57 protein-coding genes (1 of these 57 running past the window's edge) are annotated in these 54,800 nt (G+C 62.5%); 31 read left to right on the top strand and 26 right to left on the bottom strand.

Annotated elements, in window-relative coordinates; genetic code table 11:
* The 4 genes from ftsY to rpoH all read left to right on the top strand — a co-directional run.
* Positions 1-1,150, top strand: partial view of a signal recognition particle-docking protein FtsY gene (ftsY, locus tag ACK6BI_RS01885; protein ID WP_409315786.1) — the 3' portion only. It extends 296 nt beyond the left edge of the window; only the last 1,150 of its 1,446 coding nucleotides appear in the window; its start codon lies beyond the left edge, outside the window; its stop codon occupies positions 1,148-1,150.
* The gene (gene ftsE / locus ACK6BI_RS01880; RefSeq protein WP_065258937.1) at positions 1,147-1,818 is read left to right on the top strand and encodes a cell division ATP-binding protein FtsE; all 672 of its coding nucleotides are present in this window, start codon (positions 1,147-1,149) and stop codon (positions 1,816-1,818) included. The genes ftsY and ftsE overlap by 4 nt, the downstream gene beginning before the upstream one ends.
* Positions 1,815-2,840: a permease-like cell division protein FtsX gene (gene ftsX, locus ACK6BI_RS01875; RefSeq protein ID WP_065258938.1), complete on the top strand. Its 1,026-nt coding sequence runs from the start codon at positions 1,815-1,817 to the stop codon at positions 2,838-2,840. Before ftsE ends, ftsX begins: the two co-directional genes overlap by 4 nt.
* Positions 2,841-2,954: 114 nt before the next feature.
* The gene (gene rpoH, locus ACK6BI_RS01870) at positions 2,955-3,809 is read left to right on the top strand and encodes an RNA polymerase sigma factor RpoH (protein WP_065258939.1); all 855 of its coding nucleotides are present in this window, start codon (positions 2,955-2,957) and stop codon (positions 3,807-3,809) included.
* Positions 3,810-3,881: 72 nt separating this feature from the next.
* Here rpoH and mtgA read toward each other — a convergent pair whose 3' ends face one another.
* Positions 3,882-4,604, bottom strand: coding sequence for a monofunctional biosynthetic peptidoglycan transglycosylase (gene mtgA / locus ACK6BI_RS01865; RefSeq protein WP_260521379.1), 723 nt, complete (start codon positions 4,602-4,604; stop codon positions 3,882-3,884).
* 74 nt (positions 4,605-4,678) lie between these two features.
* On the opposite strand from mtgA, the gene ACK6BI_RS01860 reads away from it, so the two are divergent.
* The 4 genes from ACK6BI_RS01860 to trmB all read left to right on the top strand — a co-directional run bounded on the left by ACK6BI_RS01860 (position 4,679) and on the right by trmB (position 6,922).
* The gene (locus ACK6BI_RS01860; protein ID WP_248739929.1) at positions 4,679-5,059 is read left to right on the top strand and encodes a DUF423 domain-containing protein; all 381 of its coding nucleotides are present in this window, start codon (positions 4,679-4,681) and stop codon (positions 5,057-5,059) included.
* Positions 5,060-5,131: 72 nt separating this feature from the next.
* Positions 5,132-5,332: a sulfur carrier protein ThiS gene (gene thiS / locus ACK6BI_RS01855; RefSeq protein WP_007953386.1), complete on the top strand. Its 201-nt coding sequence runs from the start codon at positions 5,132-5,134 to the stop codon at positions 5,330-5,332.
* A 60-nt stretch (positions 5,333-5,392) separates the two neighbouring features.
* Positions 5,393-6,187 carry a thiazole synthase gene (locus ACK6BI_RS01850; RefSeq protein WP_409315785.1) on the top strand — a complete coding sequence of 265 codons (795 nt, stop codon included), beginning with the start codon at positions 5,393-5,395 and terminating at the stop codon, positions 6,185-6,187.
* A 9-nt stretch (positions 6,188-6,196) separates the two neighbouring features.
* Positions 6,197-6,922, top strand: a complete 726-nt coding sequence (gene trmB / locus ACK6BI_RS01845; protein WP_085646976.1) for a tRNA (guanosine(46)-N7)-methyltransferase TrmB — start codon at positions 6,197-6,199, stop codon at positions 6,920-6,922.
* Between the two features lie 130 nt (positions 6,923-7,052).
* Here trmB and ACK6BI_RS01840 read toward each other — a convergent pair whose 3' ends face one another.
* The 10 genes from ACK6BI_RS01840 to ACK6BI_RS01795 form a co-directional block, all read right to left on the bottom strand.
* A complete protein-coding gene (locus tag ACK6BI_RS01840) occupies positions 7,053-7,376 on the bottom strand; it encodes a DUF3392 domain-containing protein (protein WP_011336381.1) in 324 nt (107 codons plus the stop codon).
* A gap of 20 nt (positions 7,377-7,396) precedes the next feature.
* The gene (gene hemW, locus ACK6BI_RS01835) at positions 7,397-8,602 is read right to left on the bottom strand and encodes a radical SAM family heme chaperone HemW (protein WP_409315784.1); all 1,206 of its coding nucleotides are present in this window, start codon (positions 8,600-8,602) and stop codon (positions 7,397-7,399) included.
* Positions 8,599-9,195, bottom strand: coding sequence for an RdgB/HAM1 family non-canonical purine NTP pyrophosphatase (rdgB, locus tag ACK6BI_RS01830; protein ID WP_409315783.1), 597 nt, complete (start codon positions 9,193-9,195; stop codon positions 8,599-8,601). Before rdgB ends, hemW begins: the two co-directional genes overlap by 4 nt.
* Positions 9,192-9,626, bottom strand: a complete 435-nt coding sequence (locus tag ACK6BI_RS01825) for a DUF4426 domain-containing protein (protein ID WP_065258945.1) — start codon at positions 9,624-9,626, stop codon at positions 9,192-9,194. The genes rdgB and ACK6BI_RS01825 overlap by 4 nt, the downstream gene beginning before the upstream one ends.
* Positions 9,627-9,652: 26 nt before the next feature.
* On the bottom strand, positions 9,653-10,273 hold the full coding sequence (gene metW, locus ACK6BI_RS01820) for a methionine biosynthesis protein MetW (protein ID WP_262170554.1): 621 nt from the start codon (positions 10,271-10,273) through the stop codon (positions 9,653-9,655).
* Positions 10,274-10,280: 7 nt separating this feature from the next.
* The gene (locus tag ACK6BI_RS01815) at positions 10,281-11,420 is read right to left on the bottom strand and encodes a homoserine O-acetyltransferase (protein ID WP_409315782.1); all 1,140 of its coding nucleotides are present in this window, start codon (positions 11,418-11,420) and stop codon (positions 10,281-10,283) included.
* 183 nt (positions 11,421-11,603) lie between these two features.
* Entirely contained in the window at positions 11,604-11,900 is a 297-nt protein-coding gene (locus ACK6BI_RS01810; protein WP_409315781.1) for a DUF167 domain-containing protein, read from the bottom strand.
* A complete protein-coding gene (locus ACK6BI_RS01805; protein ID WP_409315780.1) occupies positions 11,897-12,487 on the bottom strand; it encodes a YggT family protein in 591 nt (196 codons plus the stop codon). The genes ACK6BI_RS01810 and ACK6BI_RS01805 overlap by 4 nt, the downstream gene beginning before the upstream one ends.
* 10 nt (positions 12,488-12,497) lie before the next feature.
* The gene (gene proC, locus ACK6BI_RS01800) at positions 12,498-13,316 is read right to left on the bottom strand and encodes a pyrroline-5-carboxylate reductase (RefSeq protein ID WP_409315779.1); all 819 of its coding nucleotides are present in this window, start codon (positions 13,314-13,316) and stop codon (positions 12,498-12,500) included.
* Positions 13,317-13,339: 23 nt separating this feature from the next.
* Positions 13,340-14,026, bottom strand: a complete 687-nt coding sequence (locus ACK6BI_RS01795) for a YggS family pyridoxal phosphate-dependent enzyme (protein ID WP_409315778.1) — start codon at positions 14,024-14,026, stop codon at positions 13,340-13,342.
* A gap of 56 nt (positions 14,027-14,082) precedes the next feature.
* Between ACK6BI_RS01795 and ACK6BI_RS01790 the strand changes: the two genes are divergently transcribed.
* Complete coding sequence (locus ACK6BI_RS01790; protein WP_260521371.1) at positions 14,083-15,117, top strand: type IV pilus twitching motility protein PilT; 1,035 nt, start codon at positions 14,083-14,085, stop codon at positions 15,115-15,117.
* Positions 15,118-15,164: 47 nt separating this feature from the next.
* Here the strand turns inward: ACK6BI_RS01790 and ACK6BI_RS01785 are convergent, their stop codons facing one another.
* Positions 15,165-15,788, bottom strand: a complete 624-nt coding sequence (locus ACK6BI_RS01785) for a C40 family peptidase (protein ID WP_409315777.1) — start codon at positions 15,786-15,788, stop codon at positions 15,165-15,167.
* Positions 15,789-16,035: 247 nt separating this feature from the next.
* On the opposite strand from ACK6BI_RS01785, the gene ACK6BI_RS01780 reads away from it, so the two are divergent.
* On the top strand, positions 16,036-16,470 hold the full coding sequence (locus ACK6BI_RS01780; RefSeq protein ID WP_260521370.1) for a TM2 domain-containing protein: 435 nt from the start codon (positions 16,036-16,038) through the stop codon (positions 16,468-16,470).
* A 35-nt stretch (positions 16,471-16,505) separates the two neighbouring features.
* On the opposite strand, the gene ACK6BI_RS01775 is transcribed toward ACK6BI_RS01780, so the two are convergent.
* From ACK6BI_RS01775 to gshB, 7 genes are all read right to left on the bottom strand, one after another.
* The gene (locus tag ACK6BI_RS01775; protein WP_409315776.1) at positions 16,506-17,777 is read right to left on the bottom strand and encodes a dihydroorotase; all 1,272 of its coding nucleotides are present in this window, start codon (positions 17,775-17,777) and stop codon (positions 16,506-16,508) included.
* Positions 17,774-18,778, bottom strand: a complete 1,005-nt coding sequence (locus tag ACK6BI_RS01770; protein WP_108591854.1) for an aspartate carbamoyltransferase catalytic subunit — start codon at positions 18,776-18,778, stop codon at positions 17,774-17,776. The genes ACK6BI_RS01775 and ACK6BI_RS01770 overlap by 4 nt, the downstream gene beginning before the upstream one ends.
* 27 nt (positions 18,779-18,805) lie before the next feature.
* Positions 18,806-19,309, bottom strand: coding sequence for a bifunctional pyr operon transcriptional regulator/uracil phosphoribosyltransferase PyrR (gene pyrR / locus ACK6BI_RS01765; RefSeq protein WP_011336369.1), 504 nt, complete (start codon positions 19,307-19,309; stop codon positions 18,806-18,808).
* An 81-nt stretch (positions 19,310-19,390) separates the two neighbouring features.
* Positions 19,391-19,828, bottom strand: a complete 438-nt coding sequence (gene ruvX / locus ACK6BI_RS01760; RefSeq protein WP_085709079.1) for a Holliday junction resolvase RuvX — start codon at positions 19,826-19,828, stop codon at positions 19,391-19,393.
* Positions 19,828-20,400: a YqgE/AlgH family protein gene (locus tag ACK6BI_RS01755; protein WP_409315775.1), complete on the bottom strand. Its 573-nt coding sequence runs from the start codon at positions 20,398-20,400 to the stop codon at positions 19,828-19,830. The genes ruvX and ACK6BI_RS01755 overlap by 1 nt, the downstream gene beginning before the upstream one ends.
* A gap of 109 nt (positions 20,401-20,509) precedes the next feature.
* Positions 20,510-21,409, bottom strand: coding sequence for an energy transducer TonB (locus ACK6BI_RS01750; RefSeq protein WP_409315774.1), 900 nt, complete (start codon positions 21,407-21,409; stop codon positions 20,510-20,512).
* A 107-nt stretch (positions 21,410-21,516) separates the two neighbouring features.
* Positions 21,517-22,467, bottom strand: coding sequence for a glutathione synthase (gene gshB, locus ACK6BI_RS01745; RefSeq protein WP_065258975.1), 951 nt, complete (start codon positions 22,465-22,467; stop codon positions 21,517-21,519).
* Between the two features lie 224 nt (positions 22,468-22,691).
* Between gshB and pilG the strand changes: the two genes are divergently transcribed.
* The 15 genes from pilG to madM all read left to right on the top strand — a co-directional run bounded on the left by pilG (position 22,692) and on the right by madM (position 39,900).
* Positions 22,692-23,096 carry a twitching motility response regulator PilG gene (pilG, locus tag ACK6BI_RS01740; protein WP_065258976.1) on the top strand — a complete coding sequence of 135 codons (405 nt, stop codon included), beginning with the start codon at positions 22,692-22,694 and terminating at the stop codon, positions 23,094-23,096.
* 62 nt (positions 23,097-23,158) lie between these two features.
* Complete coding sequence (gene pilH / locus ACK6BI_RS01735) at positions 23,159-23,524, top strand: twitching motility response regulator PilH (protein ID WP_065258988.1); 366 nt, start codon at positions 23,159-23,161, stop codon at positions 23,522-23,524.
* A 10-nt stretch (positions 23,525-23,534) separates the two neighbouring features.
* A complete protein-coding gene (locus ACK6BI_RS01730) occupies positions 23,535-24,074 on the top strand; it encodes a chemotaxis protein CheW (protein WP_065258977.1) in 540 nt (179 codons plus the stop codon).
* 13 nt (positions 24,075-24,087) lie between these two features.
* Complete coding sequence (locus ACK6BI_RS01725) at positions 24,088-26,148, top strand: methyl-accepting chemotaxis protein (RefSeq protein ID WP_409315773.1); 2,061 nt, start codon at positions 24,088-24,090, stop codon at positions 26,146-26,148.
* Positions 26,149-26,183: 35 nt separating this feature from the next.
* The gene (locus ACK6BI_RS01720) at positions 26,184-32,096 is read left to right on the top strand and encodes an Hpt domain-containing protein (RefSeq protein WP_409315772.1); all 5,913 of its coding nucleotides are present in this window, start codon (positions 26,184-26,186) and stop codon (positions 32,094-32,096) included.
* The gene (locus ACK6BI_RS01715) at positions 32,089-32,559 is read left to right on the top strand and encodes a chemotaxis protein CheW (protein WP_409315771.1); all 471 of its coding nucleotides are present in this window, start codon (positions 32,089-32,091) and stop codon (positions 32,557-32,559) included. The genes ACK6BI_RS01720 and ACK6BI_RS01715 overlap by 8 nt, the downstream gene beginning before the upstream one ends.
* Positions 32,560-32,658: 99 nt before the next feature.
* On the top strand, positions 32,659-34,329 hold the full coding sequence (gene mdcA, locus ACK6BI_RS01710; protein WP_409315770.1) for a malonate decarboxylase subunit alpha: 1,671 nt from the start codon (positions 32,659-32,661) through the stop codon (positions 34,327-34,329).
* Positions 34,329-35,201: a triphosphoribosyl-dephospho-CoA synthase gene (locus ACK6BI_RS01705; protein WP_409315769.1), complete on the top strand. Its 873-nt coding sequence runs from the start codon at positions 34,329-34,331 to the stop codon at positions 35,199-35,201. The genes mdcA and ACK6BI_RS01705 overlap by 1 nt, the downstream gene beginning before the upstream one ends.
* Positions 35,201-35,500: a malonate decarboxylase subunit delta gene (locus ACK6BI_RS01700; protein ID WP_003229075.1), complete on the top strand. Its 300-nt coding sequence runs from the start codon at positions 35,201-35,203 to the stop codon at positions 35,498-35,500. Before ACK6BI_RS01705 ends, ACK6BI_RS01700 begins: the two co-directional genes overlap by 1 nt.
* Entirely contained in the window at positions 35,493-36,344 is an 852-nt protein-coding gene (locus ACK6BI_RS01695; RefSeq protein WP_409315768.1) for a biotin-independent malonate decarboxylase subunit beta, read from the top strand. Before ACK6BI_RS01700 ends, ACK6BI_RS01695 begins: the two co-directional genes overlap by 8 nt.
* Positions 36,341-37,126: a biotin-independent malonate decarboxylase subunit gamma gene (gene mdcE / locus ACK6BI_RS01690; RefSeq protein WP_409315767.1), complete on the top strand. Its 786-nt coding sequence runs from the start codon at positions 36,341-36,343 to the stop codon at positions 37,124-37,126. Before ACK6BI_RS01695 ends, mdcE begins: the two co-directional genes overlap by 4 nt.
* The gene (locus ACK6BI_RS01685) at positions 37,120-37,740 is read left to right on the top strand and encodes a malonate decarboxylase holo-ACP synthase (RefSeq protein ID WP_409315766.1); all 621 of its coding nucleotides are present in this window, start codon (positions 37,120-37,122) and stop codon (positions 37,738-37,740) included. The genes mdcE and ACK6BI_RS01685 overlap by 7 nt, the downstream gene beginning before the upstream one ends.
* Positions 37,737-38,657: a malonate decarboxylase subunit epsilon gene (gene mdcH / locus ACK6BI_RS01680; protein WP_409315765.1), complete on the top strand. Its 921-nt coding sequence runs from the start codon at positions 37,737-37,739 to the stop codon at positions 38,655-38,657. The genes ACK6BI_RS01685 and mdcH overlap by 4 nt, the downstream gene beginning before the upstream one ends.
* 60 nt (positions 38,658-38,717) lie before the next feature.
* A complete protein-coding gene (gene madL, locus ACK6BI_RS01675) occupies positions 38,718-39,134 on the top strand; it encodes a malonate transporter subunit MadL (protein ID WP_409315764.1) in 417 nt (138 codons plus the stop codon).
* A gap of 1 nt (position 39,135) precedes the next feature.
* Entirely contained in the window at positions 39,136-39,900 is a 765-nt protein-coding gene (madM, locus tag ACK6BI_RS01670; protein ID WP_409315763.1) for a malonate transporter subunit MadM, read from the top strand.
* 111 nt (positions 39,901-40,011) lie between these two features.
* On the opposite strand, the gene ACK6BI_RS01665 is transcribed toward madM, so the two are convergent.
* Entirely contained in the window at positions 40,012-40,926 is a 915-nt protein-coding gene (locus ACK6BI_RS01665; protein WP_409315762.1) for a LysR substrate-binding domain-containing protein, read from the bottom strand.
* Positions 40,927-41,067: 141 nt separating this feature from the next.
* Here ACK6BI_RS01665 and trhA point away from each other — a divergent pair, with 141 nt between their 5' ends.
* Complete coding sequence (gene trhA / locus ACK6BI_RS01660) at positions 41,068-41,685, top strand: PAQR family membrane homeostasis protein TrhA (RefSeq protein WP_065261866.1); 618 nt, start codon at positions 41,068-41,070, stop codon at positions 41,683-41,685.
* Here the strand turns inward: trhA and ACK6BI_RS01655 are convergent.
* Complete coding sequence (locus ACK6BI_RS01655; RefSeq protein WP_409315761.1) at positions 41,673-42,593, bottom strand: LysR family transcriptional regulator; 921 nt, start codon at positions 42,591-42,593, stop codon at positions 41,673-41,675. The two genes, trhA and ACK6BI_RS01655, sit on opposite strands and share 13 nt — an antisense overlap.
* Before the next feature lie 108 nt (positions 42,594-42,701).
* Between ACK6BI_RS01655 and ACK6BI_RS01650 the strand changes: the two genes are divergently transcribed.
* Positions 42,702-43,943 carry a D-amino acid dehydrogenase gene (locus tag ACK6BI_RS01650; protein ID WP_409315760.1) on the top strand — a complete coding sequence of 414 codons (1,242 nt, stop codon included), beginning with the start codon at positions 42,702-42,704 and terminating at the stop codon, positions 43,941-43,943.
* Between the two features lie 41 nt (positions 43,944-43,984).
* Entirely contained in the window at positions 43,985-44,887 is a 903-nt protein-coding gene (locus ACK6BI_RS01645) for a transporter substrate-binding domain-containing protein (protein ID WP_409315759.1), read from the top strand.
* 4 nt (positions 44,888-44,891) lie between these two features.
* On the opposite strand, the gene ACK6BI_RS01640 is transcribed toward ACK6BI_RS01645, so the two are convergent.
* Both ACK6BI_RS01640 and ACK6BI_RS01635 read right to left on the bottom strand, forming a co-directional pair.
* Positions 44,892-45,611, bottom strand: a complete 720-nt coding sequence (locus ACK6BI_RS01640; protein WP_409315758.1) for a 16S rRNA (uracil(1498)-N(3))-methyltransferase — start codon at positions 45,609-45,611, stop codon at positions 44,892-44,894.
* Between the two features lie 141 nt (positions 45,612-45,752).
* Positions 45,753-47,159, bottom strand: a complete 1,407-nt coding sequence (locus tag ACK6BI_RS01635) for an adenosylmethionine--8-amino-7-oxononanoate transaminase (RefSeq protein ID WP_409315757.1) — start codon at positions 47,157-47,159, stop codon at positions 45,753-45,755.
* 223 nt (positions 47,160-47,382) lie between these two features.
* Here ACK6BI_RS01635 and ACK6BI_RS01630 point away from each other — a divergent pair, with 223 nt between their 5' ends.
* From ACK6BI_RS01630 to ACK6BI_RS01620, 3 genes are all read left to right on the top strand, one after another.
* Positions 47,383-49,182 carry a flavin monoamine oxidase family protein gene (locus ACK6BI_RS01630; RefSeq protein ID WP_409315756.1) on the top strand — a complete coding sequence of 600 codons (1,800 nt, stop codon included), beginning with the start codon at positions 47,383-47,385 and terminating at the stop codon, positions 49,180-49,182.
* Positions 49,183-49,455: 273 nt separating this feature from the next.
* Positions 49,456-50,007, top strand: coding sequence for a cytochrome b (locus ACK6BI_RS01625; RefSeq protein WP_409315755.1), 552 nt, complete (start codon positions 49,456-49,458; stop codon positions 50,005-50,007).
* Positions 50,008-50,038: 31 nt separating this feature from the next.
* On the top strand, positions 50,039-50,632 hold the full coding sequence (locus ACK6BI_RS01620; RefSeq protein ID WP_409315754.1) for a YceI family protein: 594 nt from the start codon (positions 50,039-50,041) through the stop codon (positions 50,630-50,632).
* 68 nt (positions 50,633-50,700) lie between these two features.
* On the opposite strand, the gene ACK6BI_RS01615 is transcribed toward ACK6BI_RS01620, so the two are convergent.
* The 3 genes from ACK6BI_RS01615 to metF all read right to left on the bottom strand — a co-directional run bounded on the left by ACK6BI_RS01615 (position 50,701) and on the right by metF (position 54,615).
* Complete coding sequence (locus ACK6BI_RS01615) at positions 50,701-52,566, bottom strand: DEAD/DEAH box helicase (RefSeq protein WP_409315753.1); 1,866 nt, start codon at positions 52,564-52,566, stop codon at positions 50,701-50,703.
* 222 nt (positions 52,567-52,788) lie between these two features.
* Positions 52,789-53,601 carry a substrate-binding periplasmic protein gene (locus tag ACK6BI_RS01610; protein WP_409315752.1) on the bottom strand — a complete coding sequence of 271 codons (813 nt, stop codon included), beginning with the start codon at positions 53,599-53,601 and terminating at the stop codon, positions 52,789-52,791.
* Positions 53,602-53,769: 168 nt separating this feature from the next.
* Positions 53,770-54,615: a methylenetetrahydrofolate reductase [NAD(P)H] gene (metF, locus tag ACK6BI_RS01605; protein ID WP_065261847.1), complete on the bottom strand. Its 846-nt coding sequence runs from the start codon at positions 54,613-54,615 to the stop codon at positions 53,770-53,772.
* Positions 54,616-54,800 lie beyond the last annotated feature (185 nt).

The following is a 54,800-nucleotide window of genomic DNA, read 5'->3' as shown; positions in this document are numbered from 1 at the left end:
GCCGGTGGCGTTGGTCGAAGAGGCTGCACCGCACATCACACCGCCGATCCCGGCACCGGTCGACCCCGCTCCTGTCATGCCGGAGCCCGTGGTTGCCACCCCGATTGTCGCCGAGCCTGCACCTGCACCTGCACCTGCACCTGCACCTGCACCCGTCGCCGCTGCGCCTGTCGCGGTCGTTGAAACGCCGGTCGAGGCCCCGCGCACCGAAGAAACCAAGGCCGGCTTCTTCGCCCGCCTCAAGCAAGGCCTGTCCAAGACCAGCGCCAGCATCGGCGAGGGCATGGCCAGCCTGTTCCTCGGCAAGAAAGCCATCGATGACGATCTGCTCGACGACCTCGAAACCCGTCTGCTGACCGCCGACGTTGGCGTCGAGGCCACATCGGTGATCATCCAGCGCCTGACCCAGAAGGTCGCACGTAAAGAACTGGCCGATTCCGACGCACTGTACAAATCCCTGCAGGCCGAGCTGGCCGCGATGCTCAAACCGGTCGAGCAGCCGCTGAAGATCGTTTCGCAGAACAAGCCGTTCGTGATCCTGGTGGTCGGCGTCAACGGCGCCGGCAAGACCACCACCATCGGCAAACTGGCGAAGAAACTGCAGCTGGAAGGCAAGAAAGTCATGCTCGCCGCTGGTGACACCTTCCGCGCTGCGGCTGTCGAGCAATTGCAGGTCTGGGGCGAGCGCAACAAAATTCCGGTGATCGCCCAGCACACCGGTGCCGATTCGGCTTCGGTGATCTTCGACGCCGTGCAGGCCGCCAAGGCCCGTGGCATCGATGTGCTGATCGCCGACACCGCCGGTCGCCTGCACACCAAAGACAACCTGATGGAAGAACTGAAGAAGGTTCGCCGGGTAATCGGCAAGCTCGACGCCGATGCACCGCACGAAGTGCTGCTGGTGCTCGACGCCGGTACTGGCCAGAACGCCATCAACCAGGCCAAGCAATTCAACCAGACGGTCGAACTGACCGGGCTGGCGCTGACCAAGCTCGACGGCACCGCCAAAGGCGGGGTGATTTTCGCCCTGGCCAAGCAATTCGGCCTGCCGATCCGCTACATCGGCGTCGGTGAAGGCATCGACGATCTGCGTACCTTTGAAGCCGAACCCTTTGTCCAGGCACTGTTTGCCGAGCGGGAGCGTTCATGATTCGTTTCGAACAGGTCGGTAAGCGCTACCCGAACGGTCACGTCGGCTTGCATGAGCTGAGCTTTCGAGTCCGTCGCGGCGAATTCCTGTTTGTCACCGGCCATTCCGGTGCCGGTAAATCCACGTTGCTGCGTCTGCTGCTGGCGATGGAGCGTCCGACCAGCGGCAAACTGCTGCTGGCCGGGCAGGACCTGAGCACCATCAGCAATGCGCAGATTCCGTTCCTGCGCCGGCAGATCGGCGTGGTGTTCCAGAATCACCAATTGCTGTTCGATCGCACGGTGTTCAACAACGTTGCATTGCCGTTGCAGATCCTCGGATTGTCCAAGCCTGAAATCGCCAAGCGCGTGGACTCGGCGCTGGAGCGCGTGGCGCTGTCGGACAAGGCCGATCTATATCCCGGCGACCTGTCCACCGGTCAGCAACAGCGTGTCGGCATTGCCCGCGCCATCGTTCACCGCCCGGCCCTGCTGCTGGCGGACGAACCGACCGGTAACCTTGACCCGCGTCTGGCGGCCGAAATCATGGGCGTGTTCGAAGACATCAATCGCCTGGGCACCAGCGTGCTGATCGCCAGTCACGACCTGGCGCTGATCGCACGCATGCGTCATCGCATGCTGACCCTGCAACGCGGCCGATTGATCGGCGATGGGGAGGCCGGTGTATGAGTGCTACACGCAGTCCGAAGGTTTCCGAGCGCGTGGCCCCGAAGGCTGCCGATCCGCAGCCGCCCAAAAAGAAAAAACACGACGAGGACGATGGTCCGGATTTCGCCACGCTGCTCCACGCCTGGATCGAAAGCCATCGCGCCAGCTGGATCGACAGCCTGCGCCGCCTCGGCAAGCAGCCGATCGGCAGCTTTTTCACCTGTATGGTGATGGCGGTCGCGCTGAGCCTGCCGATGGGCCTGTCATTGTTGCTGAACAATGTCGAACGTCTGGGTGGTTCGTGGCAGCGGGCGGCGCAGATTTCGCTTTATCTGGAGCTGGAAGCCAGTCCGGCTCAGGGCGAAGCGTTGCGTGACCAGATCAAGGGCATGCCGGGCGTGGCTGATGCTGAATATGTCGGTCGTGAGCAGGCGCTGGAAGAGTTCCAGCAGCAGTCCGGGTTGGGCGAAGCCCTGCGCGAGCTGCCGGAAAACCCACTGCCGGGCGTGGTGCTGGTGACGCCGAACGAGGTCGACAAGCCGACCCTGGAAGCATTAAGACAAAAACTTTCCGAGCTGCCCAAGGTACAACAGGCGCAACTTGATCTAGTCTGGGTCGAGCGCCTGGCGGCCATCCTCAAGCTCGGCGACCGCTTTGTCTTCGGTCTGACGGTGTTGCTGGTTTCCGCATTACTTTTGGTGATAGGCAATACCATTCGTCTTCATATTGAAAACCGCCGCACAGAGATAGAAGTGATTAAACTCGTCGGCGGCACCGACAGCTATGTGCGCCGTCCCTTCCTTTATATGGGTGCGTTGTATGGCTTCGGTGCGGGGCTGTTGTCCTGGGGTGTGCTGGCGTTCGGCCTGAACTGGCTGAACGACGCGGTGGTCGGGCTGGCCGGCTTGTACGGCAGTGATTTCGCACTGGCCGGAGTGCCAGTTGCCGACGGTCTGTCGCTCTTGCTTGGCGCGGTGCTGTTGGGTTATATCGGTGCATGGATTGCAGTCGCACGTCATCTCAGGGAGCTGGCGCCGAAGTAGAATCTTTTTTGCGCGTGATTGACCTTGCGGTTTTTTGGGAACTTGTACCTGAGTTCCCGGTCAATTTTTCGCAGTGCCGAAAGGCGCGAGTATGTAAGTCGGAGGTTTTTTCGTATGACCAATTCTTTGCAACCTGCGTATGCATTGGTTCCGGGCGCAAACCTGGAAGCCTATGTGCACACCGTCAACAGCATTCCATTGCTGACGCCGGAGCAGGAGCGTGAACTGGCCGAGAGTCTCTACTATGAGCAGGATCTTGAGGCGGCTCGGCAGATGGTGCTCGCCCACCTGCGGTTTGTCGTACACATTGCCCGCAGTTATTCCGGCTACGGTCTGGCTCAGGCCGACCTGATCCAGGAAGGCAACGTCGGCCTGATGAAGGCCGTCAAGCGTTTCAATCCGGAAATGGGCGTGCGTCTGGTGTCGTTCGCGGTGCACTGGATCAAGGCCGAGATTCACGAGTTCATCCTGCGCAACTGGCGGATCGTGAAAGTCGCGACCACCAAGGCCCAGCGCAAGTTGTTCTTCAATCTGCGCAGCCAGAAGAAACGTCTGGCCTGGCTGAACAACGAGGAAGTCCACCGTGTGGCGGAGAGCCTCGGTGTCGAGCCGCGCGAAGTGCGTGAGATGGAAAGCCGCCTGACCGGTCATGACATGGCCTTCGACCCGGCTGCCGAAGCCGACGACGACAGTGCTTTCCAGTCGCCGGCCAACTACCTGGAAGACCACCGGTACGACCCGGCGCGTCAACTGGAAGATGCCGACTGGAGCGACAACTCCAATCACAACCTGCACGAAGCGCTGGAAGTGCTGGACGAACGCAGTCGCGACATCCTCTACCAGCGCTGGCTGGCAGAAGAGAAGGCCACGCTGCACGACCTGGCGCAGAAGTACAATGTGTCGGCCGAGCGGATCCGTCAGCTCGAAAAGAGCGCGATGAACAAGCTCAAGTTGTCGATTGCCGCTTAAGCGATGTATCAGAAACAAAAAAAACGCCCCGATCAGTGATGATCGGGGCGTTTTTGTGTGTGCTTCAGAAGCTCATTGGGCCCAGGGTGCCCGGCGCGAATCACCGAGGGTCAGCAGATAACTGTCGCCACCCAGCTGGCTCATCTGCTGGCGAATCCATCCGGCCCGGCGCGAAACATAGGAAGTCGGGTGGCTGGCGCTCCAGACCCGGGGGTTGGGAAGCACGGCGGCCAGGTAACTCGCCTGCTGCCGGGACAATGATTTGGCGGCTACACCAAAATGATGCCTTGCCGCCGCTTCGGCACCAAACACGCCGTCATCCCACTCGACGCTGTTCAGGTACACCTCGAGAATCCGCTGCTTGGGCCAGAACACTTCGATCAGCGCAGTAAACCAGGCCTCAAGACCCTTGCGCAGATAGCTGCGACCCGACCACAAGAAGAGGTTTTTCGACACTTGCTGGCTCAAGGTGCTGGCGCCGCGAATCGAGCCGCCGAGTTCGTTGTGGGCCAGTGCGGCCTTGATGGCGCTCAGGTCAAAACCCCAGTGCTCGGGGAATTTCTGGTCCTCGCCGGCAATGACCGCGACCTTCAGGTCATCGGAAATCTCGTCCCACGGTTTCCAGGTGCGCTGCAGATCGATCGGCTCACCGTCGACCCAGGATTCGATCTTGCGCTCGACCATCAACGCCGTTCCCGGCGGTGGCACGAAGCGAAATACCAGCACCAGCAATACGCTGCCGCCCGCAAACCAGAGCAGGGCCTTCGTGAAACGACGGAGAAATGAACGCAGCATAGAGATGGCTTGGCCGAACCGGTTGAGCGGGCCATTATACAGACCCTGCCGATCGAGTCTGACTGGAGTTCTACATGCTGCGTAGCTTTCTGATGCTGGCTGCCTTCTTTGGTTTCACCGGTGTCGGCCTCGGCGCATTCGCCGCCCATGGCCTGAAAAACCGCCTGACTCCCGAGTATCTCGCGATTTTCCATACCGGCGTCACCTATCAGCTGGTGCACGCGCTGGCGCTGTTCGGCGTGGCATTGCTGGCCACGCAGCTTCAGGGGCGTCTGGTGGCCTGGGCGGGCATCTCGTTCACCGTCGGTATCCTGCTGTTTTCCGGCAGTCTGTATCTCCTGACCACCGTCGGCATCGGCAAGCTTGGCATTATCACCCCGTTCGGCGGCTTGGCATTCCTGATCGGCTGGCTGTGCCTCGGACTCGCCGCCTGGCGCCTGCAACCAACCGCTTGACGCCTGGTGCTGACCTTTAGGTCATGATCGGGCTAGAATGCCACCCCCTAAAAAGTGATGGCGGCGTTGCGTATGCGCATTCAGTTGAACGGTGAATCCTTTGAACTGCCCGACGGTGAAACCGTTGCGGCCCTGCTGACCCGTCTGGACCTGACCGGACGCCGCGTCGCGGTCGAGCTCAATCTGGATATCGTCCCGCGCAGCCAGCATGCCGACACCACGCTCAATGACGGCGACAACGTCGAAGTGGTGCACGCCATCGGCGGCGGTTAACCGTCCGGCCTGCCTGGGCCGAGCATTCTGCAAGACCCTCACCCCAACAGAGGATTTCCCATGAGCATCGTTCGTAGCGACAAGCCTTTCGTCCTGGCCGGTCGTACTTACCAGTCGCGTTTGCTGGTCGGTACCGGCAAGTACCGTGACATGGAAGAAACCCGCCTGGCCATCGAAGCCTCGGGTGCCGAGATCGTCACCTTCGCGGTGCGCCGCACCAACCTGGGCCAGATCGAAGGCGAGCCGAACCTGCTCGACGTACTGTCGCCGGAACGCTACACCTTTCTGCCGAACACCGCCGGTTGCTACGACGCGGTGGAAGCCGTGCGCACCTGCCGCCTGGCCCGTGAGCTGCTCGATGGCCACAACCTGGTGAAGCTGGAAGTGCTGGCCGACCAGAAAACCCTGTTCCCCAACGTGATCGAAACCCTCAAGGCCGCCGAAGTGCTGGTCAAGGAAGGCTTCGACGTGATGGTTTACACCAGTGATGACCCGATCATCGCCCGGCAGCTGGCGGAAATCGGCTGCATCGCGGTGATGCCGCTGGCCGGTCTGATCGGTTCGGGCCTGGGGATCTGCAACCCGTACAACCTGCAGATCATCCTTGAAGAAGCAAAAATCCCTGTGCTGGTGGATGCCGGTGTCGGCACCGCTTCCGACGCCACCATCTCCATGGAACTGGGCTGTGACGCGGTGCTGATGAACTCGGCCATCGCCCACGCCCAGCAGCCGGTCATGATGGCCGAAGCCATGAAACACGCGATCGTCGCGGGCCGTCTGGCCTACCTCGCCGGCCGCATGCCGAAAAAACTCTATGCCAGCGCCTCTTCGCCGCTGGATGGTCTGATCAAGTAAGAGCTATTGATGACTGAATCGAACGACACGCCAATCCAGACGGAAGAAGGCGACGAGCGCCAACACCGCCGCATCAAGAGTTTCGTGATGCGCGCCGGGCGCATGACCGAAGGCCAGCAGCGCGGCCTGGATCAGGGCGCGCCGAAGTTCGTCCTGCCGCTGGCCGATGCGCCGGTGGATTATGACCAGGTGTTCGGTCGTTCCGCGCCGCGTTCGCTGGAGATCGGTTTCGGCATGGGCCACTCGCTGCTGGAAATGGCCGCCGCTGCACCGGAACAGGATTTCATCGGTGTCGAAGTTCACCGTCCGGGTGTCGGCGCGCTGCTAAATGGCGTGCTGACGCAGGGCCTGACCAACCTGCGGGTCTACGATTGCGACGCGATCGAGGTGCTCAACCGCTGCATCGCCGACAACAGCCTCGATCGGCTGATGCTGTTCTTCCCGGACCCGTGGCACAAGAGCCGTCACCATAAGCGCCGTATCGTTCAGGCGTCCTTTGCCGAGCTGGTGCGCAGCAAGCTGAAGGTTGGCGGCATTCTGCACATGGCTACCGACTGGGAACCCTACGCCGAATACATGCTGGAAGTGATGAATGTAGCCCCGGGCTACCGCAACCTCGCCGAAGACGGCAAGTGCGTACCCCGCCCGGCCGAACGCCCGATCACCAAGTTCGAACGCCGTGGCGAACGTCTTGGGCATGGCGTTTGGGATCTGAAGTTCGAAAAGCTCGCTTAAGCCATACGCAGAACCCAATGTGGGAGCGAGCCTGCTCGCGATGACGGTCTGACAATCAACGATGATGTTGAATGTTGAATCGCCTTCGCGAGCAGGCTCGCTCCCACAGTTGTTTTGTATGTGCTGAAAATCAGCGGCGATCCGCGACCACGCCGATCAACACCAGCACCACCAACAAAACCGGCGCCAGGCTGTAGTTGTTGAACTGGCTCAGCCCCTTCACCACCCACGGCGTGGCGTAGATCAGCGCCGCGCCGCTGCCGATCATGCACAGCAGGGCCATCAGCGGCACGCGCAGGGCGCCGGCGATGCTGCCCAGGCGTTGTTCGACCCAGCCTTTGAAGTCGGCGCCGAACAGCACCAGCAGGCAGCCCACCAGGGCCAGGGCGATTTCCGAGAGGTTGCTGCGGCTCCAGCGGGAGACAGTGGCGAGCAGGTCGAGTATCAAATCCATGCGGTTTCCCCGGGAGCCATTCAGCTCAGAAATTTCTGCAGCAAATCGTTGAGAAAGAGTTGTCCGCGCTCGGTGGCCGCCAGACGTGACGGTTCGACCTGCATCAGGCCGCTTTGTTCGGCTTCGTGCCTTTGTTCGTCGAGGCTTTCCAGTGGCAGACCGGTGCGCTCGGGATACAGGCGTGATTCGACGCCGGCGGTCAGGCGCAGGGCGTTCATCAGGAACTCGAACGGCATCTCGTCGTTGGTCAGGGCTTTCTCGCCGGCCTGGAAGCTTTTGGCCGGGTTGAGGTAGTCCTTCGGCAAGCGCGTCTTCCAGGTGCGCACGATGCGCCCGTCCGGATGGCTGAGCTTGCCGTGGGCGCCGGCACCGATGCCGATGAAGTCGCCGAAACTCCAGTAGTTGAGGTTATGCCGCGCCGGGCGACCCGGTTGCGCATAGGCCGAGACTTCGTACTGCGCGTAACCGTGTTCGGCCAACAGCGCCTGTCCGGCCTCCTGAATGTCCCACAGCGTGTCGTCTTCCGGCAGCACCGGCGGCTGGTTCCAGAACACGGTGTTCGGTTCCAGCGTCAGCTGATACCAGGAGATGTGCGTCGGCTTCAGCTCGATCGCCTGGCGCAGATCGCTCAGGGCGTCGTCCAGCGACTGGTCCGGCAGGCCGTGCATCAGGTCGAGGTTGAAGTTATCGAACCCGGCCTGGCGCGCCATGCCTGCCGCCCGCACGGCCTCATCGCCGTTGTGGATGCGACCGAGGGCCTTGAGCTTTTCCTGCTGGAAGCTCTGGATACCGATCGACAGGCGATTGATCCCCAGCTTGCGGTAGGCGACGAACTTCTCTTGCTCGAAGGTCCCGGGGTTGGCTTCCAGGGTGATTTCGATGTCATCGGCAAACGGGATGCGTTGTTTGACGCCTTCCAGCAAGCGACCGAGTGCTTCGGCACTGAATAGGCTCGGCGTACCGCCGCCAAAGAAGATCGAACTCAACTCGCGGCCGTACACCGCGTGCAGATCCTGATCGAGGTCGGCAAGCAACGCGTCGACGTATTCCTGTTCCGGCAGCACCGGGCTGGCAGTGTGGGAGTTGAAGTCGCAATACGGGCATTTGCGCACACACCACGGGATGTGGATGTACAGCGCCAGGGGCGGCAGTGTCGGCAACGGCGCCCGAGGCGAGGCGGCGGCGCCACCGACGATCAGTGGCGACGCAGAAGAGTTGCGGGTCATTTCAAGCCCAGACGCTGGCGCAGCAGATCCATTGCACGGGCGCGGTGGCTGATCCGGTTCTTGTCGCTCGGGCTCAGTTCGGCGCTGGACACGTTACGCTCCGGCACCCAGAACAGCGGGTCGTAGCCGAAACCATGCTCACCGCTGGCGGCGGTCAGGATGCGCCCGTGCCACAGGCCTTCGCACAGGATCGGCAGCGGATCGTCGGCATGACGCACCAGCGCCAGCACGCAGACGAACTGCGCGCCGCGCTCGGCTTCAGGCACATCCTTCAAGGCGTCGAGCAGCTTGGCGTTGTTCGCCGCATCGCCCTTGCCATCGGCGTAGCGCGCCGAGTAGATGCCCGGCGCACCGCCGAGGAAATCCACCGCCAGGCCCGAATCATCGGCCAGCGCCGGCAGCCCGGAGATGCGCGCGGCATTGCGGGCCTTGAGGATGGCGTTCTCGACGAACGACAGGCCGGTTTCTTCCGGCTCCACGCTGCTGAACTCGCCAATCGAGCGCAATTGCACCGATTCGCCGAGCATGGCCTGGAGTTCCTTGAGTTTGCCGGCGTTATGGCTGGCCAGTACGAGTTGCTTGAGGTTCATCATTCGCCGGGGAAGAGTTCCTGGTTGAAATTGATGGTGTTGATCTTGTCGCCGGTTTGCACCTTGATTTCAAAGGTGCGGGTTTCCTGCTGTTCCACCGGGTACTGGGCGATGTAATAGATCGCACCCTGTTCGGTCACCTGGCGGAAATTCAGGGTCACGGTCTGGCTGGTCAGGTCCTTGACCGTGCCGGTGACGTTGGCAATCAACGGCTTGCCATCCTTGATCACCGAAACGTTGATCACCCCCTGGTTCTTGCTGCGGATCAGCTCAGCAGCCTTGGCGATGTCCGGTTGCAGGTAGGTCGAGTTGAAAGTGTTGTAGTGCACCGTCACGTCGCCGAAGGTTTCCTGGCGCTCGCTCTTGATGGCATCGGCTGCCACGGCCGACAGGCTCAGGCAGGCGGCCAGCAGTGCGGTAATCAGGCGTCCCATGTTCGTTCTCCTCGCAATGTCGTGGTTCAGACCGCGATTTTGTGATCCTGCAGCCCCGGGCTGCTGACGCGGTAGATACCGATCTCACCTAACAGATTAGGCCATAGCTTACTGGCCCACCCGTGGCGGTGCTGTTGATCCACGGCAAGCCGATCAATGACCTTCGCCTCACGTTCGCGACAAAGTTCTTCAAAGTCTTCGAAGGTACAGAAGTGAATGTTCGGCGTGTTGTACCAGGTGTACGGCAGGAACTCGGACACCGGCATCCGGCCCTTGCTCGCCAGATACCAGCGGCAGCGCCAGTGGCCGAAGTTGGGAAACGTGATGATGCATTGACGGCCGACGCGCAGCATTTCGTCGAGGATCTTGTCCGGGTAGTGCACAGCCTGCAGGGCCTGGGTCATCACCACGATGTCGAAGCTGTTGCTGGCGAAGTTGCCCAGGCCCTTGTCCAGGTCCTGCTCGATGACGTTGATGCCCTTGGCCACGCACTCGGCAATGTTGTCCGGGTCGTTTTCCAGGCCATAGCCGGTGACTTGCTTGTTGTCGCGCAGCCAGGTCAGCAGTTCGCCGTCACCGCAACCGAGGTCGAGCACGCGACTGCCGGCGGGGATCCATTCCTGGATGATTTCCAGATCAGCTCTCATGGCTTGTTCACACCGTAATTCGGTTCATGTAATTGCCGAACGCCTGCAAATAGCGCGGGATCGGAATCAGGAAGGCGTCGTGGCCCTGAGGCGCGTCGATTTCCAGGTAGCTGACGTCCTTGCGCGCGGCCATCAGCGCATCCACCAGTTCCCGCGAGCGGGCCGGGGAGAAGCGCCAGTCGGTGGTGAACGACATCACGCAGAATTTCGCTTTGGCGCCTTCGAAGGTTTTCGCCAGGTTATCGTCGAAGTTGGCCGCCGGATCGAAGTAGTCCAGTGCCTTGGTCATCAACAGATAGGTGTTGGCGTCGAAGCGCCCGGAGAACTCTTCGCCCTGGTAGCGCAGGTAGCTTTCGACCTGGAACTCGACGCTGTGGAAGTCGTAGTTGAGCTTTTCGCTCTTGAGGCCACGGCCGAATTTCTCGCCCATGGAGTCGTCGGACAGGTAGGTGATGTGCCCGACCATCCGCGCCAGCATCAGGCCGCGCTTGGGGATCACGCCCTGTTCCTGGAACGAGCCGCCATGGAATTCCGGGTCGGTGAGGATCGCCTGACGCGCCACTTCGTTGAAGGCGATGTTCTGCGCCGACAACTTGGGGGCCGAGGCGATGGCCAGGCAGTGGCGAACGCGGTCCGGATACGTGATGGTCCATTGCAGCGCCTGCATGCCGCCGAGGCTGCCACCGATCACGGCCGCCCACTGGCCGATGCCAAGCCGATCGGCGAGGCGCGCCTGGCTGTGCACCCAGTCTTCTACCGTCAGCACCGGAAAGTCTGCGCCGAACGGCTTGCCGGTGTCCGGGTTGACGCTGCTCGGACCGGTGGAGCCGTTGCAGCCACCGAGGTTGTTCAGGCTGACCACGAAGAACTTGTTGGTGTCGACCGGTTTGCCGGGGCCGATGCAGCTGTCCCACCAACCGGGCTTGCGGTCGTCGACGCTGTGATAGCCGGCGGCATGGTGGTGGCCGGACAAGGCGTGGCAGATCAACACGGCGTTGCTCGCTTGCGCATTGAGCGTGCCATAGGTTTCGTAGATCAGGTCATAAGCGGCCAGCGAACGGCCGCAGGCCAGGGCCAGCGGTTCGCTGAAGTGCGCCGTTTGCGGCGTCACCAGACCAACAGAATCGGGGGGAAAGGCAGCTGGCATCGACCCTGCTCTCGTTGAAATGAGGCGTAAGTCTAAAGACCGGTGGGGTTAGCGGCAAGCAACGAACGGGCCTGACGGGATCGCACGTGATCGAAGTGCGGCCATTCGCGAGCAGGCTCGCTCCCACAGGGGATTGCATTCCAAATGTGGGAGCGAGCCTGCTCGCGATTGGAGCGACACGGTTCAGCAGGCTGGACGCAGCAATCCCGGCAAATCCGGCAGCTTCTTCGGCGAGCAAATGCGCACACGTTTCTGCCGGTTCAACTCGCCACTGAGCAAGCTGACCTGGCTCCTGGAAACCCCGAAAGCCTTGGCCAGAAACCCCATCAGGTACGCATTGGCCTTGCCCTCGACCGGCGGTGCGGTCAGACGGATTTTCAGGCGGTCGCCGTGCAGCCCGGCGAAGTCATCGCTGCGGGCTGCCGGTTGCAGGTGACATTCGAGAATCAGGTCGTCACCGTCCCAACGGAACCAGCTCACATCAACAGGCGCAGGATTTCCGGCATCATCGTCATCGCCGCGAGGTTATTGATCACCAGCATGTCGATCAGCTTCAGCGCGAGGAAGGCGAAGATCGGCGACAGGTCCAGGCCGCCCATGCTCGGCAGGAGGCGGCGGAACGGCGCGAGGGCCGGTTCGCAGATCTGATTGACCAGCTCGGCGCCCGGGTTGTGGCTGCCCGGGGCGACCCAGGACAGGATCACGCTGATGATCAGGGCGAAGAAGAAAATCTTCAGGAACAGCGCGGTCACGCCGATGATCGACCAGATGAACAGTTGCAGCAGATTGCCGGTGGTGCCGTAGGTCAGCAGCAGGGTCAGGGCCATCAGCGCCAGTTGCACGAGGATCGCCAGTACCAGTGACGACATGTCCAGGCCGAACAGGCTCGGGATGATCCGGCGCAGCGGCTTGAGCAGCGGCTGGGTGGCCTTGACCACGAACTGGCACAGCGGGTTGTAGAAGTTCGCCCGCACCAGTTGCAGGACGAAGCGCAGCAGCACGATCAGCAGGTACAGGCTGCCGAGGGTTTGCAGCACGTAGACCGCTGCGGTGTTCAATCCGATCATGTAAGGCTCCTTATTTGCCCAGTTGTTCGGCCATCTCGGCCGAGCGGTGCGCGGCGGCGCCGAGTGCTTTTTCCACCAGGGCTTCGAAGCCGCCGGCCTGGAACGATTTGATCGCCGCTTCCGTGGTGCCCGCCGGCGAGGTTACGCGGCGGCGCAGTTCGGCGGCGTCGACATCGCTGGAAACGGCCATGTGTGCCGCGCCCAGCGCGGTTTGCAAGGTCAGTTGCTCGGCGGTTTCCTTCGGCAGGCCGAGTTTGACGCCCGCAGCGGTCATGGCTTCGATCAGCAGGAAGAAGTACGCCGGGCCGGAACCGGAGACGGCGGTGACCGCGTCCAGTTGCTGCTCTTCGTTCAGCCACAGGGCGATACCCACGGCGGACAGCAGCTCTTCAGCCTGCCGGCGCTGTTCGGCGCTGACTTCGCCGGTGGCGTACAGGCCGCTCACGCCCTGACGCAGCAACGCCGGGGTGTTGGGCATGCAGCGCACGATCGGCTGTTCGCCGAGCCATGCGGTCATGCTGGCGCAAGTGATGCCGGCGGCGATGGACACCACCAGTTGATTCGGTTTCAGGCTTGGGCGGATCGCTTCGCACACGGCTTTCATGGCCTGCGGCTTGACCGCCAGTACCACCACGTCGGCGCCGTCGATGGCCTGGGCGTTGTCGGCAAAGGTTTCGATGCCGTGCTCGGTGCTGACCCGGTTGCGGGTTTCTTCGCCCGGATCGCTGGCGCGGATGTGTGCGGCTTCCAGACCCTTGGCCCGCAGGCCGCCGATCAGGCTGGCGGCCATGTTGCCGGCACCGATAAAGGCAATACGTGTGTTGCTCATGTCAGGTCCTTATCTGGAAATCATCAGGATTGGGCGTAGTCGCGAGCGCCAAACAGGGCCGTACCGATACGGACCCACGTGGCGCCCTGGGCAATGGCCGACTCGAGGTCGTGGCTCATGCCCATGGAAAGTGTGTCGAGCGGCAGGTCAAGGTCGGCCTGCAATTTCCGGACGGCGGCGAAGGCGGCGTCTTGCGCGGCACGATCGTCGGTCGGCTCGGGAATCGCCATCAGCCCGCGCAGCTTCAGACGCGGCAGGGCGCTGATGGCCTGGGCCAGGGCCGGCAGGTCGGCCGGGGTGCAGCCGGATTTGCTGGCTTCACCACTGACGTTGACCTGAATGCAGACATTCAGTGGCGGCAGGTCCGCCGGGCGTTGTTCGGACAGGCGTTGGGCGATTTTCAGGCGATCCACGGAGTGCACCCAGGCGAAATGCTCGGCAATCGAGCGGGTCTTGTTCGACTGAATGGGGCCGATGAAGTGCCAGATCAAGGGCAGGTCGGCCAGTTCGAGCTGTTTGCCCAGGGCTTCCTGCAGGTAATTCTCGCCAAAGTCGCGCAGGCCGGCGGCATACGCTTCGCGCAGGGCCTCGGCGGGTTTGGTCTTGCTCACGGCCAGCAGCCGGACGCTGTTTTCGCTGCGATTGGCAGCCTGGGTCGCCGCCTGGATGCGCGAACGAACGTGGAGAATGTTGTCTGCTATCGTGGACATCAAGAGGCGCCAGCGGTCTGAAGGTTCGCGGCATTCTACTGGAATTGAGGGACGCTATGGATATCACTGAACTGCTGGCCTTCAGCGCCAAACAGGGCGCTTCCGACCTGCACCTGTCGGCCGGTCTGCCGCCGATGATCCGTGTGGATGGCGATGTGCGGCGGATCAATTTGCCGGCGCTGGATCACAAACAGGTGCACGAGCTGATTTACGACATCATGAACGACACCCAGCGGGTCGAGTTCGAGAAACACCTGGAAACCGACTTTTCCTTCGAAGTGCCGGGCGTGGCGCGGTTTCGGGTCAACGCCTTCAACCAGAATCGTGGCGCCGGCGCGGTGTTCCGTACCATTCCGTCGAAAGTGCTGAGCATGGAAGACCTCGCCATGGGCGATGTCTTTCGAAAGATCACCGATTCGCCGCGTGGGCTGGTGCTGGTGACCGGACCGACGGGTTCCGGCAAGTCCACCACCCTGGCGGCGATGATCGATTACCTCAACACCCACCGTCACCACCACATCCTGACCATCGAAGACCCCATCGAATTCGTTCACGAATCGCGCAAATGTCTGATCAATCAGCGTGAAGTCCACCGCGATACCCGCAGTTTCGCCACGGCCCTGCGTTCGGCGCTGCGTGAAGACCCGGACGTGATCCTGGTGGGCGAGATGCGCGACCTGGAAACCATCCGGCTGGCGCTGACCGCTGCGGAAACCGGGCATCTGGTGTTCGGCACGCTGCACACCACCTCGGCGGCCAAGACCATCGACCGGGTGGTGGACGTGTTCCCGGGTGACGAGAAGTCCATGGTGCGCTCGATGCTGTCCGAGTCATTGCTGGCCGTGGTCTCGCAGACACTGATCAAGAAGATCGGCGGCGGCCGGGTGGCGGCGCACGAGATCATGCTGGGAACGTCGGCGATCCGTAACCTGATCCGTGAGGACAAAGTGGCGCAGATGTATTCGGCGATTCAGACCGGCGGGTCGCTGGGGATGCAGACACTCGACATGTGCCTGAAGGATCTGGTGACCAAGGGCTTGATCAGTCGTGAACATGCGCGGGAGAAGGCGCGGACGCCGGATAACTTCTAGTCAAAAAAACGCAGCCCGGGGGCTGCGTTTTTTGTGAACTGCAAATGTCAGCGCTGAACCACGCGCATCTGCTTGCCGCCCGGTTCTTTCGGCAGCATCCGCTTGGCAACCACGTAATGCTGTTCCCAGTACGGTTTGTTCAGCGTATCGATGCTCACCGCTTTGCCGCGGCGCGGCGCATGGATGAAACGGTCGTTGCCCAGGTAGATGGCAACGTGATTGACCCGACGGCTCTTGATGTTGAAGAAAATCAGGTCGCCCGGCTTCAGATCCTTGCGCTCGACTTTCTCGCCGTGACCGCTGGCCATGGCATTGGAGGTGCGCGGCAGGTCGAACGTGGCGTCGTTGAACGCGTATTTCACCAGGCCGCTGCAGTCGAAGCCTTTGCTCGGGCTGCTGCCGCCCCAACGGTAAGGTGTACCGAGGACGTTAACCGCGCGGCTGAGGACGTTGCTGCTTTCCTTGTTCGCCATCGCGGGAACCAGCTTGCCGTGACTCTTGCTGGCGAGCGTGGTGTGTTTCGTTTGCTTGCCTTTGTTCGAGGGAGCAGAGGCATGGGATTTGGGGGTGAAGCCGTTGACGTTGGGAAGACGTTGCTCACGATTGGTGGCGTGGGCGGCCAGTGGCATTAATAGGCAAATGGTTAGCCATGTCTTGAAAAATGGACGCATAGGCAGGGCTCGTATAGGTTAGCGCGCAACTTTATAACAGCTTTTTTGTCCCTTCCGAGGCCGTTGGTCGATTCAAAAGGCGGGCAACGGAACCAAACAAGCGGCAAATTTCCGCAATTGTCGGACAGAAGTCAGGTGCCACAAGGCTTTGACGGACCACAAGGTAGCATTTGCCGTACGTCGGCTTCCTGTAAAAAAGTCACAAAGAATTAAAGAAAATTTATCTATTGCGTGAATCGAGGTCTTCATGAACCGCTATCAACTGCCCCAGGTAAAGGAAAAGGACACCCATAGCAAGGTGATCGGTTACTTGTTGTGGATCTTCGGTTTTACCGGATCCCACCGCTTCTATTACGGCAAACCGGTGACCGGCACGATCTGGTTTTTCACCTTCGGACTGTTGGGGATCGGCTGGCTGATCGACGTGTTCCTGATCCCGGCGATGGATCGGGAAGCGGATCTGCGGTTTGCGGCGGGGCCGATCGAATACAACGTGGCGTGGATTCTCCTGACGTTCCTTGGCGCGTTCGGCGTGCACCGGATGTATCAGGGCAAGTGGATCAGCGGGGTGGTGTATCTGTTGACTGGCGGGTTGTTCTTTCTGGGAGTGCTGTATGACTTCTGGACACTGAATGATCAGGTGTCGGTGCGTAATGCCGAGGGGCGGGGCACCTTCCAGTAAGCAATGGCGAGGGAGCACGCTTCCTCGCCATTTTTTCAGGCCTGGTGAGTGATCCGGCCATCCACCAGGGTGTAGCGCACGACACCCGGCAGACTATGGCCGATGAACGGGCAGTTTTCGCCCTTCGACAGCCAGGTCTCGCCGGCCACGGTCGAGGCCTTCGGATCGAACAGCACGATATCCGCTGCACCGCCCACCGCCAGTTTGCCCGCCGGCAGGCGCAGGGCGTCGGCCGGGCCGGCGCTCAGGCGCGCGAGCAGGGTCGGCAGGTCCAGCAGGCCGTCTTCGACCAGCGTCATCGCCAGCGGCAGCAACAGTTCGACGCTGCTGATGCCCGGTTCGGTCGCGCCGAACGGTGCCAGTTTGGCGTCGCGCTCGTGGGGCTGGTGGTGGCTGGAGATCGCCGAGATCACTCCGGACTTCACCGCTTCACGCAGACCGTCGCGGTCGGCGCGGGTGCGCAGCGGCGGTTGTACGTGATACAGGCTGCTGAAGTCGATCAGCGCTTCATCCGTCAGGATCAACTGATACAGGGCGACATCCGCCGTGACTTTCAGGCCGCGGGCCTGGGCCTGTGCGATCAGGGCTGCACCACGGGCACTGGTGAGCTGGCTGAAGTGTGCGCGCACACCGGTCTGTTCCACCAGCAGCAGATCCCGGGCCAGGGCCACGGTTTCGGCGGTTTCCGGGATACCCGGCAGGCCGAGGAAACTGGCGGTGGCGCCTTCGTGGGCCAGGCCGCCGTCGGCCAGGTCATGATCCTGGGAGTTGAAAATCACCGTCAGGTCAAAGGTCGCCGCGTAGTCCAGCGCCCGGCACAGGGTACGGGTGTTGCGGAAGCTCTCAAGACCGTTGCCGAACGCCACGCAACCGGCGTCGCGCAGGGCTGCCAGCTCGGCCAGTTGTTCGCCGTCCAGGCCTTTGCTCAGGGCCCCGATCGGGAACACCTTGGTGTTGCCGGCCTCGCGGGCGCGGTCGAGGATCAGCTCGGCCACGGCGGAGGTGTCGAGCACCGGTTTTGTCTTCGGTGGGCAGCACAGGCTGGTCACGCCGCCGGCTGCCGCTGCACGGGTTTCGCTGGCGATGCTGCCCTTGCGGCTGTAACCCGGCTCGCGCAGGGCGACGTTCAGGTCGACGAGGCCTGGAGCGGCGACAAGGCCTTGGGCATCAATGGTTTCCACGGCGCTGAAACCGGCCGGGGCAGCGCCGAGGGCGACGATCTTGCAGGCTTCAACGTGAATATCGGTGATTTGATCCAGGCCGCTGGCTGGATCGATGACGCGGGCGCCGAGAATGCTGAGCTTCACTGGGCGTTCTCCTGCTCGAATTGGCGCTGCGCGGTTTGTCCGCTCATGGCCATGGACAGCACGGCCATACGAATCGCGATGCCGTAAGTGACTTGATTGAGGATCACCGAGTGCGGGCCGTCGGCGACTGCCGACTCGATCTCCACGCCACGGTTGATCGGTCCCGGGTGCATGACGATGCAATCGGGTTTGGCGCCGGCCAGGCGCGCGGTGGTCAGGCCGAACAGGCGGTAGAACTCGCCCTCGCTCGGCAGCAGGCCGCCGGTCATGCGCTCGCGCTGCAGGCGCAGCATGATCACCACGTCGACGTCTTTCAGGCCTTCGGTCATGTCGGTGTAGACCTTCACGCCGTACTGCTCGATGCCGATCGGCAGCAGGGTTTTCGGCGCGATTACGCGGATGTCCTGGCAGCCGAGGGTCTTCAGGGCGAGCATGTTCGAGCGCGCCACCCGCGAGTGCAGGATGTCGCCGACGATGGCCACCGAAAGGTTCTCGAAGCCGCCCTTGTGGCGGCGGATGGTCAGCATGTCGAGCATGCCCTGGGTCGGGTGGGCGTGGCGGCCGTCGCCGCCGTTGATGATCGCCACCTGCGGGCAGACGTGCTCGGCGATGAAGTGCGCAGCGCCCGAGTCACCGTGGCGCACGACGAACATGTCGGCAGCCATGGCTTCGAGGTTGCGCAGGGTGTCGAGCAGGGTTTCGCCCTTGCTGGCCGACGAGGTCGACACGTTGAGGGTGATCACGTCCGCCGACAGCCGTTGGGCCGCCAGTTCGAAGGTGGTGCGGGTGCGGGTGGAGTTTTCGAAGAACACGTTGCACACGGTCTTGCCGCGCAGCAGCGGGACCTTCTTCACGGCCCGGGCACCGACTTCGAGGAACGAGTCGGCGGTGTCGAGGATTTCCGTCAGCAACTCGCGGCGCAGGCCGTCGAGCGAGAGGAAGTGTCGCAGCTGGCCCTGATCATTGAGCTGCAGCGGGCGCTTGGTATCTAGAGGCGTCATCGCGAAGGGGACTCTCAATAGGGCGGATTAAAGGGCAAGGTCTTGCAGTTCGAGGGCCAGCTCCGGACCGGACAGCTTGACCCGCTCGTGGGCGGCGAGCGACAGCGTCGCGCCGACCACGTTCGGGCGGATCGGCAGTTCGCCGGCGTCCAGATCCAGCAGGCAGACCAGCGTCACGCTGGCCGGACGGCCATAGTCGAACAGTTCGTTCATGGCGGCGCGGATGGTCCGGCCGCTCATCAGTACGTCGTCGATCAGCACCAGATGCTGACCTTCGATTTCGAAGGGCAGGGCGGACGGGCGCACTTGCGGGTGCAGGCCGTTCTGGCTGAAATCGTCGCGGTAGAAGGAAACATCCAGCGTGCCCAGTGGCGCGTCGCTGCCCAGCTCGGCGAGCAGGGCCTGGGCGACCCAGACGCCGCCGGTGCGGATGCCGATGTAACGCGGTTCGCTGATATTGCGCTGGGCAAGGTGCGCCTTGAGGCGGGTCGCCATCTGGCTGATCAGATCGGCGGGATTGGGCAGGCTCATGGTTGCTCCTTCTCGGGGCCGAGCCGGTTCTCGCGAACCGGAGCTCGGGTTGTAGCCAAAAGAAAAGCGCCGTAGCGCTTGTCAGGATTCAAACAGTGCGGTGTTTTCGTCGAGCCAGCCCTGCAACAGCAGGGCGGCGGCGATGGCGTCCACCGGGTTGTCGCGGTAACTGCCTTTCTGCCCGCCGCGCACCAGTCGTTCGCCCTTGGCTTCGAAGGTCGTCAGGCGCTCGTCATGGGTGTAGAAGGGCAGGTTGTAGCGGCCGTTGAGGCGGCGGGCGAATTTCTCGGCGCGGGCGCACATCTCGCTGGGCGTGCCATCCATGTTCAGCGGCAGGCCGACCACCACGGCATCGGGCTTCCATTCCTTTATAAGGGCTTCGACCTGGTTCCAGTCCGGAACGCCGTTCTGTGCCTTCAAGGTGCACAGTTCGCGAGCCTGGCCGGTGATCACCTGGCCGACCGCCACGCCGATCTGTTTGGTGCCGTAGTCGAAGCCGAGGATCAGGCGCAGGGCCATCAGGCGTGCCCTGCCTGGCTGGTCAGCAGGCTGAGGTTTATTCCCAGGTGCCTGGCCGCTGCTTCCAGACGCAGTTCACTGCGGGTGTTGAACAGGATGTCGGCGTCGTACGGGCAGGTCAGCCAGGCGTTGTCGGCCAGTTCGGCTTCCAGTTGCCCGGCTTCCCAACCGGCGTAACCGAGGGTGATCAGGCTTTTTGCCGGGCCGACACCGTCCGCGATGGCGAACAGTACGTCCTGGGATGTCGACAGTGCCAGTTCGCCGTCCAGCTCGACGGTGGCCTGGAAGGTCTTGCCTGCTGGATGCAGGACGAAACCTCGATCGGTCTGCACCGGACCGCCGATGAAGATCGGTACATGCTGGCACAGCGCTGGCGGATCGATGTCCGGGCGCAATTGCTCAAGGATATCGGCCAGATTCAGTTCTTGCGGTCGGTTGACCACCAGCCCCATGGCCCCATTGGCCGTGTGCTCGACGATGTAGGTCAAGGTGTGGGCAAAGTTCGGGTCGGCCATGTGTGGCATGGCGATCAGGAAGTGATGCTTGAGGTAGCTGGGGCTGACGTTTTTCATGTGCGGTAGTGTGGCGTTCGGGGGGCGAACTGACAAGCTGGAGATGCAAGCAACACATCGATCCATCGTGGGAGCGAGCCTGCTCGCTCCCACAGGGGTTCTGCGGGGGTCAGTTACTGGAGAGCCGGTCGCCCCGGGCGAATTTCCAGGTGCGGATGATTTCCAGCCGGTCGATGTCCGACAGGTCCCCGGTAAACGGTGCAAACGGTGCGGCCAGACGCACGATGCGCTGCGCCGCCTGATCCAGCAGCGGCTGACCGGAAGATTCCAGCACCAGCACTTCATACAGCGAGCCGTCGCGGTTGATCGACACCATCAGGCGCAAGTTGCCGTAAATCTGCTGGCGCCGGGCTTCTTCGGGGTAATTGAGGTTGCCGATGCGCTCGACCTTCTTGCGCCATTCGTCCTTGTACCAGGCGCCCTTGTCGCGCATGGTCGAGGCCGCGCTCAGGCGGTGGATGCGCGGACGCTTGGCGTACAACTGTTGTTCGTTGGCCAGCTCGGCTTCGAGGCTGGCGATGTCGCTGGAAAGCTGCGAGCTGTCGAAAGTCGGGGCGTCGACCGTGGGTCTGGTCTCGGTCTTGGCTTCTTCTTTCTTGGTCGGCGCCTTTTTCGGCTTCGGCGCGACGGTGGTCACCGCCGCCTTGGGCGCGGCTTCCTGCACCTGCGGTTTGGCGGCCGGCGGCGGCGTGACTTTCTTGACCTGATTGTCCTGGAACGGCGCGACCTCAGTGGTCTTGGGGATCGCCTTCTTGTCGAGGGTGCCGCTGCCTTCCTGGTTTTCCTGGGCGAGGAAATCGGCCTTCGCCGGCTTCTTTTCGCTCTTGAAGGTGGCGAGGGTGATTTCCAGGGTTTTGCTGATCTGCCGGGGCTCGACCATGGTGAAACCCACGCCGAGCAGCAGCGCCAAGTGGATCAGCGCCGCGAGAAACAGGGTAAATCCGAGGCGATCGACCGGGCGCACGCCACGGTGGGCGAGTTCAGCGGGCAGATCGGACGGAAGTGTCATGACAAGAAAACCAACATCGCGTTTTTCACAGGCCGCGCATGATAACGCAATGTTGGTTTCACGCCTTGGGCTTCAAGCATCAAGCGACAGGCTGCATGTGATGTACATCAACCTTGCAGCTTTTTCTCGATGGCATCCATCAGCATCCCGCCGATGTCGGTGCCGAAGGCATTGTCGATCTCGCGAATGCAGGTCGGGCTGGTGACGTTGATTTCGGTCAGGTGCTCGCCGATCACGTCGAGACCGACGAACAGCAGGCCTTTCTCGCGCAAGGTCGGGCCGACCTGGGCGGCGATCCAGCGATCCTTGTCGGTCAACGGACGGGCTTCGCCACGACCGCCGGCGGCGAGGTTGCCACGGGTTTCGCCCAGGGCCGGAATCCGCGCCAGGCAGTAATCCACCGGCTCGCCGTCGATCATCAGGATGCGCTTGTCACCGTCGACGATGGCCGGCAGGTAAGCCTGGATCATGATCTGCTGTTTGCCGTGCAGGGTCAGGGTTTCGAGAATCACCGACAGGTTCGGATGACCGGCGGTATGACGGAAGATCGACGAACCGCCCATGCCGTCCAGCGGCTTGAGGATCACGTCACCGTGATGGTCGGCGAATTCGCGCAACACGTCCGGCCGACGGCTGACGATGGTCGGCGGCGTGCACTGCGGGAACAGGGTGGCGAACAGTTTTTCATTGCAGTCGCGCAGGCTCTGCGGCTTGTTGACCACCAGCACCCCGGCGGCTTCGGCCTGTTCGAGCAGGTAGGTGGAGTAGACGAACTCCATGTCGAACGGTGGGTCCTTGCGCATCAGGATCACGTTCAGGTCGCTGAGCAGGGCGTCCTGTTCGGCACCCAGTTCGAACCATTTTTCCGGGTTGGCGAAGACCTTCAACGGCTTCATCCGTGCCCGGGCCTGACCTTCAGCCTGATAAAGGTCCTTCTGCTCCATGTAGAACAGTTCCCAGCCGCGCTTCTGCGCCGCCAGCAGCATGGCCAGCGAGCTATCCTTTTTATAGGAAATGCTGGCGATAGGGTCCATGACAATCCCGACGCGAACGCTCATTGGGTTTTCCTCGAAAATTGGCTACCGGATCGGTATGAAAAAAGTGCCGCCAGAGTGGCTCCGGGCGGGTTTGCGGTCAAGGAAAAACCCGTCGATAGATTGCGTCAGGAGACTGTGCTAAAAAGGCTGCCAGCTGCACTGGCCCTTGAACAACAAGGGTTTGCAGCCATCACTCATCGCAAAACGGACAAATTGATTCGCAAAGGCGACGGTAGAGCCCCCTTATGGAACAGCAGTCCAGCGCCTTGAAGGTCATGGTGATCGACGACTCGAAAACGATTCGTCGCACTGCCGAGACCCTGCTGAAAAATGCAGGGTGCGAAGTCATCACCGCAATCGACGGTTTCGACGCCTTGGCGAAGATCGCCGACCACCACCCCGGGATCATTTTTGTCGACATCATGATGCCGCGTCTGGATGGTTATCAGACCTGCGCTTTAATCAAGAACAACAGTGCCTTCAAGGCCACGCCGGTGATCATGCTGTCGTCCCGCGACGGGCTGTTCGACAAGGCCAAGGGGCGGATTGTCGGCTCCGATCAATTTTTGACCAAGCCTTTCAGCAAGGAAGAACTGCTCGACGCGATTGCGGCCCATGTTCCGGGCTTTGCCGCTGATTTGCCGCAGTAAGACACGCACGGTGACGCTCGGCCAGCGGGCCCGGTGTCGACAAGAAAAAAATGGGGAAGACCATGGCACGTATTCTGATCGTCGATGATTCGCCGACCGAAATGTACAAACTGACCGGCATGCTGGAAAAGCACGGCCATGAAGTGTTGAAAGCCGAAAACGGCGCCGACGGCGTGGCCCTGGCCCGTCAGGAAAAACCCGATGCCGTGTTGATGGACATCGTCATGCCCGGCCTCAACGGTTTCCAGGCGACCCGTCAACTGACCAAGGACGCTGAAACCAGCCACATCCCGGTCATCATCATCACCACCAAGGATCAGGAAACCGACAAGGTCTGGGGGACTCGCCAGGGCGCCAGGGATTACCTGACCAAGCCGGTCGAGGAAGACATGCTGATCAAGACCCTGAACGGCGTGCTGGCCGGTTGATCGCGCCGTCATGAGCGAGTCGCTGACCGCGTTCGAACTGTTGTGGCAGATCGATCAGCGCTGTCGCCTGCTGGCGGCAGACCTGCCGTCGCAACCGGCGCGCCAGGATCGCTGGAGCGGCATCGGCTTTCGCCTCGGCGAGCACTGGTACGTCGCGCCGATGGGCGAAGTCAGCGAAGTCCTGCCCGAACCGCGTTTCACCCCGATGCCGGGGGTGAAGCCCTGGGTCAAGGGTGTGGCCAATCTGCGCGGGCGGTTGTTGCCGATTCTCGATCTGTGCGGGTTCTTCGGGCATGAGCTGTCGCCGATGCGCAAGCAGCGGCGGGTCCTGGTGGTGGAGCATCGGGACGTTTTCGCCGGCGTGCTGGTCGATGAGGTCTTCGGTCTGCAGCATTTCGAGCAGGACAGTTTCGAACCCCTCTCGATCAGGAAGCGACAGGGCTCCAAGGGCGAGTTCGTCAAAGGGTATTTTCGGCGTGAGCAGAACTGGCGGGTGTTCAGCCTGTTTGCGCTGGCGCAGTCACCGAGTTTCATGCACGTCGCGGTTTAACAGGCGAGGACCGATGATCAAAGCAAAAACCAGCAAGCCCGCAGAAGGCTCGCGCAGCCGCTCGCAGATCATCGTGCTGTTCATCGCGCTGATCGTGTTCATCATGCTGCTGTTCGCCAACTTCGCTTACCTCAACACCCAGGCCAATTACGACAAACAGTACATCGGCCACGCCGGCGAGCTGCGGGTGCTGTCGCAGCGGATCGCCAAGAACGCCACTGAAGCCGCCGCCGGCAAGGCTGCCGCGTTCAAGTTGCTCAGTGATGCGCGCAACGATTTCGCCCAGCGCTGGGGTTACCTGAAGAAGGGCGACCCGGTCACCGGGCTGCCGCCGGCACCGTCTACCGTACGTCCGGAAATGCGCGCTGTGCAGCTGGACTGGGAACGCCTGCTGAAAAACACCGACGCCATCCTCTCCAGCGAACAGACCGTACTGTCCCTGCATCAGGTGGCCGCGACCCTCGCCGAAACCGTTCCGCAGTTGCAGATCGAATACGAGAAAGTCGTCGAGATCCTTTTGCAGCGCGGCGCCCCGGCGGCGCAGGTAGCGATGGCCCAGCGTCAGTCGCTGCTGGCCGAGCGGATTCTCGGCGCAGTGAATACCGTGCTCTCCGGCGACGAAAACTCGCAGCAGGCCGCCGATGCCTTCGGCCGTGACGCCACGCGTTTCGGCCAGGTGCTCAACGGCATGCTGCAAGGCAACCCGACGCTGAAGATCAGCCAGGTCGAGGATCGCGACGCCCGTGCCCGCCTGAGCGAGATTTCCGAGCTGTTCCAGTTCGTTTCGGGCTCGGTGGATGAAATCCTCGAAACCTCGCCGGAGCTGTTCAAGGTCCGCGAGTCCGCCACCAATATCTTCAGCCTGTCGCAGACCCTGCTCGACGAAGCCTCGCACCTGGCCACCGGATTCGAGAACCTCGCCGGCGGGCGCAGCACCGATACCATCGGCGGCTACGTGCTGGGGTTGCTGGCGCTTGCGTCGATCATCCTGATCGGTATGGTCATGGTCCGGGAAACCAACCGTCAGTTGCGCGAGACCGCCGAGAAGAACGAGCGCAACCAGAACGCGATCATGCGCCTGCTCGATGAAATCGAAGACCTCGCCGACGGCGACCTGACCGTGACCGCTTCGGTGACCGAAGACTTCACCGGAACCATCGCCGACTCGATCAACTACTCCGTCGACCAATTGCGTGATCTGGTGGCGACCATCAACCTCACCGCCGGCCAGGTCGCCGCAGCGGTGCAGGAAACCCAGGCAACCGCCATGCACCTGGCCCAGGCCTCGGAACATCAGGCTCAGCAGATTTCCGAAGCCTCGACCGCGATCAACGACATGGCCCAGTCCATCGATCAGGTGTCGGCCAACGCCGCCGAATCCTCGGCGGTGGCCGAGCGTTCGGTGGAAATCGCCAACAAGGGCAACGAGGTGGTGCACAACACCATCCACGGCATGGACAACATCCGCGAACAGATCCAGGACACCGCCAAACGCATCAAGCGCCTGGGCGAGTCGTCCCAGGAAATCGGCGACATCGTCAGCCTGATCGACGACATTGCCGACCAGACCAACATCCTCGCGCTCAACGCGGCGATCCAGGCGTCGATGGCCGGTGATGCCGGGCGCGGTTTTGCGGTGGTTGCCGATGAAGTTCAGCGACTGGCGGAACGTTCGTCTGCCGCGACCCGGCAGATCGAGACGCTGGTGCGGGCGATCCAGACCGACACCAACGAAGCCGTGATTTCCATGGAACAGACCACCACCGAAGTGGTGCGCGGCGCGCGGCTGGCGCAGGATGCCGGTGTGGCCCTGGAAGAAATCGAAGGCGTGTCCAAGACCCTGGCGGCGCTGATCCAGAGCATTTCCAACGCGGCGCAGCAGCAGACGTCTTCGGCCGGGCAGATTTCCCTGACGATGAACGTGATCCAGCAGATCACCTCGCAGACGTCGTCCGGCTCCACGGCCACTGCCGAAAGCATCGGTAACCTGGCGAAAATGGCCAGTCAGTTGCGGCGTTCGGTATCCGGGTTCACCTTGCCGGCGGCGGCAGCACCCGCTACGGGCAAGGCGTGAGGCCGGCAGGCGCGATCATGTCGAGCGGAGTGGTTATGGGTGACCGGCACGACTACGTGGCCCTCGAATGGATCAAGGGCGAAATTGCCGAAACGCTGAAGCAGGCGCATCAGGCCATCGAAGCCGTGCTCGACGATCCGCAGTCGGTGCCCGGGCTGGACGAGTGCCTGGCGTGCATCCATCAGGTTCACGGCAGTCTGCAGATGGTCGAGTTCTACGGTGCGGCACTGCTCGCCGAGGAAATGGAGCATCTGGTCGAAGCCCTGCAGAACGACCGCGTCAGTCACCGCGATGAAGCCTTGCATCTGCTGTTGCAGGCCTTCGGCCAATTGCCGGCCTACCTCGAGCGCGTACAAGGCGCCCGCCGTGATTTGCCGCTGGTGGTGCTGCCGTTGATCAACGATCTGCGCAGCGCCCGGGGCGAAAGCCTGTTGTCCGAGACCAGCCTGTTCAGTCCGCAATTGCCGGAACTGGCACCGCTGAGCCGGCAGGCGCTGGCCCTGCTGGAACCTGCTGAACTGTCCAACGTGCTGCGCAAGTTGCGGCAGATGTTGCAGATGGCATTGGCGGGATTGCTGCGCGAGCAGGACGATCAGACTCACCTCGGTTACCTCGGCAAGGTTTTCGCTCGCCTGGAAGCCTTGAGCGGCGAGGCTCCATTGAGCCCGTTGTGGCAGGTCGCCTCGGCACTGGTCGAAGGCATGCGCGAAGGCCGGATCGCCAACAGCCCGGCCTTGCGCAGCCTGTTCAAGGACGCCGACAAGGAACTCAAGCGCCTGCTCGAACAAGGCATGGCCGGCCTCAACCAGCCACCGCCTCCCGAGCTGTTGAAAAGCCTGCTGTTCTACATTGCCAAAGCCGAACATCCCACCGGGCAGATGCTGACCATGAAAGATCGCTACTCCCTGGACGACGCGTTGCCTGACAGCGCGATGGTCGACGAAGAACGCGCCCGCCTGGCCGGGCCTGACCGCGATGCCATGCGCTCGGTGCTCGCGGCGTTGTGCGAAGAACTGGTGCGGGTCAAGGAACGTCTCGACCTGTTCGTACGCAGCGACCGCCAGCACGCCTCGGACCTGGACAGCCTGCTGGCGCCGCTGCGGCAGATCGCCGATACCCTGGCGGTGCTCGGTTTCGGTCAGCCGCGCAGGGTCATCATCGATCAACTGGCGGTGGTGCTCAGTCTTGCCCAGGGCCAGCGCGAGCCGAACGACGCCACACTGATGGACGTGGCCGGTGCCTTGCTTTACGTCGAGGCGACCCTGGCCGGTATGGTCGGCACGGTGGAACCGGAGAGCCCGGAAGACTCGCGCCTGCCGACCACCGACCTGACGCAGATCCATCAGATTGTGATCAAGGAGGCGCGCATCTGCCTGCAGCAGGCCAAGGACATGATCGTCGACTACATCGACGCCGATTGGGATCGCCAGCAACTGCAAGACTTGCCGGCGCTGTTGACCCAGGTGCGCGGTGCGCTGGCAATGATCCCGCTGGCCCGTGCGGCCGGCCTGCTGGAAGCCTGCAACGGTTTCATCCGCGAGCATCTGCTGCTCGACCCGCACGAGCCGGGCTGGCAACAACTGGACAACCTCGCCGATGTCATCACCGGTATCGAGTATTACCTCGAACGCCTGAGCGACGATCCGCTGGCCTCCGGCGAGCCATTGCTGGACGTCGCGCAGAAAAGCCTGGCGCGTCTCGGCTACTTTCCTGACGAGCCGAGTGAGCAGCATGTGCCCGTGCTCGACGACGTGCTCAGCCCCGGCGAAGCGCTGGTGATGCAGGACCTGCAGGAACTCGATGACCCCGCCATCGTGAAGTCGCTGGCCGACGTGCTGGCCAGTCCGGTCTCGGCGGTCAACCCGCCGGCACTGACCACGCCTGGCAGCCTGTTGCCGCCGCCGCCCGATGAAGAGCCGGTGGACGACGAATTGCGTGAAGTGTTCCTCGAAGAGACCGAGGAAGTGCTCGATGTCCTGCGCGACTACCTGCCGCGCTGGACCGCCGATCCGCAGGACCGCGCAGCGTTGAGTGAACTGCGCCGGGCATTCCATACCCTCAAGGGCAGCGGGCGCATGGTCCGGGCACTGGTGCTCGGCGAGCTGGCCTGGGCCGTGGAGAACCTGCTCAACCGGGTGCTGGAACACAGCGTCGAGCCTGGCCCGGCCGTGCAACAGTTACTGACTGATACGTTGCTGGTGCTGCCGGACCTGATCGCCGAGTTCGCCATCAACGGTCAACGTCAGCGCCAGGATGTCGATCACCTGGCGGCGCGGGCTCACGCCCTGGCCAGGGGCGATGTGCCGTTGCCCGCCGAGGACGTGGAAGACGTAGCGGCACTCGATCCGCTGTTGCTGGAGATTTTCCGCAACGAGGCCGAAACCCACCTCGCCAGCCTCAACCGCTTCCTCGATCAGGCCGCCGAGCATGTACCGCTGCAGGCCAGCGATGAACTGCAGCGAGCGCTGCACACGCTCAAGGGCAGCGCCTCGATGGCCGGTGTCGTGCCGATTGCCGAACTGGCGGCGCCGCTGGACAAACTGGCCCGGGAGTTCAAGGCCCATCAACTGGCGCTGGACCTGGACGAAGTTGAATTGCTGCTGGAGGCCGAAGGTCTGTTCCGTGTCGGCCTGCGCCAGCTCAAGCACGATCCGCTGGCGCCGATTGTCGGTGCGCAGTCGCTGATCAAGCGGACTGAAACCCTGCTGGGCGAACGTCTCGAATCCATCCTCAACGCGCCGAACGACAGCCTGCGGGTCAAGCGCGATCCGCAACTGATCAACAACTTTCTGGCTCAGGGCATGGACATCCTGCTCGACGCCGAAAACCTCTTGCAGCGCTGGCAGCAACATCCCGGCGAGCGCCAGGAGCTCAGTGCGTTGCTGGATGAGCTGACGACCCTCGGCGAGGCTGCGCACCTGGCGGATCTGTTGCCGGTGGATGTGCTGTGCGAAGCCTTGCTCGACCTGTATGGCGCCGTGGAAGAAAGCAGCCTGGCGGTCAGCGAACGGTTCTTTCTTGAGGCCCAGCACGCCCACGAAGCGCTGATCAACATGCTCGACGAACTGGCCGCCGGCCAGGAAATCACCCCGCAACCCCAGCGTATCCGTGCACTGCACGAACTGCTGGACGAAAGCCTCGACCCGTCGGCCATGGGCCTGATCCGCAGTGACGGCAGTCGTACCCTGAGCATTCATGAGCTGGGCAGTGCTACCGCCGAGCTGCAAAAGAACAACGGCGGAACCGGCGCGGATGACGAGATCGTCGAGATCTTCCTCGAAGAGGCGGTGGATATTCTCGATAGCGCCGGACAAGCCTTGCAGCGCTGGTTGCATGACCCGGAAAACGGCGCGCCGCTGTCATCGCTGCAACGTGACCTGCACACCCTCAAGGGCGGTGCACGAATGGCCGAGGTCGAGGCCGTCGGCGATCTGGCCCGGGAGCTGGAAAACCTTTACGAAGGTCTGGTAGATCGCCGCTACAGCCACAGCGACGCCTTGGGCCGACTGTTGTTGCAGAGCCATGAACGCCTGGCGTTGTACCTCGATCAACTGCATGACCAGCAGCCGCTGAAGCCGGCGCAAGCGCTGATCGATGCGATCCGTCAGTTCCGTCAGGGCCACTCAGGCGCTTGCGAGACGCCGCCGGAGGCCGCCAGCCGTGACGGCGCCGGACACGACCCGGAACTGCTGGACATCTTCCTCGAAGAAGGTTTCGACATCATCGAAAACTCCGGCGCCGCGCTGTTGCGCTGGCAGGCCGAACCCGGCAACCGCCAGGAAGTGGAAACCCTGCTGCGCGATTTGCACACGCTCAAGGGCGGTGCACGGATGGTGGAAGTCGGCCCCATCGGCGACCTCGCCCATGAATTGGAATACCTGTACGAAAGCCTGTCCTCCGGCACCCTGCAAAGCAGCGCCGAACTGTTTGCCCTGTTGCAGCGCGGCCATGACCGCCTGGCGCAGATGCTCGATGCTGTGCGTGCGGGGCAGCCATGCCCGCCGGCGGATCGGCTGATCGGCGCGATCCAGAACTTCAGCCATCCGGTGCCGGTGGAAACGCCCGCGCCGATTTTACCGGCGCCGGTGAAGAGCGAGCCTGCCGCGCCCGCGGCCGAGGCCGGCGCGGACATGGTCAAGGTCTCCGCCGAGTTGCTCGACGAGCTGGTCAACCTTGCCGGGGAAACCTCGATTTTCCGTGGGCGCATCGAGCAGCAGGTCAGCGATGCGCACATCGCCCTGAACGAGATGGAAACCACCCTCGAGCGCATGCGTGATCAGTTGCGCCGCCTCGACACAGAAACCCAGGGGCGGATTCTCAGCCGTCAGCAAGTGGACGCCGAGCGCCTGGGCTACGAAGAGTTCGACCCGCTGGAAATGGATCGACACTCGCAGTTGCAGCAGTTGTCCCGGGCGCTGTCCGAATCTGCCTCCGACCTGCTCGATCTCAAGGAAACCCTCGACCGCCGTACTCACGACGCCGAGAACCTGTTGCAGCAGCAGGGCCGGATCAATACCGAGTTGCAGGAAGGCCTGATGCGCACGCGCATGGTACCGTTCGAGCGCATGTTGCCGCGGCTCAAGCGCATCGTCCGTCAGGTCGCCGAAGAACTGGACAAGGACGTGGCGTTTACCGTGGGCAACGCCGAAGGCGAGATGGATCGCAACGTGCTTGAGCGCATGGCCGCGCCGCTGGAGCACATGCTGCGCAATGCCGTCGACCACGGTCTGGAACCTGCCGATGTGCGCCTTGCGGCGGGCAAACCGGCGCAAGGTCAAATCTCCCTCGATCTGACCCGCGAGGGCAGCGACATCGTTTTCGACATCCGTGACGACGGCGCCGGGGTGCCGCTGGACGCGGTGCGGCGCAAGGCGATCAAGCGCGGATTGCTGGCGCCTGACGCGCAGATCAGTGATCGCGATGTGTTGCAGTTCATTCTTCAGCCGGGTTTTTCCACCGCCGAGAAAATCACCCAGATTTCCGGACGTGGCGTGGGCATGGACGTGGTCCATGAAGAAGTGCGGCAACTGGGCGGCACCATGAGCATCGACTCGGTGCCGGGGCGCGGTGTGCATTTCCGTATCCGCCTGCCGTTCACCGTCTCGGTCAACCGCGCACTGATGGTGCAATGTGGCGAGGATCAGTACGCCATTCCGCTGAACACCATCGACGGCATCGTCCGTGTCTTGCCGAATGAACTGGACGGGTATTTCCGCCTTGATCCACCGACTTACGAATACGGTGGTCAGCGTTATGAACTGGTTTATCTGGGCGAATTGCTGAAAACCGCGCCACGGCCGAAACTGCTCGGCCAGAGCCTGCCGCTGCCGGTATTGCTGGTGCAGTGCAACGACCGGCACATCGCGGTCCAGGTCGACGCCATGGCCGGCACCCGGGAAATCGTGGTCAAGAGCCTCGGCCCGCAGTTCGCGGCGGTGCAGGGCGTGTCCGGGGCGACGATCCTCGGCGATGGCCGGGTGGTGCTGATTCTCGATCTGCTGGCGCCGATCCGCGCAATGCAGGCACGGTTGCCGCAGCGTCCGGCCGGTCATGAGATCGACAGCGAACCGCAGAAACCGCTGCTGGTGCTGGTGGTCGACGACTCGGTGACCGTACGCAAGGTCACCAGCCGTCTGCTCGAACGCCATGGCATGAACGTACTCACCGCCAAGGACGGAGTCGATGCAATGTTGCTGCTGGAAGACCACATGCCGGATCTGATGCTGCTCGACATCGAAATGCCGCGCATGGACGGCTTCGAAGTGGCGACCCGGGTACGCCAGGATGAGCGCCTGCAGCACCTGCCGATCATCATGATTACCTCGCGCACCGGCCAGAAACACCGCGATCGCGCCATGGCCATTGGCGTCAACGACTATCTTGGCAAGCCGTACCAGGAATCGGTGCTGCTCGAAAGCATTGCCCGTTGGAGCAAAAAACATGCATGAGCGGCCTCGCAACCCACATGGCAGCCAGCTCACGGGACTGCTGCTGCCGCTGGCTGATCGCAACCTGATCCTGCCCAATGTGGCCGTCGCCGAGCTGATCGACTACCAGGCCAGCGCCTTCGACCTCGATACGCCGCCGTGGTATCTGGGCCGGGTGACCTGGCGTGAACGGCAGATTCCACTGCTGAGTTTCGAGTCGGCGTGCGGCAACAAGATCGTCATCGGCGAACGGGCGCGGATCGTCATCCTCAACGCCCTCGGCGGATTGCCGAACCTGCGCTTCATCGCCTTGCTGGTGCAGGGGATTCCGCGCTCGTACAAGCTCGACAGCCAGTTGAGTTACGTCGACGTGCCGTTGTGCGCGCTGGAGCAGGCGGCAGTGCAGGTCGGGGAGCAGGTGGCGAAGGTGCCGGATTTGCTGGGGTTGGAGAAGTTGTTGGTGGATGCGGGGCTTGTCCACTGATCGTTACGCTGACCGTAACGGTTCGCCACCGCGCTTGATTGATGCCCCTCGATCACACTCCTAAGGTAGCTCCACGACAGCGAACCCCGTGGAGTGAGCATGACAACAACAATATCCCCCGACTCGCGCTGGACGCGGCGGCGCGACGAGAAGCAGCGGCGCCTCGACAAGGTGCGCGGGCTGGCCGACGGTGCGGTGTTGCCCACCGACCGGATCGTCGCGGCGCTTGAAGCGTTGATCCTGCCCGGTGATCGTGTGGTGCTGGAGGGCAACAACCAGAAGCAGGCGGATTTCCTCTCCCGTGCGCTGGCCAAGGCCGATCCCGAGACGCTGCACGACCTGCACATGATCATGCCCAGCGTCGGGCGCTCCGAGCATCTCGATCTGTTCGAACGCGGCATTGCCCGCAAGCTCGATTTCTCCTTTGCCGGCACCCAGAGCCTGCGCATCAGCCAGTTGCTCGAAGACGGCCTGCTGGAAGTCGGCGCGATCCACACCTACATCGAACTCTACGCTCGGCTGGTGGTGGACCTGATCCCCAACGTCGTGCTCTCGGCCGGATTCATGGCCGACCGGGCCGGCAACATCTATACCGGCCCGAGCACCGAAGACACCCCGGCACTGATCGAACCGGCCGCGTTCAGCGACGGCATTGTCATCGTTCAGGTCAATCAACTGGTGGACGACGTCAGCGAACTGCCCCGGGTGGACATTCCGGCATCGTGGGTGGATTTCGTGGTGGTGGCGGACAAGCCGTTCTACATCGAGCCGCTGTTCACTCGCGACCCGCGTCACATCAAACCTGTGCATGTGCTGATGGCGATGATGGCGATTCGCGGGATCTACGAAAAACACAACGTGCAGTCGCTGAACCACGGCATCGGTTTCAACACCGCCGCCATCGAATTGATCCTGCCGACCTACGGCGAATCCCTCGGTCTGAAGGGCAAGATCTGCCGCAACTGGACGTTGAACCCGCACCCGACTTTGATCCCGGCCATCGAAAGCGGCTGGGTGGAAAGCGTGCATTGCTTCGGCACTGAGCTGGGGATGGAAAACTACATCGCCGCCCGGCCGGACGTTTTCTTTACCGGACATGACGGCTCGCTGCGCTCCAACCGGATGTTCTGCCAACTGGCCGGGCAATACGCGGTGGACCTGTTCATCGGCGCGACCCTGCAAGTCGATGGCGATGGTCATTCCTCCACCGTCACTCGTGGCCGACTCGCCGGTTTCGGCGGCGCGCCGAACATGGGTCACGACCCGCGCGGCCGTCGTCACGGCACCCCGGCGTGGCTCGACATGCGCCATGACGATTCGCAACAGCCGATGCTCGAACGCGGCAAGAAACTCGTGGTGCAGATGGTCGAGACCTTCCAGGAGGGCGGCAAACCGACCTTCGTCGAAACCCTCGATGCAGTTGAGGTGGCAAAGAAAAGCGGCATGCCGCTGGCGCCGATCATGATCTACGGCGACGACGTCACTCACCTGCTGACCGAAGAAGGCATCGCCTACCTGTACAAGGCGCGCTCGCTGGAAGAGCGTCAGGCAATGATCGCGGCGGTGGCCGGCGTCACTGCCATCGGCCTGCGCCACCACCCGAAGGACACCGAACGCATGCGCCGCGAAGGGCTGATTGCCTTGCCCGAAGACCTCGGCATTCGCCGTACCGACGCCACCCGCGAGTGGCTGGCGGCGAAGAGCGTGGCCGATCTGGTCGAGTGGTCCGGCGGCCTCTACAACCCGCCCGCCAGGTTCAGGAGTTGGTAATGCACGCACTCAATCTGCAACCGAAAAACATTACCCTCGCAGATCGCCTGGCGGATCTGGCCGTGGATGCGCTGATCGACGAAGCCGACCTGTCACCGAAACCGGCGCTGGTCGACCGACGCGGCAATGGTGCGCACACCGATCTGCACCTGGGATTGATGCATGCCTCGGCACTGGCGCTGTGGCCGGCGTTCAAGGAAATGGCCGAGGCTGTACTCGAGTTCGGCGAGATCGGCTTGCCGTTGCGCGAAGCCATCGGCCGCATCGGACGGGAAGGCGAGCAAGCGATGCTCGCCACCACCCACGGCGTAAACACCCATCGCGGAGCGATCTGGGCGTTGGGCCTTCTGGTCACGGCCGCCGCGCTGGAAACGAAATCCACCGGCGCCAGCGCCGTCACCTTGCGCGCCGCACGTCTGGCGTTGCTCGATGATGGTCATGCACCGCGCCCGCTGAGCCACGGCGCGCAAGTCGCGCAACGTTATGGCGCTCGCGGTGCCCGGGAAGAAGCGCAACTCGGCTTCCCGTCGGTAGTGCAACGTGGCCTGCCGCAGCTCAAGCGCAGCCGCGCCGCCGGCCATGGCGAACAGAACGCCCGACTGGATGCCTTGCTGGCGATCATGACCAACCTCGCCGACACCTGCGTGCTGTACCGCGCCGGCGAGCGGGGTCTGCAGGCGATGCAGCACGGTGCCCGTGCCGTACTCAATGCCGGTGGCAGCGCCAGCCTCACCGGTCGCCGCCGCCTGCACGAACTGGATCAACAACTCATCGCATTGAATGCCTCGCCCGGTGGCGCCGCCGACTTGCTCGCCGCCACGCTGTTGCTCGACCGGATCGAGCGCGACGGCATCCTTCAGGGAGCGTTTTGATGGAAACCTTATCCTTTGAATTCCCCGCCGGGCAGCCGCCACGGGGGCGGGCGCTGGTGGGCTGTGTCGGCTCGGGCGATCTGGAAGTGCTGATCGAACCGGGTCTGGCCGGCAAGCTGACGATCAACGTGCAGACCTCGGTCAACGGTGCGCAGCAGCGCTGGCAGCATCTGTTTGCGCGAATGTTCGACGGCACCACACCGCCGGCGATGGCTATCGATATCCACGATTTCGGCGCGACACCGGGTGTGGTGCGCCTGCGTCTGGAACAAGGCTTCGAGGAGATCGGCCATGACTGACACCTCGGCGCTTCTGCACAAACATTCGTTCGTCGAACTCGGCGCCCGACAACGGGCGAAAGCCTTGCTCGATACCGGCACGTTCCGCGAACTGCTCGACCCGTTTCAACGCGTCATGTCGCCATGGCTGGTACGTCAGGGAGTGGTGCCGCAGGCCGATGACGGCGTGGTGATCGCCAAGGGCAGCGTCGGCGGTTTGCCGGTGGTGATCGCCGCAATCGAGGGGGCGTTTCAGGGTGGCAGTCTCGGTGAGGTCGGTGGCGCGAAGATTGCCGGCGCGCTGGAACTGGCTGCCGAGGACAACCGCAAAGGCATCCCGACCCGCGGCATCCTGCTGTTGGAAACCGGCGGCGTGCGCTTGCAGGAAGCCAACCTCGGTCTGGCGGCGATTGCCGACATCCATGCGGCGATTGTCGATCTGCAGCAGTACCAACCGGTGGTTGGTGTGGTGGCCGGCAGCGTCGGCTGCTTTGGTGGCATGTCGATTGCCGCCGCACTGTGCAGCTATTTGCTGGTGACCCAGGAAGCACGCCTCGGCCTCAACGGCCCGCAGGTGATCGAGCAGGAAGCCGGGATCGAGGAATACGACTCCCGCGACCGGCCCTTCATCTGGAGCCTGACCGGTGGCGAGCAACGGTTTGCCAGCGGTCTGGTGGATCGTTATGTCGCCGATGACGTGGCGCAGATTCGTCGACAGGTCGGCGAGTTGTTGCAACAAGGCTTGCCGAATCAACCGCGCAGCCAACGGGCCGAATGGTTCCTGCAACGGTTGACGGACCTGGACACTGACAAGCAGATCGAGCCGTCGGTGGTTCGTGATCTGTATCGAGGAGAGCGCTCATGAGTGGTTATTCCGTGCGCGGTTTGAACTGGTTCAACGCCTTGAGCGCCGGGGCGAATGCCGTGGAAGGTTTGCCGCCCTCGCTGAAGGTCGCCGACGGGCCACTCGGGCGTTTTATCGCCGTGGTTGCCGACCCGCAAAACCGTTTCCCTCGCGCTCGCAACGGCGAAGTCGGATTGCTGGAGGGTTGGGGATTGGCCAAAGCAGTGGATGATGCAATCACCGCCGATCAGGGCAACACGCAAAAGCGCCCCTTGATCGCCATCGTCGATGTGCCAAGCCAGGCCTACGGTCGTCGCGAAGAAGCCCTCGGCATTCATCAGGCCCTGGCCGGCGCGGCGGGAGCCTACGCCCGAGCGCGTCTGGCCGGGCATCCGGTGATTGCACTGCTGGTGGGCAAGGCCATGTCCGGGGCGTTTCTCGCTCACGGGTACCAGGCCAACCGTTTGATCGCCCTGCGTGATCCGGGGGTGATGGTGCATGCGATGGGCAAGGCGTCGGCGGCGCGGGTCACCTTGCGCAGCGTCGAAGAACTGGAGGCCCTGGCGGCCAGCGTGCCGCCGATGGCCTACGACATCGACAGCTACGCCAGCCTTGGATTGCTCTGGGAAACCCTGTCGGTGCAGCAGATCGATCAGCCGACGGTGGAGGACCTGGCGCGGGTGACCGAATGCCTGAAACAGGCCATCGGCGATATTGGCGCGACGGATTTGAGCAGTCGTCTCGGCGCAAAAAATCGCGAAGCCTCCAGCCGCGTGCGTGAACTGCTGAGGGCGCAGTGGTGAACATGCCACTGGCCCACGATCTGCTGTGGGGCATGACGCCGGCGCACCTGCCGGCGGATGCGCCGCTGTGGGCGATTGACTCGCTTGCAGCCGGGCAACCGGTGGTGGTGCGGCGTGCCGTGAGCGCTGAAGGTCGGGTGGCGGTGGGTGTGCGTGGAGTTTTGCGCGAGCAGCGGCTGGCGGCGTTCATGGCGAGCGATTCGATTGCTTGCCAGGTCAGCCCGGAAGCCCTTTGTCATGTCGAGAGCGAGCGTGATCTGCCGGTCATGCAGGCGCTGCGGCAACTGCGACCGGTGCTCGATGATTGCGGTTGGATCTGGGGTGTCAGTGGCAGTGCAGGGTTTGAATTGGCCAGCGGGTTTGCGGCGATGCACGTGAACAGTGATCTCGATCTCATCCTGCGGACACCGCAGCTCATCACCCGTAATCAGGCCCGCCAACTGGTGGCGGTTTTCGACCAGGCGATTTGTCGAGTGGATATGCAATTGCAGACACCGTTCGGCGCGGTAGCCCTGCGCGAATGGGCCGGAAACGCTTCGCGGGTGCTGCTGAAAAACGATTGTGAAGCTCGTCTGGTCAGCGACCCGTGGAACCCCCAGGAGCAGGCCGCGTGAGCAGTCTGCTGGTGTTTCCCGGTCAGGGCGCGCAGCAGCCCGGCATGCTCCGGCGTTTGCCTGGGGAAACGTTGATCGAGGCCAGCGATTGGCTCGGTGAGGATGTCTTGCGGCTGGACTCCAGCGAAGCGTTGCGCAGCACCCGGGCGGTTCAGCTCTGCCTGCTGATCGCCGGCGTCGCGGCTTCGCGGCAGTTGTTGCAGGACGGACTCACCGCCGATTACGTCGCCGGCCTGTCCATCGGTGCGTATCCGGCAGCGGTGGTCGCTGGCGCGTTGAGCTTCAGCGATGCGCTGCATCTGGTCAGCCTGCGCGGGGAGTTGATGCAACAGGCTTATCCACAGGGCTTCGGCATGACCGCGATCATCGGTCTGCAATTATCCACAGTCGAAACGCTGCTGGCGCAGGTGCACAGCGCAGATTCACCGGTGTACCTGGCCAATATCAACGCCGATAACCAGGTGGTGATTGCCGGCAGCGACAAGGCGATGCAGGCCGTTGCCGAGCTAGCGCGCAGTCATGGCGCCGGGGTGGCGAAACGTCTGGCGGTCAGCGTGCCGTCGCACTGCCCGTTGCTGGATGAGCCTGCGCAAACCCTCGCCGAAGCGTTCGCCAGCGTGGAATTGAAAACACCGAAAATCGCTTACCTGAGCGGCAGTCGCGCAAGGCCTGTGACCAAGGTAGAAGCGCTGCGCGACGACCTCGCCTTCAATATGTGCCGCGTGGTGGACTGGCGCGGCACCGTGCAAAGCGCCTATGAGCGCGGCGTGCGACTACAGATCGAACTGCCGCCCGGTGCGGTACTGACCGGGCTGGCGCGCCGGGTGTTCGAGCAGGGGACTGTCATGGCCTTCGACAGTGCCCGGCTCGATACCCTGCAGGCGCTGTTGCGTGAAGAGGAGGGCCGCCGACCCTAGACCACTCAGGCTTCGAACAACAAAAACAACATTCGACGATGCACTTTGAGGACGACAACAATGATTATTTACGGTGTGGCGCTGCTGGCGATCTGTACGCTGGCAGGAGTGATCATGGGTGACCTGCTTGGCGTGTTGCTGGGGGTCAAATCCAACGTCGGCGGGGTCGGCATAGCCATGATCCTGTTGATCTGCGCGCGGCTGTGGATGCACAAACGCGGCGGCATGACCAAGGACTGCGAGATGGGCGTCGGCTTCTGGGGCGCCATGTACATTCCGGTGGTGGTGGCGATGGCCGCGCAACAGAACGTCGTCACCGCCCTGCACGGCGGCCCGGTGGCGGTGCTGGCGGCAATCGGTTCGGTGGTGGTCTGCGGCTGCACCATTGCCCTGATCAGCCGTACCTACAAGGGCGAGCCATTGCCCGACGAGCCGGCGGACATCTCCCCGGTCGGCACACCGGCAGGAGGTCGCTGATATGTGGGATCTCATTGAAAAAGGTCTGGAGCATAACGGTCTGATCACCGCCTTCGCCTTTGTCGGCGTGATCATGTGGGTGTCGGTAATCCTCTCCAGACGACTGACGTTCGGGCGGATTCACGGTTCGGCGATTGCCATCGTCATCGGCCTGGTGCTGGCGTGGGTGGGTGGCACCATGACCGGCGGGCAGAAAGGCCTGGCGGATCTGTCGCTGTTCTCCGGCATCGGTCTGATGGGCGGCGCGATGCTGCGGGACTTCGCCATCGTCGCTACCGCGTTCGAGGTGCAGGCCACCGAGGCGAAGAAGGCCGGGATGATCGGAGCGCTCGCGCTGCTGCTGGGCACTATCCTGCCGTTCATTGTCGGCGCATGCATGGCCTGGGCCTTCGGTTATCGCGATGCGGTGAGCATGACCACGATCGGCGCGGGCGCCGTGACCTATATCGTCGGCCCCGTGACCGGTGCGGCGATTGGCGCGACCTCGGATGTGATGGCGCTGTCGATTGCCACCGGGCTGATCAAGGCGATTCTGGTGATGGTCGGCACGCCCGTGGCAGCGCGCTGGATGGGCCTGGATAACCCGCGTTCGGCGATGGTGTTTGGCGGGCTGGCGGGGACGGTGAGTGGTGTGACGGCGGGGCTGGCGGCGACGGATCGGCGGTTGGTGCCTTATGGGGCGTTGACGGCTACTTTCCACACCGGGCTCGGGTGCCTGCTTGGGCCTTCGTTGCTGTTCTTCATCGTGCGCGGGATTGTGGGCTAGGTCCGGATTTTGAGTTGTCTGGGCTGACGCTTTCGCGAGCAGGCTCGCTCCCACATTCGGAATGCATTTCCCTGTGGGAGCGAGCCTGCTCGCGAAGGGCGCCACTGGGTGTCAGGTCTGGCGATTGGCATACATCCGACATTCCGCCAGCAACGCCAGCAGATTCGGATCCCGCTCCTTGGCCTTCAAAAACACCACGCCGATGTGCTGCTGCAACCGGTACTTTTCCTGCAACGGGATCAGTTTCACCCGGTTCTCGTACACCGCCGCAATCCTGCCCGGCAGCAACGCATAACCGACCCCGGAGCTGACCATGCTCAGCAGGGTGAAGATATCGTTGACCTGCATCGCCACCTTCGGCTCGAAACCCGCTTGCCTGAACACCCGGATGCCGTCCTGATGGGTGGCGAAGCCTTGGGTGAGGGTGATGAAGGTTTCGTCGCGCACTTCGGCCAGGTCCACTTCGCTGTGTTGGGCGAAGCGGGAATCGGCGGGAGTGGCGAGGAAGATGTCGTCGGAAAACAGTGGAATCTGCTCGCAGTCCGGATCGTTGACGGTGTCGTCCAGCGACACCAGGATCGCGTCGACTTCCATGTTTTTCAGTTTATAGAGCAGGTCGATGTTCGAACCGAGGATCAGGTCGATGTTGAGTTCGCTGCGGCGGATCTTCAGGCCCATGATCAACTGCGGCACGGTCTTCACCGTCAGCGAATACAGCGAGCCGAGCTTGAAGCGTTCGGCCGAAAAACCGGCGGCTTCGCGGGTCAGGCGTACGCTTTCGACCACATCCTGAATCAGCTTCTGCGCCCGCTCTTCGAGCACGTAGGCACTCTCCAGCGGCGTCAGGTTGCGGCCTTCGTGCTTGAACAGCGGGCAGCGCAGGGCGCTTTCCAGCGAATGGATCGCGCGGTGCACGCTGACGTTGCTGGTCTGCAGCTCGGCGGCGGCGCGGGCGAGGTTGCCGGTGCGCATGAAGGCGAGGAACACCTCGAGTTTCTTAAGGGTCAATTCTTCGTCGATCAGCATGGCGCGGACTCTTCCTTGGTATCGCTCGATTGTGCCCAAATATCAGGACAGGTGCAGGCCCGCGTTGAACGGAAACATTGCGCTTTTACGCTCAAGCCCCGAGCCTTGCGCGCTGCGGTAATGAATCGAGGTGTGTGACACATGTATCACGGAGAAAAACTGAACGCCTGGACGCATCTGGTCGGGGCGATAGCGGCGTTTGTCGGGGGCGTCTGGATGCTGGTGATCGCCAGCCTCGACGGCAGCCCGTGGAAGATCGTCAGCGTGGCGATTTACGCCTTTACGTTGCTGGTGCTCTACAGCGCATCCACCGTGTACCACAGCGTGCGCGGGCGCAAGAAAGCGATCATGAAGAAGGTCGATCACTTTTCGATCTACCTGCTGATCGCCGGCAGCTACACGCCGTTCTGTCTGGTGACCCTGCGCGGGCCATGGGGCTGGACGCTGTTCGGGATCGTCTGGGGGCTGGCGCTGATCGGCATCCTGCAAGAGATCAAGCCGCGCTCCGAGGCGCGGATCCTGTCGATCGTGATCTACGCGGTGATGGGCTGGATCGTGCTGGTGGCGGTCAAGCCCCTGATCGACGCGCTGGGGATGGCGGGGTTTGTCTGGCTCGCATCCGGCGGTGTGCTGTACACCGTGGGGATCATTTTCTTTGCACTGGATGATCGCCTGCGCCATGCCCACGGGATCTGGCATCTGTTTGTCATCGCCGGGAGCCTGCTGCATTTTGTGGCGATTCTTTTTTATGTCCTCTGAGCCCCGGTCAGATGGTCGAGTTGTTCACCCGCGCGCTGACTGAAGATTTGCAGCAAATCATTCAAGGTATGCGGCGGCGGTTCGGTGGCGCGGGTCACGGCGTACAGCGTGATCGGCAGCGGCGGGGCGAGAGGGCGGATTACGGTGCTGGTCGGCGAAGCACCGAGCGCCGTGAACGGATCGATTACCGCTACGCCAGCCCCGGATTCCACCATCGCCCGGGCCAGTGAGTAAGTCTGCACGGCAATCCGCACGCGAGGCGGTGGCTCGACCGCTTCCAGATAGCTGTCGAGCCGGGCGGCCAGCGGGTCGGCGCTGGACAGCCCGATCAGCGGCGCCCCGGCCAGTGCCATCAGCGGCAACGGCTGACCGGCGTCTTCCTGCGGCCAGTGACCTTTCGGTGCCAGCGCCACCAGAACTCCCGAAGCCAGGGCCTGCGCCTTCAGCCCCGGATGATCCGGCCATTGCAACGTCAGGGCCACGTCCACTTCTCGCATCAGCAGGTTTTGCATCAGCTCGCGGCTGTGAGCGCTCGACAGTTCACAGGCGATGTCCGGGAACTGCGCTGTCCATTGCCGGATCGCCGGTGGCAGCAATGACAGCGCCAGCGCCGGGGTCGCGCCGATCCGCAGGCTGTGGCCGGGCTCGCGGCGCAGGCTCTGGGCCAGACGCCGTACGCCTTGCAGGCTTTCCGTGACCTTGTCGACTTCGCGCTCCAGTTCCAGCGCTTCCGGGGTTGCCTGCAATTTGCCGCGCACTCGCAGAAACAGGGGAAAGCCCAGTTGCTGCTCGGCGTGCTGCAGCACTTTGGTCACTGCCGGTTGCGAGACGTGCAGCAATTGCGCAGCGGCGCTGACTGAGCCGGTCTGGCGGATGGCCTGGAAAATCTCGATGTGGCGAAGGCGCATGGCGAGTCCATAACCTTTGTTTATAGGTCTGGCATCTTTATTCATTGTTCGGCGCCTGTCACCTCACCCTAATCTCGGCCCCGTCTTCAAAAAGAATCAAGGACGGACATGGCTCAGCGCGTATGCATCATCGGCGGCGGTGTGATCGGGTTGGCAACGGCCTATGCGCTGGTGCGCGACGGTTTCGAGGTGACGGTGGTCGAGGCGCGACAGTCGCTGGGCAGCGAAACCAGTTTCGCCAACGGTGGCCAGTTGTCCTATCGCTATGTGGCGCCGCTGGCCGATGCCGGCGTGCCGTTGCAGGCGGTCGGCTGGATGCTGCGCGGCGATTCACCGCTCAAGCTGCGCCCGCGCCTGGACCGGGCGCAGTGGCGCTGGATGGCGTCGTTTCTCGCCGCGTGCCGCACCTCGGTCAACCGCGAAAACGCCGCGCATTTGTTGCGTCTGGCATTGTTCAGCCAAAGCACACTGAAACGCTGGCGCGAGGACGACGGGCTCGACGGCTTCAACTGGCGGCGCAACGGCAAGCTGGTGACCTTTCGCAATGCCGCCCGCTTCGATCATGCGCGAAAGAACCTGGCCGATCCGCAGCAACAGCAGGTGTTGTCCGCCATCGAATGTGCGCAACTGGAACCTGCACTGAGTGACACGCCGTTTGTGGGCGCGATCTACACGCCGGATGAAGAAGTCGGCGACTGTCACGGTTTCTGCCAACAGTTGGCGGCGCGATTGAAGGCGTCGGGCCGCTGTGAGTTTCATCTCGGCCAGGCAGTCACCGGCATTCGTCATAGTCACGGCGCTGTCACCGCCATTGAGCTTGGCGAAGAGATTCTGCCGGTCGAACAACTGGTGATCGCCGCCGGCCATCGCAGCCCGTTGCTGGCGCTGCCTGGCCTGCGCCTGCCGCTGTATCCGCTGAAGGGCTACAGCCTGACCGTACCGATCGGCAACGAGCACCGGGCACCGGACGTGAGTATCACCGACTACGACCGCAAGATTGTCTACGCACGCATTGGCGAACAACTGCGGGTGGCGGCGATGGTCGACATCGTCGGTTTCGACCCGGCGGTGGATCCGCAACGGCTGGCGCTGATCAGGCGTCAGGCCCGCGACACCTTCCCCGACGCCGGCCAGTACGACGCCGCCATCGAGTGGGCCGGCATGCGCCCGGCCACCCCGACCGGCGTTCCGCTGCTGGGCGCCACGGCGTATCACAATCTGTGGCTCAATCTTGGCCACGGCGCGCTGGGTTTCACCCTGGCCTGCGGTAGCGGGCAGTTGCTCAGCGAACTGATCGGCCGGCAGCGCACATCCATTGACCTGCACGGGTTCAATCCCCGTGCGGCGTGACGATTTCTGCTGAAACACCCCACCCACAACGGAGAATAACAATGCAAAAAATCACGTTGCTCGGCTGCACACTGGCGTTGGTTTTCGGCGCCCACGCTCAGGCCAATGAAGTGCCGCTGACGGGCACGCTTGGCAAGATCGCCAGCGCCAACAGCATCACCCTGGGGTATCGCGATGCGTCGGTGCCGTTTTCGTATGTGGGTGATCACACCGGGCAGCCGATGGGGTATTCGGTGGAACTGGCAGGCAAGATTGTCGAGCGCGTCAAGCAGCAGCTGGCGCTGCCGGAGCTGAAGGTGAAGTACAACCTGGTAACCTCGCAGACGCGGATTCCGTTGGTGCAGAACGGCACGGTCGACCTTGAATGCGGCTCCACCGGAGTGACGGCCGAACGGCAGAAGCAGGTCGCATTCTCCTACGGTTTCATCTACGTCAAAGGCCAGTTGTTGACCGCAAAGGACAGCGGCATCAAACGCTTCGACGATCTGCGCGGCAAGAACGTGGTGACCACCGCCGGCACCACCAACGAGCGCTATCTGAAGAGCTACAACCTCGACCATAAATTGAACATGTTCGTGATCAGCGCCAAGGATCACGGCGAGGCGTTCCAGATGCTGCAATCGGGGCGCGCGGCAGCGTTCTACATGGACGATGCGTTGCTTTACGGCGAGCGGGCCAAGGCGCGCGATCCGCATAACTGGGTCGTGGTGGGGGAGGAGCAATCGAGGGAAATCTACAGCTGCATGGTGCGCAAGGATGATCCGCAGCTCCTCGCGCTGGTCAATGGCGCGCTGGCCGATCTGTACAGCTCGGGGGAGATCAACGGGATCTACCGCAAGTGGTTCGAACAACCGATCCCGCCGAAAGGCTTGAACCTTGAGTTCCCGATGACCAGCGAACTCAAGGCAATCATCGCCAGACCGATCAGTGATCCGGTGCAGTGACGGGTCAGAAATCGCCCCACAATTGCTGCGCCACCGCCAACGCCACAACCGGCGCCGTCTCGGTACGCAGCACGCGCGGGCCGAGGCGGGCGGCGTGGAAGCCGTTGGCTTTGGCTTGCTCGACTTCGGCGTCTGACAGGCCTCCTTCGGGGCCGATCAGGAACGCCAGGGTCGATGGCCTGGCGTGGCTCACCAGCGGCTCGGCCACCGGGTGCAGGACCAGTTTCAGTTCGGCTTCGGTCTGTTTCAGCCAGTCGGCCAACAGCACTGGCGGATGAATCACCGGCACCCGCGAACGACCGCATTGTTCGCAGGCGCTGATCGCCACCTGACGCCAGTGCAGCAGACGTTTGTCGGCGCGTTCATCCTTGAGGCGGACTTCGCAGCGCTCACTGAAGATCGGGGTGATTTCAGTCACGCCCAGTTCAGTGGCTTTCTGGATCGCCCAGTCCATCCGCTCCCCCCGGGACAGCCCCTGACCGAGATGGATGCGCAGCGGCGATTCGACTTGACCTGCGAACTGCTCGTCGATCTGCACCACCACGCGTTTCTTGCCGACTTCCACCAGCGATCCGCGAAACTCGTGGCCGGAGCCGTCGAACAGCTGCACCGCATCGCCCACGGCCATGCGCAGCACGCGGCTGATGTAATGCGCCTGGGCTTCCGGCAGTTCGTGTTCGCCGGTGCTCAGCGGGGCGTCGATAAAGAAGCGGGACAGTCTCATGGTGGTTCTCTGAAAAGATGTGAATCAGTTGGATCGGAGTCGACTTCATTCGCGAGCAGGCTCGCTCCCACAGAGAAATGCATTTCAGGTGGGAGCGAGCCTGCTCGCGAAAGCGGCAGTCCAGGCGCTACAACTATTGAATCAGCCCGGATCACGGAACCCGGGATGGAAATCCTTCGGCACCGCCACGCTGACGCTGTCACGGGTGGCAATGTCGATGCCTTCGCTGGCGACTTCGGCGAGGAAATCGATCTGCTCCGGGCTGATGACATAAGGCGGCAGGAAATACACCACGCTGCCCAGCGGACGCAGCAGCGCGCCACGCTCAAGGGCATGCTGGAACACCTTCAGACCGCGGCGTTCCTGCCACGGGTAGGCCTCTTTCGTGGCTTTGTCCTTGACCATTTCGATGGCCAGCACCATGCCGGTCTGGCGCACTTCCGAGACATTCGGATGATCCGCCAGGTGCGCGGTCGAAGAAGCCATGCGTTGCGCCAGCGCCCGATTGTTCTCGACCACGTTATCCTGCTCGAAGATATCCAGGGTCGCCAACGCCGCCGCACAGGCCAACGGGTTGCCGGTGTAGCTGTGCGAATGCAGGAAGGCGCGCAGGGTCGGGTAATCGTCGTAGAACGCGCTGTAAACCTCGTCGGTGGTCAGGCACGCCGCGAGCGGCAGATAACCACCGGTCAGGGCTTTTGACAGGCACAGGAAGTCCGGACGGATGCCGGCCTGTTCGCAGGCGAACATCGTTCCGGTGCGGCCGAAGCCGACAGCGATTTCATCGTGGATCAGGTGTACACCATAGCGGTCGCAGGCTTCGCGCAGCAGCTTGAGGTACACCGGGTGATACATGCGCATGCCGCCGGCGCCCTGGATCAGCGGCTCGACGATCACGGCCGCGACGCTGTCATGGTTATCCGCCAGCGTCTGTTCCATGGCGGCGAACATGTTGCGCGAGTGTTCCTCCCAGCTCATGCCCTGCGGACGCAGGTAGCAATCCGGGCTCGGCACCTTGAGGGTGTCCATCAAAAGCGCCTTGTAGGTCTCGGTGAACAACGGCACGTCGCCGACCGACATCGCCGCCATGGTTTCGCCGTGGTAGCTGTTGGTCAGGGTGACGAAGCGCTTCTTGTTCGGCTGGCCGCGATTGAGCCAGTAGTGAAAGCTCATTTTCAGCGCGACTTCGATGCAGGACGAACCGTTATCGGCGTAGAACACCCGATTCAGGCCTTCCGGCGTCATTTTTACCAGGCGTTCGGACAATTCGATCACTGGCTGATGGCTGAAACCGGCCAGAATCACGTGTTCCAGCTGATCGACCTGATCCTTGATGCGCTGGTTGATCCGCGGGTTGGCGTGGCCGAACACGTTGACCCACCAGGAACTGACGGCATCCAGGTAGCGTTTGCCTTCGAAGTCTTCCAGCCAGACGCCTTCACCGTGTTTGATCGGGATCAGCGGCAGCTGTTCGTGGTCTTTCATCTGGGTGCAGGGATGCCACAGCACCGCGAGATCGCGTTGCATCCACTGGTCGTTCAGGCCCATGTTCAGTCTCCTCGAGGCGGCTCGCGTCAGGCGCGGGCAAACAATCGCGCAAGCCTATGCAATGCGTCGCGCCGGGACAACCCATTGCGGCGATTGAGCTACTTTGTATGGGCCGATAGACGTCGCTGGCGGCGTTTTGATGGCTGACGTATTCTTCGCGGTTCTTTGGGTCGACTGACCCGCAAAACTGCTTTTTCCTACGTGTATTTCCGGAGTTCGCTGAATGTCTGTCGGTTGGCTGCGCGCCTGTGCGCTTGTGGTGTTGGGGCTTTTCAGCGTTACGGCGCTGGCCAAGGAGAAAACCGCGATCGTGATCGGCGGCGGCCTGTCGGGCCTGACCGCGGCTTACGAGCTGCAGAACAAGGGCTGGCAGGTGACGCTGCTGGAAGCCAAGTCGAGCCTGGGTGGTCGCTCCGGTATGGCTACCAGCGAGTGGATCGGTAACGACAAGGCCCAGCCGGTGCTGAACAAGTACGTCTCGACCTTCAAGCTGAGCACCACGCCGGCGCCTGAGTTCGTGCGTACCCCGGGTTACCTGATCGACGGCGAGTATTTCTCCGCTGCCGACCTGACCACCAAACAACCGGCCACCGCCCAGGCCTTGAAAGCCTTCGAGAAAATCCGTGACGATCTGGCGCGTTCGATCGACGATCCGCAGAACCCGGCGGCGACCAATACCCTGCATGCGCTGGACCAGATCAACGTGTCGAGCTGGCTAGACAAGCAGAACCTGCCGGCCACCGCCCGCCAGCTGATCAACCAGGATATCCGTACCCACTACGACGAACCTTCGCGTCTGTCGCTGCTGTACTACGCGCAGCAGAGCCGGGTCTATCGCGGTGTGTCCGACCGTGACATGCGTGCTTCGCGTCTGGTTGGCGGCAGCCCGGTGCTGGCCCAGGCCTTCGTCAAGCAACTGAAAACCATCAAGACCAATTCCCCGGTTTCCGCGATCGTCCAGGACAAGGACGGCGTGACCGTCAAGGTCGGCAGTGTCGGCTACCAGGCGGACTACGTCGTGCTGGCGGTGCCACTGCGCGCCCTCGACAAGATCCAGCTGACCCCGGCGCTGGACGCCCAGCATCTGGCCGCGATCAAGGGCACCAACTACGGCTGGCGCGACCAGATCATGCTGAAGTTCAAGACGCCGGTGTGGGAAAGCAAGGCGCGCATGTCCGGCGAAATCTACAGCAACACCGGTCTGGGCATGTTGTGGATCGAACCGGCCCTGAAGGGCGGCGCCAATGTGGTGATCAACCTGTCCGGCGACAACGCCCGTGTCATGCAGGCCTTCGGCGACAAGCAGATGGTCGATCAGGTGCTGATCCGTCTGCATGCGTTTTATCCACAGGCCCGTGGTGCGTTCACCGGTTATGAAATCCGCCGCTACAGCACCGACCCGGGGACTGGCGGTTCGTACCTGGCCTTCGGTCCGGGCCAGATCAGCAAATACTGGCGCCTGTGGGAGCGTCCGCTGCAGCGCGTAGCGTTTGCCGGTGAACACACCGACACGCTGTACCCGGGCACTCTTGAAGGTGCACTGCGCACCGGTCAGCGAGCGGCCAGCCAGGTTGAAGATCTGGCGGCGGGCAAGTCCTTCGAGCCGATCAAGGTCGGCCCGGCAGCGGCCACTGCAGCAGCGGCGGCAGGTGCAGCCGGTGCGGCGACAGCGGCGAAGAAGAAGGGCAACTTCTTCACCAACCTGTTCGGTGGTTCGGATGACGAGAAGAAACCGGAGCCAGTGAAAGCGCCAGAGCCGGCACCTGCTCCAGCCGCCCCGGCGCCTGCACCGACTCCGGCACCCGCGCCAGCCGCGGTGGAAGCGCCGAAGCCAGCGACTCCGGTGAAAGCCGAGCCAGCCAAAAAAGCACCAGCCAAGCCGGTAGCGAAGAAACCTGCGGCCAAGACCGAGGCGAAAAAAGCCCCGGCCAAACCGGCAGCGAAAAAGGCTGAACCGGCCAAGAAGCCAGCCGCCAAACCGGCAGCGACTCCGGCGGCCAGTACGGACACCAAAGCGCAGTAAGGCTTTGCGGTGAATGAAAAAGCGCGGCTTTCAGGCCGCGCTTTTTTATTGCCTGTCAGATAGCTATCGCAAGCAGGCCCGCGATGGGGTCAGGCCGGGCACTGAAATTCCTGTCAGCTAATCTCCCGTCACACTTTTCACCTTTAACTTTTCCTTAACTCCCTTGTTCAAGACTCTTGATCGTATTTCTCGATATTTCAAAGCGAAATTTTCCGCTTTAAATCGATAGATAACTCGCTAGTCTTGGTTCGCAGTTCTCACAGGATTTGGGCAATGCAGCTACGTAACTCTTCTTCGCGCTACGGTTGGGTCAGCATTTTCATGCACTGGGGTGTGGCACTGGCGGTCTTCGGATTGTTCGGCCTCGGCCTGTGGATGGTTGACCTCGGGTACTACGATCCCTGGCGCAAGGCCGGTCCTGACCTGCACAAGAGCATCGGTCTGCTGCTGCTGGGCGTGATGGTGCTGCGGGTACTGTGGCGTTTTGTCAGCCCGCCGCCACCCACGCTGCAGAGCTACAGCCGCATGACCCGCATCGGCGCAAAGTTCGGCCACGGGTTTTTGTACCTGGCGCTGTTCGCCGTGATGATTGCCGGTTACCTGATTTCCACCGCAGACGGTGTCGGGATTCCGGTGTTTGGCCTGTTCGAAATTCCTGCACTGGTTTCCGGACTACCGGATCAGGCAGATACCGCCGGTGCGATTCATCTCTACCTGGCATGGGCGCTGGTAATTTTTTCCGGCCTCCATGCGTTGGCAGCATTGAAGCACCACTTTATCGATCGTGATGCGACCCTCACTCGAATGCTCGGTCGCAAAGCCTGAAGCTCAACCTCGACTCAAAGGAAAAGAAAGCATGTTGAAAAAGACTCTGGCCGCTCTGGCAATCGGTTCCGCCGTGCTGTCCGCCAACGTAATGGCCGCTGACTACGTCGTCGACAAGGAAGGCCAGCACGCCTTCGTCGACTTCAAGATCAGCCACCTGGGCTACAGCTACATCACCGGTACCTTCAAGGACATCAGCGGCAAGTTCAGCTTCGATGCGGCCAAGCCTGAAGAGAGCAAGATCGAGTTCGACGTGAAGACCGCCAGTGTGTTCACCAACCACGCCGAGCGTGACAAGCACATCGCCAGCAAAGACTTCCTGGACGTAGGCAAATTCGCTGATGCCAGGTTCGTCTCCACCAGCGTCAAATCCACCGGCAAGAACGCCGATGGCAAAGACACCGCCGACGTGACCGGCGACCTGACCCTGCACGGCGTGACCAAGCCGATCGTGGTCAAGGCCACTTTCCTGGGTGAAGGCAAGGATCCATGGGGCGGCTACCGTGCCGGCTTCGAAGGTACCACCAGCATCAAGCGCTCTGATTTCGGCAAGATGATGGATCTGGGTCCGCAGTCCGACAAAGTCGACCTGTACATCTCGTTCGAAGGTGTCAAAGCGAAGTAATTTTCGCCGGATACAAAAAAACGCCCCCGGTCTTGCGACCGGGGGCGTTTTTTATTGCCCGGTGAAACTCAGCGATTGCGGGTCAGCAAGGCCGGTTTTTCGCCGCGGGGGCGGCTTGGCAATTGATCAAGCTGCTCAGGCGTCGGAAAACGGTCGATTTTCGATTCCTTGTGCATGATCTTCGGGCCGCTGCTGCGCGGGTTCTGCACGGCCGGTTCGCCACGTTGCTGATCGTCACGGGCCGGACGGCGGTTGCGCGAGTTGTCGTCGCGACGACCCTGGCCATCACGCGGAGCACCGTTGCGAGGACCGTTGCGTTTGCCCTGGGAGGCTCCGTTGCCCGAGCCGCTCCCGTTGCGGCCACCATTGCGGCCCTGCGACTGGCCATTGCGTGGTGCGCCCTGACCTTGACCCTGTCCACCCGGGCGACGGCCACGACCTGCGGCCGGCGTCTGTTTGGGTACGTAGTCGACGCGGTTGCCGAAGTTATCGATATCGTCGTCGAGGAATTCATCCGGTGCGCGATCGGCAGGAGGACGTGGCGGCTGGCTCGACTGGCGCGACTCACGGGCCGGAGTGCCTTCGCGCTGCTTCTGCTGGCGGGCCGGACGCTCGCCACGTTCACTGCGCTCACCACGTTCGCCGGCCGGTTTTTCCTTGCCTTTGTCCTTGCCCTTGTCCTTGCGGCCACCACCGTTCGAGCCGTCACCACGTGGGCCACGGGCATTGCGGGAGTTTCGCATGTCCGGACGCTCGCGCACTTCCGGCTTCTCGGCCTCGATGGTGCTGGCATCGAAGCCCATCAGGTCGCCGTCGGCGATTTTCTGTTTGGTCATGCGTTCGATGCTTTTCAGCAGTTTTTCTTCGTCCGGCGCTACCAGCGAGATCGCTTCGCCCGAACGACCGGCGCGGCCGGTACGACCGATGCGGTGCACGTAATCTTCATCGACGTTCGGCAGCTCGTAGTTGACCACATGTGGCAACTGGTCGATGTCCAGACCGCGGGCCGCGATGTCGGTGGCGACCAGGACGCGCACCTGGTTGGCCTTGAAGTCGGCCAGGGCCTTGGTGCGGGCGTTCTGGCTCTTGTTGCCATGGATTGCCACAGCCGGCAGGCCATGTTTGTCCAGGTACTCGGCCAGACGGTTGGCGCCGTGCTTGGTGCGGGTGAACACCAGCACCTGTTCCCACGCGCCGGCGGTGATCAGGTGGGCCAGCAGGGCTCGTTTGTGGCTGGCCGGCAGACGGAAGACACGCTGTTCGATGCGCTCGACCGTGGTGTTCGGCGGCGTCACTTCGATGCGTTCCGGGTTGTGCAGCAGCTTGCCGGCGAGGTCGGTGATGTCTTTGGAGAAGGTCGCCGAGAACAGCAGGTTCTGACGTTTGGCCGGCAGACGGGCGAGGACTTTCTTCACGTCATGGACGAAGCCCATGTCGAGCATGCGGTCGGCTTCGTCCAGCACGAGGATTTCAACGTGGGACAAGTCGATGCTGCCCTGGCCGCACAGGTCGAGCAGACGCCCAGGGCAGGCGACCAGCACGTCCACGCCACGGGACATGGCCTGGACCTGCGGGTTCATGCCGACGCCGCCGAAGATGCAGGCGCTGACGAATTTCAGGTCACGGGCGTAGATCTTGAAGCTGTCGTGAACCTGGGCCGCCAGTTCGCGGGTCGGGGTCAGGACCAGGACGCGCGGTTGGCGCGGGCCGTGGCGCTGGGATTTGTCCGGATGACCGTTGGGGAACAGCCGTTCCAGGATCGGAAGGGCGAAACCGCCGGTTTTACCGGTACCTGTCTGTGCCGCAACCATCAGGTCGCGACCTTGCAACACGGCGGGAATGGCCCGCTGTTGCACCGGAGTAGGCTCGGTATAGCCCGCGTCTTCGATAGCGCGGACCAAAGCCTCGGAGAGACCGAGGGAAGCAAAGGACATGAGTAATCCTGTTTCAGTTAGGGCTTGGCCCAATGGGAGTCTTGCCTGGCGCGAATGGCGTTCAAGAGGACGCAATCCCGTCCGGTCCTGCTGCGGTACCGAAGGCACGTCCGGAGCGCTCGCGCGGGCTGAAAAGCTGCGCTGTAGCGGGGCGGGAGGCCTGTTACGGTTCCGGGCGTCCGGGCGTGAGCCTGGCGGGAACGCCGGAGTATAACAGAGCAATCACTGTGCGCCGCGTTCCTGCTGCTCAACGGTTTTGCCGCTGGCGGTGGCGCTGCTCAGCGGTTTGCCCGGAACCGGCGCCGCGCCGTAGCGCGCGCTCAGTTCGGCGTAGGCCGGCTCGCGCTTGAAACGCTTGAGTTCGGCGCCGAAACGCTGCACCAGCAAATCCATCCCGACATTGCGCCTTACGGCCAGAAACTGGCTCTGGCGGCTGATGACGACGGGGTTCTCGGTGATCTGGTCGCGAATATCCAACTCATCGAGCAAGTGCTGACCCACACGGCGATCGGTGATCAGCAGGTCGATGCGCCCGCGCACCAGTTTGCCGAAATTGGCTTCATGGGTCGGGGCCGGTTCCCGGTTGAACAGGGTCGATTCGCTGAAATCCGGGCTGTACAGGTAACCCGGCGAGGTGCCGATGGTCAGACCCTTGAGGTCCTGCAGGGTACGAAACGGGTGCGGTCGCTCGTTGGCGTAAAACATCACGAATTCAACGTCCGACAACGGTTCGCCAGGGTAGAGCAGGGTGGCGTCGCGTTCGTCGCTGTGGAAGATGTCCAGCGCGCCGTCCGCCTGGCCGGTTTCGAGCATCGACAGGCAGCGTTTCCAGGGCAGGAATTGCCATTCGACGTCGATACCCAGGCGCTTGAACACGATGGCAGTGGTTTCGAAGTCCAGACCGAGCTTCTTGCCGTCGACTTCGTACACGTACGGCGCCCAGGGTTCGGTGACGATACGCAGCTTTTCGCCTCGAGCCGCAAAGCTCAGGCAAGCAAAAACCAGCACGGCGAATAACTGCGTGATCAAAGGCATGACTTGAGATTACGACGAGAAACGCCAAAGAGCCAGAAACTGGCTGCAGAAGCTCTGTTTCGGGCCTTGAAAGCAAAAGATCGCAGTTGCAACAACTGCGCAGGAGCTGTCGAAACTTGCGATCTTCCGATGTTGCATGAAACGTTCAACGTGAGGCGTGATGCGGTCTCAGCGTGGCAGCTTCAGATTGTTCCAGATCGCCAGGCTGGGTTCGGCCTGGTTCATGGAATAGAAGTGCAGGCCAGGCGCGCCGCCTTGCAACAGGCGTTCGCACATTTCGCTGACGACCTGTTCGCCAAAGCGCTGAATGCTTTGGCTGTCATCGCCATAGGCTTCCAGCTGCTTGCGGATCCAGCGCGGAATTTCCGCACCGCAGGCATCGGAGAAGCGTGCGAGCTTGCTGTAGTTGGTGATCGGCATGATCCCCGGAACGACAGGAATGTCCACGCCCAGCGCCTGCAAACGGTCGACGAAGTAGAAATAGCTGTCGGCGTTGAAGAAGTACTGGGTGATTGCACTGTCGGCGCCGGCACGGGCCTTGCGCACGAAGTTGGCGAGATCGTCCTCGTAGTTGCGCGCCTGCGGATGCATCTCCGGGTAGGCGGCGACTTCGATGTGGAAATGATTGCCGGTTTCTTCACGAATGAATTCGACCAGTTCATTGGCGTGACGCAACTCGCCGCTGGTCATGCCCATGCCGGACGGCAGGTCGCCACGCAGGGCGACGATGCGCTTGATGCCGGCGGCCTTGTACTCGTTCAGCAGGCCGCGCAGGTCGTCCTTGCTGTCGCCGACGCACGACAGGTGCGGGGCGGCGGGGATTTTGACTTCGCTTTCCAGCTGCAGCACGGTGTTCAGCGTGCGGTCACGGGTCGAACCGCCCGCGCCGTAGGTGCAGGAAAAGAAATCGGGATTGTAGGTGGCCAGCTGGCGGGCAGTGGCGAGCAGTTTTTCATGCCCAGCATCGGTCTTGGTCGGAAAGAACTCGAAGCTGTAGCGACGTTCTTGGGACATGGTCATACCCTTGGAAACTCGTAAGCCTACAGTTTGTTTCATCTGTAGGAACGTGCTTATGTGGCGAGAGAGGATTGGCCCGCTGGGGGGGGGAGCGCCTCCGAAAAAATTGGGCCGCCTTGCAGCGCAGCGGGGGCGAGAGCCCCCTCCACCACAAACCACACTGCAAGAAAAAAAAGACCGCA

The sequence above is a fragment of the Pseudomonas sp. KCJK9016 genome (assembly GCF_046231795.1).
In the GTDB taxonomy this organism is placed as follows: domain Bacteria; phylum Pseudomonadota; class Gammaproteobacteria; order Pseudomonadales; family Pseudomonadaceae; genus Aquipseudomonas; species Aquipseudomonas bananamidigenes.
This window is presented reverse-complemented; position numbering and strand designations above follow the sequence as displayed.

Coding starts and splice junctions, on each gene's coding strand:
- ftsE (WP_065258937.1), top strand. CDS start 1,147: ATGATTCGTTTCGAACAGGTCGGTAAGCGCTACCCGAACGGTCACGTC.
- ftsX (WP_065258938.1), top strand. CDS start 1,815: ATGAGTGCTACACGCAGTCCGAAGGTTTCCGAGCGCGTGGCCCCGAAG.
- rpoH (WP_065258939.1), top strand. CDS start 2,955: ATGACCAATTCTTTGCAACCTGCGTATGCATTGGTTCCGGGCGCAAAC.
- mtgA (WP_260521379.1), bottom strand. CDS start 4,604: ATGCTGCGTTCATTTCTCCGTCGTTTCACGAAGGCCCTGCTCTGGTTT.
- ACK6BI_RS01860 (WP_248739929.1), top strand. CDS start 4,679: ATGCTGCGTAGCTTTCTGATGCTGGCTGCCTTCTTTGGTTTCACCGGT.
- thiS (WP_007953386.1), top strand. CDS start 5,132: ATGCGCATTCAGTTGAACGGTGAATCCTTTGAACTGCCCGACGGTGAA.
- ACK6BI_RS01850 (WP_409315785.1), top strand. CDS start 5,393: ATGAGCATCGTTCGTAGCGACAAGCCTTTCGTCCTGGCCGGTCGTACT.
- trmB (WP_085646976.1), top strand. CDS start 6,197: ATGACTGAATCGAACGACACGCCAATCCAGACGGAAGAAGGCGACGAG.
- ACK6BI_RS01840 (WP_011336381.1), bottom strand. CDS start 7,376: ATGGATTTGATACTCGACCTGCTCGCCACTGTCTCCCGCTGGAGCCGC.
- hemW (WP_409315784.1), bottom strand. CDS start 8,602: ATGACCCGCAACTCTTCTGCGTCGCCACTGATCGTCGGTGGCGCCGCC.
- rdgB (WP_409315783.1), bottom strand. CDS start 9,195: ATGATGAACCTCAAGCAACTCGTACTGGCCAGCCATAACGCCGGCAAA.
- ACK6BI_RS01825 (WP_065258945.1), bottom strand. CDS start 9,626: ATGGGACGCCTGATTACCGCACTGCTGGCCGCCTGCCTGAGCCTGTCG.
- metW (WP_262170554.1), bottom strand. CDS start 10,273: ATGAGAGCTGATCTGGAAATCATCCAGGAATGGATCCCCGCCGGCAGT.
- ACK6BI_RS01815 (WP_409315782.1), bottom strand. CDS start 11,420: ATGCCAGCTGCCTTTCCCCCCGATTCTGTTGGTCTGGTGACGCCGCAA.
- ACK6BI_RS01805 (WP_409315780.1), bottom strand. CDS start 12,487: ATGATCGGATTGAACACCGCAGCGGTCTACGTGCTGCAAACCCTCGGC.
- proC (WP_409315779.1), bottom strand. CDS start 13,316: ATGAGCAACACACGTATTGCCTTTATCGGTGCCGGCAACATGGCCGCC.
- ACK6BI_RS01795 (WP_409315778.1), bottom strand. CDS start 14,026: ATGTCCACGATAGCAGACAACATTCTCCACGTTCGTTCGCGCATCCAG.
- ACK6BI_RS01790 (WP_260521371.1), top strand. CDS start 14,083: ATGGATATCACTGAACTGCTGGCCTTCAGCGCCAAACAGGGCGCTTCC.
- ACK6BI_RS01785 (WP_409315777.1), bottom strand. CDS start 15,788: ATGCGTCCATTTTTCAAGACATGGCTAACCATTTGCCTATTAATGCCA.
- ACK6BI_RS01780 (WP_260521370.1), top strand. CDS start 16,036: ATGAACCGCTATCAACTGCCCCAGGTAAAGGAAAAGGACACCCATAGC.
- ACK6BI_RS01770 (WP_108591854.1), bottom strand. CDS start 18,778: ATGACGCCTCTAGATACCAAGCGCCCGCTGCAGCTCAATGATCAGGGC.
- pyrR (WP_011336369.1), bottom strand. CDS start 19,309: ATGAGCCTGCCCAATCCCGCCGATCTGATCAGCCAGATGGCGACCCGC.
- ruvX (WP_085709079.1), bottom strand. CDS start 19,828: ATGGCCCTGCGCCTGATCCTCGGCTTCGACTACGGCACCAAACAGATC.
- ACK6BI_RS01755 (WP_409315775.1), bottom strand. CDS start 20,400: ATGAAAAACGTCAGCCCCAGCTACCTCAAGCATCACTTCCTGATCGCC.
- ACK6BI_RS01750 (WP_409315774.1), bottom strand. CDS start 21,409: ATGACACTTCCGTCCGATCTGCCCGCTGAACTCGCCCACCGTGGCGTG.
- gshB (WP_065258975.1), bottom strand. CDS start 22,467: ATGAGCGTTCGCGTCGGGATTGTCATGGACCCTATCGCCAGCATTTCC.
- pilG (WP_065258976.1), top strand. CDS start 22,692: ATGGAACAGCAGTCCAGCGCCTTGAAGGTCATGGTGATCGACGACTCG.
- pilH (WP_065258988.1), top strand. CDS start 23,159: ATGGCACGTATTCTGATCGTCGATGATTCGCCGACCGAAATGTACAAA.
- ACK6BI_RS01730 (WP_065258977.1), top strand. CDS start 23,535: ATGAGCGAGTCGCTGACCGCGTTCGAACTGTTGTGGCAGATCGATCAG.
- ACK6BI_RS01725 (WP_409315773.1), top strand. CDS start 24,088: ATGATCAAAGCAAAAACCAGCAAGCCCGCAGAAGGCTCGCGCAGCCGC.
- ACK6BI_RS01720 (WP_409315772.1), top strand. CDS start 26,184: ATGGGTGACCGGCACGACTACGTGGCCCTCGAATGGATCAAGGGCGAA.
- ACK6BI_RS01715 (WP_409315771.1), top strand. CDS start 32,089: ATGCATGAGCGGCCTCGCAACCCACATGGCAGCCAGCTCACGGGACTG.
- mdcA (WP_409315770.1), top strand. CDS start 32,659: ATGACAACAACAATATCCCCCGACTCGCGCTGGACGCGGCGGCGCGAC.
- ACK6BI_RS01705 (WP_409315769.1), top strand. CDS start 34,329: ATGCACGCACTCAATCTGCAACCGAAAAACATTACCCTCGCAGATCGC.
- ACK6BI_RS01700 (WP_003229075.1), top strand. CDS start 35,201: ATGGAAACCTTATCCTTTGAATTCCCCGCCGGGCAGCCGCCACGGGGG.
- ACK6BI_RS01695 (WP_409315768.1), top strand. CDS start 35,493: ATGACTGACACCTCGGCGCTTCTGCACAAACATTCGTTCGTCGAACTC.
- mdcE (WP_409315767.1), top strand. CDS start 36,341: ATGAGTGGTTATTCCGTGCGCGGTTTGAACTGGTTCAACGCCTTGAGC.
- madL (WP_409315764.1), top strand. CDS start 38,718: ATGATTATTTACGGTGTGGCGCTGCTGGCGATCTGTACGCTGGCAGGA.
- madM (WP_409315763.1), top strand. CDS start 39,136: ATGTGGGATCTCATTGAAAAAGGTCTGGAGCATAACGGTCTGATCACC.
- ACK6BI_RS01665 (WP_409315762.1), bottom strand. CDS start 40,926: ATGCTGATCGACGAAGAATTGACCCTTAAGAAACTCGAGGTGTTCCTC.
- trhA (WP_065261866.1), top strand. CDS start 41,068: ATGTATCACGGAGAAAAACTGAACGCCTGGACGCATCTGGTCGGGGCG.
- ACK6BI_RS01655 (WP_409315761.1), bottom strand. CDS start 42,593: ATGCGCCTTCGCCACATCGAGATTTTCCAGGCCATCCGCCAGACCGGC.
- ACK6BI_RS01650 (WP_409315760.1), top strand. CDS start 42,702: ATGGCTCAGCGCGTATGCATCATCGGCGGCGGTGTGATCGGGTTGGCA.
- ACK6BI_RS01645 (WP_409315759.1), top strand. CDS start 43,985: ATGCAAAAAATCACGTTGCTCGGCTGCACACTGGCGTTGGTTTTCGGC.
- ACK6BI_RS01640 (WP_409315758.1), bottom strand. CDS start 45,611: ATGAGACTGTCCCGCTTCTTTATCGACGCCCCGCTGAGCACCGGCGAA.
- ACK6BI_RS01635 (WP_409315757.1), bottom strand. CDS start 47,159: ATGGGCCTGAACGACCAGTGGATGCAACGCGATCTCGCGGTGCTGTGG.
- ACK6BI_RS01630 (WP_409315756.1), top strand. CDS start 47,383: ATGTCTGTCGGTTGGCTGCGCGCCTGTGCGCTTGTGGTGTTGGGGCTT.
- ACK6BI_RS01625 (WP_409315755.1), top strand. CDS start 49,456: ATGCAGCTACGTAACTCTTCTTCGCGCTACGGTTGGGTCAGCATTTTC.
- ACK6BI_RS01620 (WP_409315754.1), top strand. CDS start 50,039: ATGTTGAAAAAGACTCTGGCCGCTCTGGCAATCGGTTCCGCCGTGCTG.
- ACK6BI_RS01615 (WP_409315753.1), bottom strand. CDS start 52,566: ATGTCCTTTGCTTCCCTCGGTCTCTCCGAGGCTTTGGTCCGCGCTATC.
- ACK6BI_RS01610 (WP_409315752.1), bottom strand. CDS start 53,601: ATGCCTTTGATCACGCAGTTATTCGCCGTGCTGGTTTTTGCTTGCCTG.
- metF (WP_065261847.1), bottom strand. CDS start 54,615: ATGTCCCAAGAACGTCGCTACAGCTTCGAGTTCTTTCCGACCAAGACC.